Raw genomic sequence first — 57,671 nt, forward strand, 5'->3', positions numbered from 1 at the left:
ATTTCGGCTTTCATTCTTCTCATGATGACCTTTTCTCTAGCTCTCTAGAATGATTTCGGCTTTCATTCTTCTCATGATGACCTTTTCTCTAGCTCTCTAGAATGATTTCGGCTTTCATTCTTCTCATGATGACCTTTTCTCTAGCTCTCTAGAACGATTTCGGCTTTCATTCAACTCATGAAGACCTTTTCTCTAGCTCTCTAGAATGATTTCGGCTTTCATTCAACTCATGAAGGACATTCAGCTACCTGCATAAGAGGATTTGGCTTTCATAATGTGAAGCTTAAAATTTATATAGTTCACTTCGTCTATCTTGAAAAACTGGAATGGTCTCTCGTACTCGTTCAACCTCTGCCATATCAAGTTCAGCGTATAGAATTCCTTCTGCTGTTGATTGACTGACAAGCAGTTCTCCCCAAGGGGCAATGACCATTGAATGTCCATTGAATTCATTATTTGGGTCTGACCCTACACGATTCACACCAACTACATAGCATTGATTCTCGATGGCTCTTGCTTGCAATAATAGCTGCCAGTGATCAATCCTTGTCGCTGGCCACTGCGCAGGGACAAACATGATTTTAGCTCCTGCTAAAGTGTGAGTGCGGATCCATTCTGGGAAACGAAGATCATAACAGATGATTCCCCCGCATGTAACATCATCCAGCTCAAAGAGATTTTCCTTTTGGCCGGCGTTCATAAATAGATGCTCATCCATCAGCTTAAAGAGATGCGCTTTATCGTATTCAGAAATGATTTCTCCGGCCCGATTAACAATATACATTGTATTATAAAAATGTTCGCCTTTCTTTGTTGCAACAGATCCGCCAACGATATTCACTCTATACTTCTCAGCTAGCTCTGCCAGCACTTTTTTTGTTTTTTCCCCGTCAGTATCGGCATGGGTGCTTAACCTGTCAAGAGCATATCCTGTATTCCACATTTCAGGAAAGACAATAACGTCTGCCTTCGCTTTGGAAGCTTCTTCAACATATTCTTTAATCGCCGCAAAGTTCTTGTTAGAATCTGCAAAAGCGATATTCATTTGTACAATGGCTATTTTCATTTTTTTATCCCACCTATAGACAATTTACTATAAAGATTATAGAATTTGTAGTAAATTCGCAATCATTTTTACAACAAAGGTGGATAAAATGGAATATTCAGAACGCTTAAAAAAATTACCCGAGCAATTCTTTGCATCACTCGTTAATAAAGTTAGTAAAGCCGTGGCAGAAGGCCGCAATGTTATTAATCTAGGGCAAGGCAATCCCGACCAGCCTACACCGAAGCATATTGTGAAGGCTTTACAAGAATCGGCCGAAGATCCTGGGACACATCGCTACTCACCATTTCGTGGAATAGACGAACTGAAGGAAGCCGCTGCCACATTTTATAAAAATCAATACAATGTGGACATCGATCCGAAAACAGAAGTTGCTATAATGTTCGGAGCTAAATCCGGGCTTGTGCAGCTCCCTTTGTGTCTGCTTAATGAAGGGGATCTTATGCTTCTTCCTGACCCTGGTTATCCTGATTATATGTCAGGTGTAGTCTTGGCAAATGTTGACTACAAAACTTTCCCTCTTAAAGCGGAAAATAATTTTCTCCCAGATTTTGCTGCTATTCCAGCAGAGCAAAAGGAAGCAGCAAAATTGATGTACTTGAACTATCCGAATAACCCTACTGGAGCAACAGCAGATCGTTCCTTTTTTGAAGAAACGGTGGCCTTTGCAAAAGAGCATAATATAACAATCATGCATGATTTTGCTTACGGTGCGATTGGTTTTGATGGTAAAAGACCTGTCAGCTTCCTCGAAGTGGAGGGTGCGAAAGATATCGGTGTAGAAATGTACACATTATCTAAAACCTATAATATGGCCGGCTGGCGTGTTGGGTTTGCCGTTGGAAACCCTGCTATCATTGAAGCGATCAACTTAATTCAAGACCATTTACATTGCAGTCTCTTCCCTGCTGTCCAAAAAGCAGCTGCAGCAGCACTTACTGACGACCAGAAGTGTGTAGACGAACTTGTTGCACGTTATGAACAGCGTCGTAACACATTAATCGAAGCATGCCGTAACATCGGTTGGGATGTACAAGCTCCTACCGGTTCTTTTTTCGCATGGCTGCCAGTTCCTAAAGGCTTTACGAGTGAATCATTCGCGGATTTTCTGCTTGAAAAAGCGGATGTCGCAGTGGCTGCAGGAAAAGGATTTGGTGAGTTTGGTGAAGGTTATGTGCGTGTTGGTTTGTTAGTCGACGATGACGTATTAATAGAGGCCGTCAATCGGATCGATAAATTAAATTTATTTAAAACATCTTCAATAGAGGTTTAATTTTAAACGAAAAAACACATGGAGGAACTCCATGTGTTTTTTCGTTTACCGCTAATGCTTTAAGCTCGCATGAGATAACTGTTTGTGATAAGATTGCTTTTTCCCGTGCAGGAAATGATATAAAAAGATGCTGATAAAAACAATTACAGCTAACATCAAATACATGTTACGATAACCAAATACCGGCAGTAAAAATCCCAACAGGAACGGACCAATCCCCAATCCGCCTTCCATACAGATAAAGAAGGTCGAGGTGGCAAGACCCACCCTATGTGAAGGTGTCACTTTGACCGCAATCGCTTGTGAACATGATTGCAAATTACCATAGCCTAAACCAATGATTGCCGCAGCAACTAACAGCGTAATTCCATGATGTGCTTGACTTAGAAAAAGCAAACCAACTGCATATAATATAAAGGAAGGATAAATAATTAAATTTTCCCCCTTTACATCAAACAATTTTCCCGTCAGCGGCCTTGAGATTAGAACAACTACGGCGTACACAATAAAAAAGAAACTCGCTGCTGACATTAAATCAATTTCCATGGAATAGGAAGTCAGAAAAGCTAGAATACTGGAATAAGAAAAACTCATGATAGCCATAATCAGCGCAATAGGAAGAGCCCTTATTTCAAAGAAATCCTTGAAGTGAAAGCCTTTTAGTGAAGAAATCTGTTCCTCCGTCAAAATCACAAGAGGGACTTTTACGAAAAAGGAGAGAATGACGCATAAAGCTGTAATGACCGAACATACAAGAAAAATCTTGCTGATATCTGCATGCTGAGTAATAAAAACACCAAGGAAAGGACCAATCGCAGTAGCTAAAATCATGCTCAGTGTATAGAAACTAATACCTTCGCCTCGGCGTTCTTTTGGAATAAGATCGAGAATAGCAATCTGCATAACGGTCATTGCCATTCCCCCTACAGCTCCATGGATAAAGCGAACCAAGATGAGAAAATACAAATTGTCTGCTAAAAAATAAAGGAGAGTCGCCAGAAAGAACAAAATAATCCCGGTATAAAATAGTTTATTACGTCCGATAACTTCGATATATTTTCCTGAAAATATGCGTGAGATTAACATGCCAATAACAAAAATACTAGCGGCGAGTCCTCCCATACTCTGAGTTGCTCCCAATTCATCAACCGTATAAACAGGAATGGTGATGATGGATAAAAAATAGACTAAAGCTAGGAAAAATGTTAAAACCGAAAAAATAATAAAATCCTTTGAGAAAAGTTTCGCTTTGGAATTTTTCATAAATTTACCTCTGTACATGGTTTTTGAAAAGAGATTTAATTTTTATAATTATTAAAATCTTAACACATTTTACAGAGTTTTGGAACTATAGAGACCGCCTCGACCACTTTCCCTATGTTAATCTTCTAATTGCTTAGTTACTTCTGGCAATGAAACAGCCTCACTATTTCGAGGCACACGGAGCAGCAAAGCACCGCCAACCACAAATAAAATGACCAAACTAAAGACACCGCTGTTTGTACTTCCAGTCATTTGTGCTGTAACACCTACTAACAGCGGCCCAGCGATCGCTGCAAACTTACCAAAAATACTGTAGAATCCAAAAAATTCATTCGATGATTCTTTTGGAACAAGTTTTCCAAAATAAGATCGGCTAAGTGCTTGAATACCTCCTTGTGCTGTCCCAACAAGCATCGCTAGGATCCAAAAATCCAAAGCAGAATCTAAGAAATATGCGTAAATGCAGATAAAAACATAAATTAAGATCCCCACTAAAATCATTCTTTTTTCAGTGTACTTTTCTCCTAAAACCCCAAACAAGCTAGTAAAAGGTGCAGCAATTACTTGTGTTACAAACAAAACAATCAACAGTGTCGATGCACCAATGCCCAAATCAGAACCGTAGGCTGTTGACATCTTAATGATTGTGTTAACACCGTCAATGTAAAAGAAATAAGCAAGCAAAAAAAGAAATAACGGCCGGTACGCTTTAATATTTTTGAATGTAGCATAAAGTCTTTTAAAACTTGTTCTAACCGGATTCGGAACACGTTCAACAAAATAGACCTGCTCCACTCTTTTTAACATTGGAATCGTGAACAGTCCCCACCATAATGCTGTTATGGCAAATGCAATTTGACTGGAAACAGAGACGGATAATGGAATGATATTTTTCTGAGATAATATAATAATACCAATTGATAGAATAAAAGGAATCGTACTGCCAATATATCCAAGCGCGAAGCCATTAGCAGAGATGCGGTTCATTCTCCCTTCATTCGTGACATCAACAAGAAACGCATCATAAAATATGTTGGCACCTGTATAGCCAATAGAAGTAATAATGAAAAAGACTAATAAAATCATCCACTGATCCGATGGAACAACAGCTAACAGCATTGTAAACACAATACCCAAGGAAGCAAAAAAAACAAAAAACCTTTTCTTAAATCCTCTAAAGTCTGCAATGGTTCCTAATATCGGTGCTAAAAGTGAAACAACCAGTGTAGCAATCGAATTTGCATATCCCCAATAAGCTGTTGATGCCGCTGCACCAATTCCCGCCTCTTGTGCAGACGATTTAAAATACAAAGGAAAAATCGCAGTCACGATAATAATCGTATAAGCAGAATTGGCCCAATCATAAAGGGCCCAGCTTCTCTCTGTAGCAGACATCTTTCCCATAAGCATGCCCCTTTCCTTAAAAAAGGAGAGTGACACTTTAGCATGACACTCTCCTTTGATTATATGCTGCTGCATTTATGATTTATCCCATCTTAACAGAACAGTATGAATCCCGCTAATGGAGGTTCAATTTTATTTGCTTAACATATGAAAAACTTGTTCTACATCCTTGTCGCCTCTGCCGGAGAGGTTGACTACGATAACATCTTCAGTCGATAATTCTTTTGCAAGTTTGACAGCATGTGCAATAGCATGAGAGCTTTCCAAAGCCGGAATAATCCCCTCAACCTTGCTTAACAATTTAAATGCTTCAAGAGCTTCCTGGCCAGTAACGGTTACATACTCTGCTCTTCCGCTTGTCTTTAAAAAACTATGCTCCGGACCTACTCCAGGATAATCCAGACCAGCTGCGATGGAATAGGTTGGTTTAGGTTCTCCATTTTCATCCAGTAAAGTAATACATTTAAATCCATGAATGACGGCCGGAACCCCTTCTGATAGCGTAGGCGCTTCCGCTGGCTCAGCTCCAATTAAACGAACATCTTTTTCTTCAATATAGTGAGCAAAAGCACCGATCGCATTACTGCCGCCACCTGCACAAGCAACAACAGCTGTCGGCAGTCGTCCTTCTTTATCAAGAATTTGTCTCTTTGATTCTTCACTGATAATTGCTTGGAAATGCTTCACCATTGTTGGATATGGATGAGGCCCAACTGCCGAACCTAATAGATAAAAGGTAGTCTTATAGTTTTGGACTAAATCATTAAGCGCCTCATCAACAGCATCCTTTAATCTGCCTTGTCCTTTTTCAACTGGAACAACCTTTGCACCTAATAACTCCATCCGGAAGACATTTAGTGCCTGACGTTCAGTATCAAGCTTGCCCATGTATATGACACATTCCATTCCGAACATTGCACATGCTGTGGCTGTCGCTACACCATGCTGCCCTGCACCCGTTTCAGCAATGATACGCTTGAGACCCATCCGCTTTGCCAATAAAATTTGACCAATTGCATTGTTAATTTTATGTGAACCAGTGTGGTTGAGATCTTCCCTTTTAAGATATATTTTTGCACCGCCTAGTTCATTTGTTAGACGTCCAGCAAAAGTTAAAGGATTTTCTCTGCCGACATATTCTCTTAAATAATATTTAAATTCCTCAATAAATTCAGGATCATCCTTATATTTCAGGAAATTCCCCTCTATTTGATCCATTACTAACTGCAGTTCTTCCGGAACAAAACTCCCTCCGAATTCACCAAAATAACCTTTGTTCTCTATACTCGCACTCTGCATACTCAGCTCTACTCCTTTAAAACATATTTAATAATCTGTCTTTATTATAAAACGACAATTTGATTATTCCAATAAAATCTTGGATTTCTTTTTCCTTTCAAGCTGACAGAAAAATGGCAGCCGCTTGCAATTATTTCTATTTAGATGATCTCAAAGGAAAATACTTCTTCTTAGCGAATATACATGATTACAACCAGAATTCTCCTAATTTTATCATATAACCAAAAACGAAAGGAGTAATCAAATGTCAGCTGTAATTGTAGAAACTGCTTACGGTAAGGTTCAGGGCCAACAAATGGAGGACCTCTACGTCTGGAAAGGGATTCCTTATGCCAAAGCCCCGCTTGGTCCGCTTCGTTTTCGGCCTCCCCAAAAACCAGATGCTTGGACCGGAATACGTGATGCTGCTGAGTTCGGCCCCGTCGCTCCGCAAACATCTAGTGTAATTATGAACTATCTTGGCAACGATATCGAAAATATGAATGAAGATTGTTTGTATCTTAATATTTGGTCAAAAGGAGCAGACGATAAAAAAAGACCTGTTATGGTATGGATTCATGGAGGTGCATTCCTATCGGGTTCAGGATCAAGCTCCTGGTACGATGGCTCATCCTTTGCCTCTAGCGGGGATGTGGTTGTTGTAACCATCAATTACCGCCTCGGGATATTAGGATTTCTACACCTAGGAGAAATCGGCGGTGAAGAGTATGCTTCGTCTGGAAATTGCGGGATTCTAGATCAAGTTGCAGCACTTCAATGGATTAAGGAAAATATTGCTGCATTCGGGGGAGATCCAAATCGAATTACGGTATTTGGAGAATCTGCCGGGGCAATGAGTATCGGAGTATTACTTGGACTCCCATCTGCTAAAGGGCTGTTCCAACAAGCAATTCTTCAAAGCGGTGCCGCAAGCAATGCGCTGCCTTCATCAAAAGCAACTCATATTGCGAAACGCCTGCTAAATGAGTTAAATATAGATCATGACAATCTATCAAAACTGGAAGAACTACCGGTACAACAGTTAATAAAAGCTTCCACGATTGTTCCTTCTATGAGCCTTGGTCCGGTTATTGATGGAGTCAATTTACCACAGAGTCCTGAAGAAGCCATATCAAAAGGATCAGCGAAGGATATTTCCATTATGCTTGGAACTAATAAAGATGAGTATCGAATCTTTACCTTCTTCGACCCGTTATGGAAAAATCCAGAACCTAATAAAATCATGAATATCTTCCAGCATACTTTTAAGGACCTTTTGCCAGCTCTTCTTAAAGAATTTAATGAAACTCAATTAAATCAAGATCTCTTTGATCAACTTATGACCATCAGGATTTTTACATATCCTGCACTTCAACTGGCAGAACAGCACGTAAAACAAGGTTCTCCACTCTATATGTACCGGTTTGACTGGGAAAGCCCTGTTTTCAATGGAGGCTTAAAATCAAGCCATGCGATTGAAATACCGTTTGTCTTTAATACGATCAATACACCTAACACAGAAAATTTAATTGGTAACTCTCCTAACAGGCAGAGATTAGCTGATACTATGCATCAAGCATGGATTTCTTTTGCTAAGAATGGAAACCCTTCAAATAGCTCCCTGCCGGAGTGGCCTCGATATGAATTAGAAAAACGTTCTACCATGATTCTTGATAATGAATGTAAGCTTGAATTTGATCCTAATTATCAAGATTGTCTAGGATGGAGAGAAGCAACTAAAACGTCAGTTTAATAACCTTACGCAAAGATCCTGTGACTTAACAGCACAGGATCTTTATTTGTGAGTAAGCTAAGTAGATCACAGGAACTCTATATAGATATTAAAAAAATATTCCCCTTTTAATCTTAGTTTAATATTCCATGGCAGAACTTATCGTCAACATAGCCTTGATTTCGAATATGATAAATTGAAACTTCCTGTTTTATTTGTGGGAATGTTTACTTTCGGGCTTTTACGGACAAATGCTCTCCCGCTTATCCTATTAGATTATTAAGAATCTTCTCGTTACGGGGCATACTGTCCGTTAACCTGCGATATAGTGTATGAAACCTACGGAGGTGTAGTCATGGCAGTTGTAAAAGCTACTCAGGCTGATGTTGATTTATTGGCAAGATTATTACGTGCAGAAGCTGAGGGTGAAGGCAACCAAGGAATGCTTATGGTAGGGGTTGTTGGCATTAACAGAATCCGTGCAAATTGTTCTGATTTTGAGGGACTGCGAACGATACCACAAATGATATATCAGCCTCACGCTTTTGAAGCAACACAAAAAGGTTATTTTTACCAAGCTGCAAGGGAAGCAGAGAGGAAATTAGCACGCCGGGCAATCAAAGGAGAAAGATTATGGCCTGCGAAGTACAGTTTATGGTATTTTAGACCTGCAGGAGACTGTCCTGCACAATGGTATAACCAACCGCATGTGGGCCGTTATAAGCTGCATTGTTTTTATGAGCCTACCGGTGAAGAATGCGCAAATATTTACAGCACTTTTTAACTCTAACATAAAAATACCCCATCCCATGAATCAACCTAATAGGATAGGGTATTTTTATGTTTATAGAGTTGCAGGATTTAAAAGTACTGAGACTAGCCGGTCCATTCCGATTTTGATCTTCTCCGGAGTAGAATGGCTGAAATTTAATCGAAATGTATTTAATTGCGGTTCATTCACATAGAATGGGGCACCAGGAACATATGCGACACCGTTCGCAACGGCAGCATCTAATAGATTCGTCACGTTTAGCTCTTCTCCCCCTTGAACCCACATGAACATACCACCCTTCGGCTCTTTCCATGTGAATAATCCAGAATCAAGCTTATTTAAATAGTCTCTCATAATCGTCATTCGGTGATAATATTCACGTCTTAAAATCTCAATATGCCCATTCAAGTCAAAGTCACGCATAATATAATAAAGCGCCTGTTGATCGATTGAACTTGAGTGCAGGTCTGTCATTTGCTTACCTTGAGTCATCATAGCCATTACCTCAGCAGGCCCTGTTACCCAGCCTGTTCGCAATGCCGGTACAACTGTCTTTGAAAAAGTACTTGTATATAGCACATGTGTACGGTCATGATCCATGGAAGCGATAGGCTGAAAAACCTCTTCATTAGAGAACTTTAATTCTCCATATGGATCGTCTTCAAGAATAAGAATGTTATATTTGTATGAAAGCTCCAGCAATTTTTGTCTGCGTTCAGAACTCCAACCTTTTCCATCTGGATTCGAAAAGGTTGGTATAACATACACAAATTTAGGCTGATGCTCTTTGATTTTTTCTTCTAAATCGTCTGCATCCATTCCAAATTCATCTCCGTTTACAGCAACAACTTTCGCACCATAAGACCTGAAAACCTGCAATGCAGCAAGATAAGTTGGATCTTCTGTTAAAACAACATCTCCGGGTGACAACATAACTCTTGAGAATAAGTCGATTGCTTGCTGGGAACCGGTAGTTAACATAATATTTTCAAGAGGCGCAGCAATTCCTTTTCGTAACATAACTGCTTGAACTGCTTCTCTAAGTGGGGTAAAGCCTTCTGTTAAACCATATTGCAATGATGATTTCCCAGAGACGAACACTTTTTCATATGCATCTCGAACCGCTTCTAGCGGGAAAAAGTCATCCGACGGAAGCCCTCCTGCAAAGGAAATGACATCTCCTTGCTGTATAACACTTAAAATATCTCTTACTGCTGATGACTGATAGTTTTTCGTAAGCTCTGCGAATGAATACTTCATAAGGGTCCCTTCCTTTTTGTTTTCAAAAAAACTAATTTTTAAAATTTTTTGTAGTTTCAAGTAATATATAATATATCATAATAAATCAATCTAGCAATATTTTTTTATCAATCTATTAATAAGTTATTCCCCTGATCATCATCGCTTTCCACCCCATAAAATTAGAAAAACCAGAACCTTACGTTAGATTCTGGTTTATTGCCTTATAATTACTGCTAATCGATATCTTTTTGATTTCTGCCTTTAACAAAGCGATAGGCTAGGTATGCGATATACAAAGGAACTGCAATATAAATTAAGTAAGGGAATTGTCCATATGTACCTCTATAAATAACGATTAATAGACAGCCAAGAAAAATAGTTACAATCGTCCCATATTTAGGAAGCGGAATTTCCTTCATGCTGGGGATCCTTATTCTGCTTACCATTAGGAAACAAAGAGCAGTAAACACAACAGTTGTGATAATGTTTGGAATAAAATCTCCAAATAAGGTAAGCAACGCTAAAATTCCACCTGCCGCCGTGATCGGCACACCAATAAAGTACTTTGAAGAAGATTTGGGGGCACTTATATTGAAGCGTGCTAAACGGTAAGCCCCGAATAACGGGAACAAACCAGCCACAATGGTTCCTAACAGGCTAAATTGAAAGAAGTATGTATAATATACTAAGAACGACGGAGCAACCCCGAAGGTAACAATATCGGCCAATGAATCCAATTCTTTCCCCAACTGGCTGTCGGCATTTAACATTCTTGCTAATCTGCCATCCATGCTGTCCAACATCATCCCTATTAAAATTAAAATCGCGGCATTTTTATATTCACCCGAAGCCGCAAATCCTATGGACAAAAAACCACAATATAAATTTCCTAATGTAAACATATTCGGAATGGATTTAATTAACCTTAACCGCAAACAAACACCACACTCCTTTCCCTTACTTAGCATTTGATAATTTGCTGTTTTCAATTAGCACATCGAGGTAATTATAAAAACTGCTTTATTGCTGCATTCTGTTATGCAAAACTTCCAAAACTGAACGGAGTTCTTCGACGGGTATTTGTCCAGGAGCCGAGGCTTCCCTGCCTGATGCAAAAGTACAGGCAGAACCAAATGCTTCACCAGCTAAACGACTAACAACACCAGTGCCCCCCATTGACATAGTAATAATCGGGCGGTCAGCATATTCCTTTTTCATCGTGTAGGTAGCATCCATTAAAGTTAACACATCTCCCGCTGAAGCTGGCATGACAGCCATTTTTAGTATATGTGCACCATATTCCTGCATTTTACAGAGACGCTTAATTATTTCCTCTTTCGAAGGTGTCTTTACAAAATCATGGTTCGACATGATTGAGAATACACCATTTTCTTTGGCAGCGGAAATCAAATGCAAAATAATTTCTTCTTCCATAAACAACTCAATATCAACTAGATCAATTTCTTTTGACTCTATAGCATGTTCAATCAGCTTCTTATAGTAGGAAGAATCGATTTCTTTATTTCCACCTTCCTTAAAACTTCTAAAAGTAAATAGGATAAGAATATCATCAAAGATACTTCGCAACTTTGTGATCATGGCCGAAACACTCTCTAAGTGGTGTACTCCTTCATAAAAGTCCACTCGCCATTCCACCATATCTGGCTTTAATGATTTTACAATCTTTGCTTCTTGCGTAATTTCATCTTCCGTCTGTCCAACAAGGGGAATAATAACTTTTGGGACTCCCTCACCGATTCTTACATCTTTAATTATTAACGTACTCATGTTTACACCATCCTAACGTAACCTTTCAATGATATCAATTGCAACTTCTTCTGGTGCCTTATGATCTGTATTTATTTTTACATGACGTTGTTCATAAATTTTTTGCCTATTATAAAATAGTTCCTCGATTTCCTCCATCGTACGTCCTTGCAAGACAGGACGGCTTTCTAGCAATTCACTAATTCTTTCTTTCCAGCATTCCCAAGATATGTGTAAGAAAATAACCGTACTTTTATCTAGGCATACTTTGCGAATCTCCTCTTGTAAAAAAGCGCCTCCACCTAAGGAAAGGATATTTCCTTTGCTATTAACCAGTTTTTCAATCAGTTCCTTTTCTTTCATACGAAAAACTTTTTCCCCATAAACATTAAATATCTCTGTTATAGGCATGGCAAATTCTTTTTCAATTTCTGCGTCAATATCAATAAACTGTCGATTTAAATTATTTGCGATTATTTCTCCAACGGTGGTTTTCCCGACTCCCATAAATCCAATCAATACTAGACTTTTCTCCGTTTTTTCCATTGCATTCACTTCCCAATCTACCGTTAAGATAATATAAGAATTATATAATGAATAAATCTGACTGTAAAACAAGTATATAAATTTTCCAAAAAAACTCTCTTGCCCATAGTACATAACAAGAGAGTTTCATCATTATTAAATGAACAGAAGCAAACTCAATGCCATCACGGCCATTCCACCAATTAAACCGTAAATGGAAATATGTGCTTCATCATATTTTTTAGCTGCAGGGAGCAATTCATCCAGTGATATAAAGACCATAATACCCGCCACCGCAGCAAAGATGATACCGAACATGATCTCATTTAAAAACGGCATAAGAAATAGATACGCAACGAGAGCTCCTACCGGTTCAGACAGCCCAGATAAAAAAGATAACTTGAATGCCTTTTTCTTATCCTTTGTCGCAAAATAAACTGGAACAGATACGGCAATTCCTTCTGGAATATTATGGATCGCAATCGCCACGGCTATCGCAATTCCAAGTCCGGGGTCTTGCAATGCCGATGTAAAGGTAGCAATCCCCTCTGGAAAGTTATGAATCCCGATTGCAAGTGCCGTAAATGTACCCATTTTCAGCAATGCTGCCTCATTTACAGCTTTCTCTTTTCCGTTCATATCCTCTACTTTCTTGATTTCATGAGGATTTCCTTGCTTAGGAATGAATTTATCGATTAACGCAATGAGAAGCATCCCGCCGAAAAATCCTCCTACTGTTGCCCAATTCCCAGGGACTTCCCCTAATGAATTGACTAAAGCGTCTTTTGCCTTCACAAAAATTTCAACCATCGAGACATATATCATAACACCTGCTGAAAAACCAAGAGCCAAAGACAAAAATTTTGTGTTGGTATGGCTTGTAAAGAACGCAAGGACACTTCCAATCCCAGTTGCTAAGCCTGCCATCAGAGTCAAACCAAAAGCAAGCAGTAAATTTTCAGCCATTATCATTCCCCTTCTCCGCTGTTAACTCATATATTAAGTGCACCTATATTTTCTTTACCAATGTATGCAATAGGATAAAAAAGTTTCCTCTAGTAAACATTTTAACTTATACGAAACTTGTCTGACAACTTTTAACTATCCTTCGTAATTAAAAGATAAAACTGCATAAAAAAAAAGCTGCTTAAACACAACTCCCCATAACAACAAGCGGGTATGCCCCGACACCTAGCTTATTTATTTTCTCCGTTAAAAAAACCACTTTCCAATCTTGTTTATTAATATACCCAGCAATTGAAACTTTATGATAACAGCTGGATCAAATGTTTTACAGATATTCCCTCCCTTTACTATGGTATCCTAATATAAAATAAACTCTTATTAGGAACATTACTACTGAGCAATTTAACCACTGCTCGAATCCATGCAAGGGAGTGATGTATCATGGCTAGAAACAAACTTTTGGTTCCTGGTTCAGAAAGTGTTCTTAATCAAATGAAAGAGGAAATTGCCAATGAGTTTGGGGTCCAACTTGGTGCAGATACGACCGCGCGTGCGAACGGTTCAGTTGGGGGAGAAATGACGAAGCGCCTCGTTCAACTGGGCGAACAACAATTGAGAAATCAACAAGGACAGTAATTAATATCAAAAAGGAGACCTGTTGTATGGGTCTCCTTTTTAACTTAACGATTCTGTTGTTTTAACGCAAAATAGGCATCTAACACTCTTCTTCCTATTTCATAGTTAGCTGTGTGCCCGCTTGATCCTTGGTAAGCCCATGGGACAATCACGGACATAGCAACCTCAGGCTTGTCATATGGAGCATAGCCGACAAGACTCAGGTTCATGACAGATGGCGGCTCCTTGTATTTATGTCTTTCGGGACCATCATAAAATGCTTGCGCTGTCCCTGTTTTACCAGCCGGCTTGTATGGAGCATCCGCAAATCTTCTTTGTGCCGTTCCTGACGTCATTACTTGACGGAAGCCAGTTTGAACCGTTTCAAGCCATCCATCCTTAAGATCTAGACGATTTAATATTTTAGGCTGAATCTCTTCAAAAACGGGACCTAGTTCGTCCACATCATTTACGGAATCTCTAATTTCCTTTACTAAATGGGCTTGAACACGGTAACCTCCATTTGCAATCGTTGATACATACTGTGCCAGTTGCATCGGTGTGTAAGTATCGTACTGACCAATCGATAAATCCAATAAAAACCCTGGCAGTGTTGACTGTCCTTTAAATCCTATTTGTTCATTCGGCAGATCTATGCCTGTTCTAGTCCCAAGGCCAAATTGACTAAAGGAATCCCGCATAATATTAAACGCTGCTGGGTCTATTCTTAAAGGCTGGTTATATTGATAATGACCTCCTCCAATTCTGATTGCCGTTTCAAACATATAGACATTGGAAGAAACCCTTAATGCACCAACGGGGTTTAATGTACCTAGATTATTACTGTATGATCCTTTAACGGGGGTGCCCTTAATTTTTAATGGTCTATCATGGATATACGTATTTGTGGTAATTGCTCCGGTCTGTAATCCAGTTAGAATGGTTGCTCCTTTAACAGATGACCCAACATTGTATGAAGTCGATATAGTTCCTAGTGCAAAATCCTGCATCTCGGTTCTGCCTGTTTCTTCATTCTTGCCGATTTGTTTACCTGCCATGGTCAAAACTTCCCCGGTATTTGGGTTCATTAAAACTACAAAAGCCCGGTCAAGGAATCCAGTTCTAGCAGATCTTTTTGCTCTTAATAGCTCCTCTTCAAGGATCTGTTCAACAGCAAGCTGAAGATCCATATCAATGGTTAATACTAAATCCTTTCCTCTCTGTCCAGGTGATACCACCTTTGTTTCCAATATATTTCCAGACTTATCTGTTATATTTTTCACTTTCATTTTTTGACCGTGTAAGATATCTTCATATTGAGCCTCGAGGTAGCTTTTTCCAACTCTATCGTTTCGGTTATAATCACGGGCTAAGAAATAATCCAGCTTTTCCTTCGGAATCCCTTCCTCCGTATCTGTCACTTTACCTAATACCGTTTTCAATGTATTCCCAAAAGGATAATCTCGCTCCCAGTCTGTTGTTGTATCAACACCCGGAAGATACTGAAGGTTCTCACTAACAACCGCAAATTCTTCATCTGTGACGTTTTCATTCTTAATAATTTGCGGTGTTAAGGCATATCCACTGTTGAACTTTATATAAATGGCTAGAATTTCTAAGTCTTCATCGGTAAGCTCTTGCAGCTCATTTTCTGTAATTCTCTCAAGCTTTAACTCATATATTTTCTGATCATATTCTTTTTTCTCTAGATCATTTTTTAACGTTTTGCGTTCTTCTTCTGTTACTTTTTCATCCCCACGCTCTTGATTCAGTCTCAACCAATGATCCTTCATATCTCTTTGTGTGATTCTCTCAGGCTTTACATCAATTAATAATGCCAGCCTCTCCGCTACATCAAGCATTTCACTTTGACTAACTCCAAAATTTGTATATGTAATTGCGTTGCTGGGAGTATTATCTACGATATTTTTTCCTGTCCGGTCAAACATTCGGCCCCTCGGTACCGGATAACTGACCGTGATATCTTCTGTTCGTTCAACTTCTCTTTTATAATCATCACCGTAAACAATTTGTACTACCCCAAGCCTCATGATCAATAAAGAGAAAAGCAGAAAGACTATTAAGAATAATAAATTCACACGCAAGGGTACATGGGTTTTCTTTTTTTTATGTTCAGGCTGCATGAACCTTTCCCCCTCTTGAGATGGTAATAAAATCCATTTTATATGATTTAAAGCTTTTAATCTATAAATATTTCTACTTTTTAAAATTTTTATTATTATTTATATAAATTCAAGATAAACTCGTTATTTCCTCTTTATGGGTATGAAGAAAAAAGAACAACTGCAGAATATTTATAAATAGATAGAAAATTCGCTATAATAAATTATACAAGGGGGAGATTTTATGACTTACGTCTTGCACCCTATGGGTGATCATGCTGTTGTAATTGAAATAGGTTCTAAAATTGAAAGTAGCGCGATCCAAACAATCCAAGAAATTACGAATTACTTAGATGAAACCCCTCCAAAATGGATGATTGAATACATTCCCGCCTTTACAACTGTTACAATCGTTTATGATCCAATAATAGCTTATAAACAAAGTCATCAACATTCGCTGCCGATTGATTTTATTAAGCTGCAATTGCATGAAATTCTTTCTAATCTAACAAGAAATAAGTCCATGACAGAAAGGATTATAGAGATTCCGGTCTGCTACGGAGAGGAGTACGGTCCAGACATAGAAACAGTTGCTGAAGTGAATGGACTAAGCGTTGATGAGGTGATTGAACTACACTCCTCAGCAAACTATCTTGTGTACATGATAGGATTTTCTCCCGGATTTCCTTATCTTGGAGGAATGTCTGAGAGAATTGCTACTCCTAGACGAAAAACACCCCGTTTAACAATACCTGCTCGCAGCGTTGGAATTGCCGGCATGCAAACTGGCATCTATCCGATTGATACACCTGGTGGATGGCAATTAATCGGCCGAACTCCGATCAAGTTATTTCAGCCTGAAAAAGAACAGCCCAGCCTTTTAAGAGCTGGGGATACCGTAATATTTAAACCTATCAGCAAGAAACAATTCGAAAATTGGGAGATATAAAGGTATGATTACGATACTAAAACCTGGTCTATTAACAACGGTTCAAGATTCTGGACGGTACGGCTATCAAAAATACGGGGTCGTTGCCGGCGGAGTCATGGATCAATTCGCACATGTAATCGCAAATATATTGGTCGGAAACGAAAAAAATTCTCCTGTGCTTGAGATAACAATGGTCGGTCCTGTTATTAAGTTTGACCAGGATACGGTAATTGCGATTTGCGGAGCCGATCTTTCCCCTGCAGTAAATGGAAAAAAGATCGGTAATTGGCGGCCGGTCCTTATAAAAAAAGGAAGCGAATTAATATTCGGAAACTGTCAGACTGGTTGCCGTGCCTATTTAGCTGCAGCGGGCGGTTTCAAAATTCCAGAAGTAATGGATAGTAAATCTACTTATTTAAGAGCAGGCATTGGGGGTTTTCAAGGACGAGCTTTAAAAAAAGGTGATAAATTGTTTCTCGAAGCTTCAAGTGAACTCTCTAATCATCTTATGCAATCATTTCTTAAAAAAGGAAGCTCAGACGGTTTTGTAATGACACATTGGCGAATATATTGGGAGACTTTTTACCAAAAGAGTTCCTGTATTAGAGTGATGAAAGGCAGACAATATCATTTATTCAAAAGAAGAAGCCAGGAATATTTTTTCCGTGATCTCTTTACAGTGACAACTGCCTCAGATCGCATGGGGTATAGATTACAGGGGCCAATACTCGAATTGAATGGTCAGAAAGAAATGATATCCGAAGCAGTGAGCTTTGGAACCATTCAAGTTCCTGCAGATGGAAATCCAATACTGTTACTAGCGGATCGGCAAACCACTGGAGGCTATCCGAAGATTGGTGAAGTAGCTTCAGTTGATTTGCCTACGCTAGCACAGGTAAGGCCTGGTGATTCTCTGAGTTTCAAGGAAATTACCTGTGAAGACGCACAGCTTCTATTAATAGAAAGAGAGAAAAGAATCGAACTGCTAAGAAAAGAAATATTGTTAAAATTTAGTTAGGAGACTATTTCATGAATATGATTGATTTGAATTGTGATATGGGAGAGAGTTTCGGAGCCTATACCATTGGTAATGATGCTGAAATCCTCCCATATATTACAAGCGTGAATATTGCCTGTGGATTCCATGCTGGTGACCCTGGCACAATGAAAAGAACAGTCAAACTTGCACTTGAGAACCATGTGGGTGTTGGCGCCCATCCTGGTTTGCCAGATCTGGCTGGTTTCGGCCGAAGGAATATCGATATTTCTCCGCAAGATGCCTATGATATGGTGGTTTATCAGATCGGGGCTCTTAATGCTTTTGTAAAGGCAGAAGGAGGAAAAATTCAGCATATTAAACCACATGGTGCCCTTTATAATATGGCCGCAAAAAACACAGCATTATCAGAAGCAATTGCGGAAGCAGTCTATAAAGTGGACCCTGAAATGGTTTTATTCGGCTTATCAGGAGGAGAGTTAGTTAAGGCAGGGAAAAAGCTAGGGCTTATGACAGCAAATGAGGTGTTTGCTGATCGAACTTATCAAGATGATGGATCATTAACACCTCGATCTCATGAACATGCGCTTATACATAATAAAGAAAGTGCAGTAAATCATGTAATCGGAATGATAAAAAATCATACAGTCCAATCACTTCAAGGCAAAGTCATCCCTATTCAAGCAGACACGATTTGCATACATGGAGATGGGAAAAATGCCCTTGAATTTGCAAAATACATCCATATTGCTTTAAAAGAAGCTGGTATAAACATCAAAAGGTTTACTGACTTCTAGAATAAAATGAGGCCGCTGCAATGAAAATTGGCAGCGCCCTCATTTTTAGGAACTCTTCGATATCTCATTCATGATAATTTCTTGTTCAAGATGACTTGCCCGAATGCCAAAACTTGGTTTTATCATCTCGATTTTTTCATTAAGTAAAAGCTTGATGGCCAAATATGGGAAATTAACACCTGATAGACAGCTAATATGTAAACCTCCACTCATTCGCGGATTTAATTCAAGCAGTTTGGGAACCCCGTCATGAAATTTAACTTGAATGTTAAAGATAAAGGGAACCGGATATTCCTTGTAGATGTCTTCAGACATTTTAATTAGATCCTGATCCTCTATAAGTTCTCGGATTCTGCCCTCCCCCTTCATTCTTGGGATGACTGCATGTAAAGAACCATTTCCAGCCAGACAATCGATACTATATTCAGGACCATCTAAATATTCCATCACAAGCATATCTGGAAAACTTCCTTGTTGACTTAGAATTTCACGGATATACTTCACTGGAACCTTATAACTGGTTCCTTGATTCATAAGCTGTTCGATATGATCAATTTCATCCTTTAAAATTCGAAACCCGCTTGCCCCTTCTCCAATAACAGGCTTAATGCATACCTGATGACCTTTCCTTTTTAACCATTGATATGCTTCGTCAAACTGAGAAAGATTATTAACAACTTTGTAATCAGGTATGGGTACCAGTGATTTTCCTGCCGATTGTTTTTCTAAGATAGACTGATACATCCACGCTTTATTATCCATTAACTCCATTAACTCCGGATCTGGACAAACCAGTACTTTTACACCTATCTTTTCAAACTCTCTCAGGTTTTTTGATATTAAAACGTTTTCTTTTCTTGGGACAAAAATATCAATACCATGCTTTTTACAAAAATCCAAACAAAACTGAATATACTCCTCCCCATCCACCTCTGGTTCAGAAAAGGCAAAATCACAGTTTTGCAGGTACAATGCATCTTTATAAGAATGTGTTCCGTATATAATAAATTTTCGATTTTCTGGGTTATTTCTAATCATGTTAATGTAATGATAGACAGTTGTAAACCATCTGTTAAACCAAATTTTCATGATACTCCTCCTTATTCCGTATACCATTATAGGCAATTACTCATATTTTAATTCAAATTTTTAACAATTTACCATTTTGTCATACTTACACGTACAAACGTCCAGCTGAATAAACTGCCATAACGTTACCTATTGGAGCTGAGGTGAAAGATGAAGTTACCAACCGTTTTAGCTGGACCCATTCTTCGAAGAATAGACTCTAAACAAGTCTTTGTTTGGATTGCACTAAGCAAACCATATAATGTTGATGCTAATATATTCATGATAGAAGAAACATCTCAGAACACCTTGCAGTATCAATGCCTGAACGTTCAATCAAAAACAACAGAGATTGTGCTTGGGAAGAAGTTATATATATATTTAATCAAAATTGTTCCTAAAAATGGCTGTTTTCCTTCTGAAACACTTTTGGGGTACAATCTCCTATTTTCCAATGGTTCAGAACAGCTAGATCTAGGGAGCTTAGGGTTATTATCGGACTCCAACCGGTCTGGGATCGTTTATCCTCCATTAAAATATCCTGCGTTTGTCCTTAAACAGAATAATGAACCTTCATTTATGTTTGGTTCCTGTCGTAAATTACATGGAGAGGACGAAGATGCGTTAGCAAGCGGAGACCTTTACTTGTCTGAATCATGCTTGAATCTTAAAAACCGTCCTTCAGCTTTGTTTTTAGCAGGAGATCAGATCTATGCAGATGATGTAGCAGATGCTATCATACCTTTTATAAAGATCATGGAAAATGAGTTAATTGGGAGTACAGAAGATTTATCAGAAGTTGATGAAAATTTAAAGAAATTTCCATTTCACCAGGCTTATAAGCAAGTTCATGGCAGACAGTTTATCATTGAACATTTTTGTAAATTTACATCCACCAACGGGCATAACCACCTGCTTACATTCGGTGAGTTTGCCATCATGTATTTACTAACATTCAGCCCCGTATTATGGGATTTTGCAAAAGAAAATAAACTGTTTCCCTCCTTTAGCAAACTATTAGATAATGATCAATATTATTTTATTTTCGACCCTGACAACAGAGATGAATATGAAAAAGAACTAAAGAAACATGAAAGTAGGTTTGCAGAGGAAAAAGCTGAATTAAATCAATTTCATGAAAGTGTTGTGAAGGTGCAGAGATTGCTGGCAAATATCCCAACCTATATGATTTTTGATGACCATGATATAACAGATGATTGGAATTTGTCGAGAAGTTGGAAGGAAAGTGTATACCGTTCGCCTTTAGGAAGACATGTTATTGCTAATGGCCTTGGTGCCTACTGGATTTTTCAAGGGTGGGGAAATGATCCAGAGCACTTTGGTCCTTCTTTTATCAAGACCATAAGTAACTATTTAGAAGACCTTAATGTACATTCTCCGTCTTATCGTAAATGGCTGGATGTATTACTGAAGTATGGAAATTGGTCTTTTGTCACCGCTACTGAACCAAAAGCATTGTTCTTGGATACCAGAACAAATCGTGAATATGAAGCAATTCCGAAGCCCGCAGTTGTAGGAAAGACAATCAAAGAAGTTACAGTTGGTCCACAGCTGGTGAACAAAGAGGGTTTAGATATCGCCTCGTTACAATTGACTAAAAGCGGCTGGAAAGAAGGTGAGCCGCTAATGATTGTCTCACCTGCACCTCTTTATGGAATTGGATTAATTGAATTCTTTTTATACCAGTATGTTCTGCCTTTAAGAGCCCTTCGAATTCCTGTTCATACAGCTTTTGACCTAGAAGCGTGGAGATATAACGGAAGAGGATATCATGATTTCCATCTGTGGATTAAGAAACTTGAGCCCAGTCCATGCATCGTCTTGTCAGGTGATGCCCATATGGCCTCATGTGTTAGTACAACGATAGAGTACGATGACGGTCAAAAAAAAGAAATTCAGCAATTTACAAGCAGTCCTATGAAAAACAGAAGCTTTCCAAACCTAGCTGGATTTTTGCTGAATTCTGTACTACGAGTCAACATGATCACAAACGAAAAAAAAGTATTCCATCGGTATTGTAATCAAACATTTGATATGATCTACCAGCAACAAGAACCTCCTTCATATTTATGGAAGGAATATATTGAATATTTAAAGCTGGAAAATGGTTCTGTTGTCCAAACAGAAAATAACTTGGGTTTAATCACACCCCTCCAAAAAACGGCGAATCATACGTTGCTACAATACAAAAACAGACAACTTTATAAAAGAAATTTTAAGAATTAAAAAAATGACGTGAACACTCACGTCATTTTTCTCTATTCTCTAATTTGACCTTCACCGTAAATATAATATTTCGTCGATGTTAGTGCTTCTAATCCCATCGGTCCTCTTGCATGAAGTTTTTGTGTGCTGATTCCGATTTCAGCGCCATAGCCAAATTCGAAGCCATCTGTAAATCTCGTTGAAGCATTATGATAAACAGCAGCAGCATCCACCTTTGTTAAGAATGCATCTGCATTTTGTTCATTCATTGTGAGGATTGCTTCTGAATGATTTGTTCCATATTGATTAATATGGTCAATTGCTTCATTTACATCTTTAACTACTTTCACACTAATTTTCAAAGCGAGGTATTCCGTATACCAATCCTCTTCGGTAGCAGCCTTGGCATCCTGCAGGGCACTTGTTACTGCTTGATCCCCATATATTTCTACTCCTTTGCTTTGAAGAGCCTGTAATAATTCAACACCGTATTGCTTGAACCAATTTTCGTGAATCAATACCGTTTCGATCGCATTACAGACAGAAGGACGCTGTGTTTTTCCATTTATAACGATTCTTTCAGCCATTTTATATTGTGCCGTTTCATCGACAAAGATATGACAATTTCCCGCACCCGTTTCAAGTACCGGTACGCTTGATTCCCTAACAACAGTATCAATTAAGTTTTTCCCGCCGCGAGGAATTAAGACATCTAAGTATTCGTTTAAAGTAAATAGTTCTTTCGCAGTCTCTCTGCTTGTATCTTCAATCAACTGTACTGCATCCAGTGGAATTTTTGTATTTGCAAGTGCGGCATGAATACATTGAACAAGTGCTTTATTTGAATAATAAGCTGACGAACTCCCCCTCAACAAAACAGCATTTCCTGTTTTAAGTGAAAGGGTAGCTGCATCAATTGTAACATTTGGTCTCGCTTCATAAATCATTCCAACTACGCCAATTGGCACGCGCTTCTTTTTAATAAGCAGACCATTTTCCTTATTAATACTTTCGACAATTTCACCAATTGGATCTTTTAATTCTATCAGAAGGCAGATCGCTGCTGACATATCCTCAATTCTTTTCTCATTCAACATGATACGATCTAGTACAGAGTCAGATAAGCCTTTATTTTTCCCTTCAGTCAAATCTTTTTCATTTTCTGCTATTAATTGTGCTTTATCCTTTAGAAGCTGGTCAGCTACTCTTGCTAACGCTTCATTTTTCTCTTCGGTAGTAACTCCGACCAATAAACGGCTTGCAACTTTTGCTTTTTGACCTTTTAAAACAACCTCACTCATGCTTTTCCTCTCCCTTGTATTATATTTTTACCCATTTATCACGATGAATGACTTCAATAGTAGAAAAGACATTCTCGTTATTCAACTGTTCACTTCTTTTGCCCATCATTATTCTGATATCATCTGACGAGTAGAGAACCTCACCTTTACCTAGTAACCCTATTGGTCCATGAACCTCGACGACATCCCCTTTATCAAATACGCCCCCAATATCAATAATTCCTGCTGGCAGCAGACTGCTTCCCTTTGTTAGAAGTGCTGTTTCCGCGCCTTTATCTACATAAATTTGTCCAGAAACTGGTGAATGAAGCGAAATCCATTGCCTTTGGCTATTTACAGAAGGGAGAACTTCCTTTTCGATATAAGTTCCATCGCCATTTCCTTCTAGAATCTTAGTAAGCTTATCCTTCCCTTCTCCCCTTCCGATAAAAATCCGAACTCCTAAAGAAAGAGCTGTTTTCGCAGCAATAAGCTTTGACTTCATGCCACCTGTTCCAACATTGGAACCAGTACCCTCTGCAAATCCCATTAATTCATCTGTGATATCTGACAATGAATCAAAGCGAACTGCTTCCGGGTTCTCTCGAGGGTTAGAATCATACAGACCGTTAATATCAGTTAAGATAATAAGCTGATCCGCATGAAGCATTCCACTCACTAATGCAGAAAGCATATCATTATCTCCAAAGGTCAACTCCTCCACGGAAACGGTATCGTTTTCATTGATGATAGGCAGCAAGCCCCGTGACAGTAATTCCTGCAACGTTGAATAGGCATTTCGATAACGATCTTTTTTAGAAAAGTCATTTCTCGTTAACAATATTTGAGCTGGAATAATTCCGTATTGGCTAAACTCCTCCATATAAGATTGAATAAGCAAACTTTGACCCACTGCTGCAGCCGCTTGTTTGCCTTTTAATGTCACAGGACGAGCTGGATATCCTAACTTAGCAAAACCAGCTGCAACCGCTCCCGATGAAACTAATATAATCTCATGACCTGCTTCTCTGACCTCAGCAATGGCATCTACATGATCCCTTAGTTTGTTTTCATCAATTTCACCTTTATTATTCGTCAAAGAACTACTGCCAATTTTGACAACAATTCGTTTTTTCTCCATTTTATTTTCCCCCAGTAGACTGATTATGCAAAAGAATGAATTGTGAGCTGCTGATTTATACAAATAGCCCTTTTCATCCTATGAAAGGACGAAAAGGGCTTTAGCTTTCCGTGGTACCACCTTGCTTGAATGCTAATTCTCAGCATTCCACTCTTTGTCTGATAACGCTAAGACTTGCGCCTATGTTTGCATAGGACTAAGAAGGTAGGTTCTGCAAGTTTCCTGTGATGGAGTCTCTCAGCTTATAAACTCCACTCTCTGCCACTTTCCACAAGCGTACTAGTCCTTCTTTCACGTTCGATGATTTTAATATATTATGCCGATGTTTATGGAAGGTTGTCAAGATGATTAAGGAATTATTATCATAAAATTCTATTCATTTATTGACGAAGCCATTGATCAAAGAATTTTTTGTATCCATCCTTCATCACAGCACTAGAAAATTTTTCAAAGGCATATTGACGATTTTCCAAGGATACTTTCGCTTTTGCACCAGCTGCCATATTGACTAGCTCAAACCAATTCATTTCATTCCCTGAAAATGAATGAGTTGAGCTTAGATGGTCATAACAGGGATGTTCTGGCTTTACAACCAACTTCCCCATCGCGAGCGCTTCTGTTAATGGCATCGCAAATGTATCAAACTTAGAACAGCTCCAATACACTTTTGCTGAGTTCATTAATGAAAACACTTCATCCTGCTTTAAGGCAAATTTCAGTTTCACATTGCTGGGAACATCGTATTTTTTCATACTCTCCTTGTAACGTTCACCACCAAATACCATGAAAACTTCTTTATCAGGATTTTGTCTTGCATATTCAAGCACAAGATCAGGACGGCGATTTTCTTCATCCCTTCCGATCCAAAGAATTCGATTTTCAACAACCTGCATCGGATCAAAATATCTCTCTGCCAAACTCTCATTAAAGCCAATTGGGATAACTGTAACATCATGGACGCCAAAGTTTCTTCCCATTTCTCTTTTTAAAAATTCTGTTTGAACAATCGCTTTATCAACAATGGAATAAAAAGGTTTCATCATTTCATATCCTGTTAGAGCCGGGTCTGGAAAACTATGAGGAAAAAGCACACAATTTTTTATAAACATCTTTAAGAAGGTAAATCCTGACACTGTATAAATAACATGATCTATCTTTTCTGAATGTATTTGATCAAGGACGATATCATAATTGACCAAATCTCCTTTTTCATGTTCATATCCTTCCAGCCAATCATAACCGCTCACATGTCGCTCAGGAGAAATATAGACTATCTCCACTCCAAGCTCTCTTCCTATTTCTTTTAGACGATCGGCAAAAATCCTTGGCCCTTGTGCCTCTGTAAATTGAATTTTTCTCATGACCAAACCAACTTTTTTCATTCAGAAAACCACCTTTTATTCATTAAAGAACATTAGCTCCCTCTTTTATAGCACCCATTTATGTATAGCATGTGCAACACCGCTGTCTTTATTTGACAATGTTATCCAGTCTGCTGATCTCTTTAACTCGTCCTGCGCATTTTCCATTGCCACTCCTAATCCTGACTCTTTCACCATCGCAAGATCGTTAAGACTATCACCGCATGCCATTACCTGTTCCATTGTAATCCCCACCAATGAACATACCTTTTTAAGGCCTTCCGCCTTATTTACCCCCAAACAGTTCGCTTCGATATTTTTTGGACTTGAATTGCTAACTTCAATGCGTCCATTGGACTTTAATTCCTGTTCAATCATCATTCGAGTACTATCATCGTCAACATGAAAGCCGAACTTGAGCCATTCATGATCCCTGATACGTTTTGGAATCTCACCATGCCAAACTCTATTACAGCTTGTTGCCCAAAAGTTCGTCTTATGCTGTTGAGATAAATCCCACATCCATTCTATTAATTCCGGTTCCAAGAGCTTTCGATCGATAAGTTCCTCCTCACAGTTCCATATTTCACTCCCATTTACTGTCACCAAATAAGAGGTAAGCTCGAGTTCCTTCGCAATATCTCGGCTGGTACGAAAAGACCGGCCTGTACTCAATACAACATGTACTCCTTTTTCTTGCGCCAGCATAATCGCTTCTTTATTTTCCGATGAGATCTCATGTTTGTTATCAAGCAGCGTCCCATCCATATCCAAAGCTATCAATTTTATAGTAAGGTTTTCTCTATTAGACACTTAAACGTTTCCCCCTTTTTGAATTTTCTGTCCATCTCCTATAGAACAAGGGATTACAAACGAAAAAAACATTATCGGTGACATAAGCCCGATAATGTTCTCTTTATCACCGCCGCAATGTAAACTTAAGAGCATGTCTTTTAATCCTTGTTCCCAAACTTATATATCTTTAAATTTAGATAAATAGTTACTAGGAGACCTATGATAAAAATAAGGAACCCTGTGAATGAGGTTGGATAAAGCAATTCCCAAATTTCCAATGCTCCCACCTTCCTTTATTACAATTATAATATTGTTTACAGTGGCAGTACAATGAAAATTCAATAAATTGTAAATAATCCTTGTTGACATTATCACTATATTTTTGATATTAAAAAAGAAGCAGGATAAACCCTGCTCCAAAAGTTTCTTAGCAATCTTCACCTTTATTTTTATGTAATGGCGGCGGTACTAGCCAGCCTTTTTCTTTATTTAGGCGAAGAATCTTTGCACCTAGTGCTGCTTTTTGTGAATGCATCTGGCTGTACATCATCGCTAAGTCCTCGCGTATACATTCACCTATCATCTTGCTGCAAGCTACTAATCCAGCAGCAATCTCTGTTGACAAAGCTGCAGCAATCTCTTGGTCCTGGTAGCGAGCGCCTACAGGAATGTCATCAAGACACGCATTTGGTCTATCAGGTGGAGCTGGCGGAAGTCCTACTCCATTTTCTTTTAACACTTCTTCAAGTTGCTTTATTTCCTGCTTTCCCTGATCAATGGTTTCCTCTATAATCTTTTTTAAATCTACATCACCAGCATGGTTAAGTATCGTTTGATGTGACGCAAGTAATCCTTTAGCACCTAACAATGCTGCCCATGTGCCATACACTTCACCGTAGTGCATTGGTTCATCTTTTGGATTTCCACTTAGTATTCCCATCGTAAACCTCCTAAAGGCATTCATTCTTTGTGCCACCTTTCTTGTTTGCACATCGTTAGAATCCCCCTAATTGCGAACATTTACTAGTGGAATAAAAATCCCTGAATATCAACTGAAAATATTTAAAGCAGGGAACTTTATGGTAAAGGTTGTCCCAAGTCCTTCCGTGCTTTGAACCGACATCGTCCCCCCAAGATCTTTCACAATTCTTAAGCAAACCATTAGACCTAAGCCGGTTCCTTTTTCTTTTGTGGAATAAAAAGGAAGACCTAAATTATCAATTTGCTTTTGCTCCATCCCAACTCCATTATCGGTAATTGATACCACAACATCGTCATCCGTCTGCTTGATCGTAATAACAATCCTTCCATTATCACTTACCGCTTCAATTCCGTTTTTAATGAGATTAACAAATAATTGCTGTAGTCTCCCTGAATTACCCAATATATATGCTGGATTAGCTTGTTCAAAGCTTACTTCTACATTCTTTAAGTTAGTATAGGATGAAAGAGTGTTAATGGCTCGTTTGATTTCAAGCGTAACATCTACCTTATCATCATCACTTGAACTAGGGTCACGTCCCAATGATAAGTAATCACCAATAATGGAATTAGCTCGATCCAGCTCCTCTAAACAAATATGTATGTATTGTTTTTCTTCATCCGACAAATTTTTTGAATTTGATAATAACTGAATAAAACCTCTCACGCTCGTCATAGGATTTCGAATTTCATGGGCAACGCTCGCTGCCAGCTGTCCCACAACATTAAGTTTTTCCGTACGTTGAATATCTTGAAACAACTGAAGCTTTTCATTATGAGATTCAATTAAAAATACTACAAGCCAGGTAACAATCGCACTTTCGAGAATAAAGAACGAATAAGTGACCAGCTTTGTTGTAGAAAGCACCTGTCCTTGGAACAAAATGAAACCAACCACTATTAGTGAAACAGATGCTAAAGAAATAAATATAACAGAAAAAGCAATCTTTTTTCTCAGAACCCAATTCATATAAGCTTTCCTAAAAATCTGGATAATACCAGTAAATGCTATTAAGACAGTGAACGCAGTAATCATTCCCAGACCGCCTATACAAAAACGGACAATGATAAAGAATATTGTGACAAAGATACCTACCACATTTCCTCCGTACATAAAAGCGATGTACCAGGGCACCATTCTTAAATCGATAAAGATTCCTTCCCTTATATAGATCGGTACAGCAAGTGACAGACTCATGGTAATCGCACAAATGATACCTAAAGTCACTTTTTTCTTCCTTGTTGTTAAGGGTGTGTTAAACATCGTTAAGAATAACACAATTGGAAATAAAACCATTAATACCTGCAATAAAATATTCTCGTACTGAATTTCCATGATGCAAAGCCTCTCTAGTTTTTGTTTGACATTTTGACATATATAGAATTAATTCGACACATACTAGATTTTTCCTTTCTAATATAAGCAAAAAACTTTACAAAAAAGAGATAGCCTGCTATACAGCATGTAGTAGGCTATCATAACGCTATACTTCTCTAATTATTCTAGATATGTTAATGACAATGACTTTTAAAACCGAATAAGCTGGAATAACAAAAATCACCCCAAGAATACCGATGAAATTTGAAGCTGCTAAAATTAACACGATGATCGTTAACGGATGCAGATTTAAGGTTTTACCCATGATATTTGGAGAGATGATATTCCCCTCGATCTGCTGTGCCACCAACATAATGATTGCCACGTAAATAACCATAAAGGGATCTTGGAACAAGGCAACAAAAATAGCTGGTATAACAGCAATATAAGGTCCTAAAAACGGTATAACATTGGTCATCATTCCAAATAGCGCTAATACTAGGGAATAATTCAAGTCAATGATCAAGTAACCTATGTAAAGCAAAATTCCTACAATTACACTTACAAGCATTTGTCCTTGTATATACGCAGCAATCGTTTTATCCATTTCTTTAAGGATTTTTAAGATATCGTCTTTTTTGGATTTCGGAAAAAAGACAGTCACACTTTCCGCGAAACGATGGCCATCTTTTAACATATAAAAAAGGATAAATGGGACAAGAACTAGGAGGAAAATCGTGTTGATAAAACCACCTATGACTCCAAAAATCCCAAGAATGCTATCAGCAATGATATTGGCAATATTTCCCACATTATTTTGGATTCTTGATTCTATTTCTTCACTAGCCGTAAGAAATGCATCTTGGATAAAATCTGGGAACATGCTCCGGTTCTCTTGAACATATTTGATCCACTCTGTTATAGTGGAAATCATTGCAGGTAAGTTATTGATGAAATTTTCTAATTGAGTATTAATAATGGGACCTACAATACGGATCAGTCCATAGACAATTAAAATCATGGCTAAGTAGGCAGCAATGATTGCAATCCATCTGGGAACCTTATTTTTTTCAAGAATGCTGACTAGCGGTCTGCATAAATAATAAAGGATACCCGCTACGACGAATGGCAGGAAGATGGTCTGAACCAACACATACAGCGGGGTTAATAAAAATTCATTTAACCTTATGAGAAACACAATTACTAAAAATAAAATGATGGCAATCATTGTTTTAAACCATCTTTTTTCAAGCAATGACATCTATTTATTCACTTCCTAAAACTGACAACTTTATCTTCTTAATGAATATACCAATACTTTCTATGCAAATGCAATTATTTGTCCCTATATAGACGCTTTAAATGGCTTTCGCACAGCAAAAACGGATGGATGAACCATCCGTTTTATTAACATACAGGAGTTGAGTAATGTTGCCTCTATTATTCATAACTGTAATAACAAAAGCGTTTTTCTAGCACCGAGTATCTTGCTGTTATTTTACTTCCTCTCGTTGAGCACTCTTTGCTTCATCTATAAAGTTATGAATCTTTAATTTATCTTTCTTTCCATCTGTTTCAACACCGCTGCTCACATCAACCATAAACGGTTGGCTCATTCTAATTGCTTCTGTCACATTAGCTTCATTTAATCCACCCGCAAGAATAACCTTTTTTCCGTTTGTATTAAATTCTGCTAATAGACTCCAATCAAATTTCACTCCATTGCCTCCACGGTATTTTCCTTTTGGACTATCCAGCAGGACATACTCACAATCATATTCATGTATTTTTTCTAAATCATCACTGCTGCCAACACTTAACGCTTTTATGACTGGAATTGAAAAAGCTTCACAAGTTTCTGGCGGTTCATCTCCATGCAATTGAACGGCTGTAAGACCTGTATATTCTACAATCCTCTTAATATTTTCAACTTCTTCATTGACAAAAACGCCGACTTTTAAAATTTTGTCTGGAAGTTTGTCAATAATCTCTTTAGCGTCCTCTGGAGTAATCCTTCGTTTGCTTTCTGCAAACAAAAATCCTAATGCATCTGCACCTTGGCTGATAGCGTACAGAGCCGTCTCAACATCTTTGATGCCACATATCTTCACCTTCATTTATAAGACACCTCTATCAATGGAAGTTTCATTTCCTTCAATGCTGCCGCAGGGTCAACATGTCTCATGAAGGTTTCACCTACGAGAATTCCATTAGCGCCTGCCTTGACAACTCTTGCTACATCCTCTGGTGTCACCATGCCGCTTTCACTAATCAAGAAATGACCTTCTTTCTTAATCATTGGTGCAAGAGATTCTGTGACGGCAAGGTCCACTTCGAATGTTTTTAAGTCCCTGTTATTTACGCCAATCAGATGGTTCCCCGTTTTTAGCACTCTTTCAGCTTCTTCTTCATTATGAACTTCCATTAAGACCTCAAGGTCCCTTTCAAGAGCATATTGATAAAAGTCATGTAACTGTACATCACTTAATGCCGCCGCAATCAATAATATGATGTCCGCCCCTGCGTTTTTTGCACAATCAATTTGAATAGGATCGATAATAAAATCCTTACATAATATTGGTGCGCCAATCGATGACCTGACTGCTTTTAAATCTTCTAAACTTCCTTTAAAGAAGGGAGTATCTGTTAAAACAGAAACTGCATCTGCACCAGATTCCACATAAGTTCTCGTTTGAATTTTCGGATCGATTCCAGGGTTAATATCGCCTTTTGAAGGGGAAGCTCGCTTAAACTCGGCTATGATGGAGACATCCTTTGCTTTCTCTAAAATCGAGATAAATGATCGCTTTTCACTCCTATTATGACCATCAACAAGTTCCATTCCTTTTAATCGTTCTACTTCCTTCACTTTCTCAGCTATTATTTTATCTAATATCGTTCCCACTCAAATCACCTCTGCCTTATAAGCGTTGCTTTTTTCAATTAAAATTTCTAGTTTCTGCAATGCAGCACCAGAATCAATACTTTCCCTCGCCACTTTTACTCCTTCTTGAATCGTTGAAACTTTACCGTTTGCAAAGATACCAATTCCTGCATTTAATAGAACTGTATCTCGGCATGCTCCTTTTTCACCCTTTAGAACACGCAGCATGATATCTGCATTTTCAGGAGAATCCCCGCCTCTTATTTGATTAAGTTCATAAACTGGGAGCCCAACATCATCAGGAGTAATTGTTAAGTTTCTAATTTCTCCATTTTCCAGTATGGATAAGTGGTTTTCACCCGCCAGTGAAGCTTCATCCGCAAACCCTGCTCCATTTAAAACAACTGCTCTTTTCCGACCCAAATTTTTCAATACTTCTGCCAATACATTTAACAAGTCCCTTCGATATATTCCCAATAACTGTGACTCTAATTCTACCGGATTTGTTAGCGGGCCTATTAGATTAAAAATAGTAGGAATTCGCAAATCTTGGCGGACTTTCACAATCCGTTTTGTTTTAGGATGAACATGCGGCGCAAAAAGAAATGAGATCCCGACTTCTTGGATGAGTTCTTCTGACACTTCAGGAGGCAGGTTTAGGTTTACCCCTAAGTATTCAAGAACATCTGCACTACCTGTTTTACTAGAAACACTTCGGCTTCCATGCTTTGCGACTGGTATTCCCGCAGCTGCTAATACAAAAGCAGAAGTTGTACTAATATTGAAGGTTTTAAGGCCGTCACCGCCTGTTCCGCAATTATCCATCACGTTTGGAATCTTTGTATTAAATCTCAAAGCCTTCTCTCTCATTGCCTTTACCAATCCAACAATCTCATCAATGGTTTCACCTTTAGTTTTTAAACCGATCAGAAATGCGGCAATTTCACTATCTGTCGTTTCTTGTGAGAATAACTGTTCCATCGCTTCTTGCATTTCTACTTCGGTAAATGATTCACGGTCAGTTAATCGTTGTAGATAAGTTTTCATCTTGATTCTCCCCCTTCAGCACTTTCAAGAAATTTTCTAGTAACTGTTTCCCTGTTGCTGTTCCCACCGATTCTGGATGAAATTGCATTCCGTATAACGGATATTCCTCATGCTTTAGAGCCATAATTTCTTGGTCATCTATGGATTGTGCAAGAACCTTAAAAGCTTCAGGCAATGTCCCTTTTTCAATGACTAATGAGTGATAACGCATGACCTCAATATTCTGTTCCAACGATTGAAACAAATGGTCTTCTGTATGTGACAATGCAGATACCTTCCCATGCATAATTTTTTCTGCTTTAACTACATTTGCCCCGAAAGCATAACCGATTGCCTGATGTCCCAAACATATTCCAAGAATTGGGACACGCTTGTATAACTTATTTATAACTTCTACACATATCCCGGCATTTTCAGGTCTTCCTGGTCCTGGTGATAAAACAATTGCTTCTGGATTCATCTCTTCAATGTCCGATATTGTCAGTTGATCGTTTCTTTTTACTATTAGGTTTGCTCCTAATTCACCTAAATACTGGTACAAGTTAAAGGTAAAAGAATCGTAATTATCAATTAGTAAGATCATTTATCTTCCTCCAAAAACGCACGTAATTTATGAATGGTTTCCTCAAACTCTGTTTCGGGAACAGAATCATACACAATTCCAGCACCTGCTTGAATAAATACTTCGTTGTCTTTTATCAATGCCGTTCGAATTGCTAAAGCAAAATCCATGTTTCCGTTTGCTGAAAGATAGCCCACCGCACCGGAATAAACCCCTCGCTTTACTTCTTCTAGTTCATTGATGATTTCCATAGCGCGGATTTTAGGTGCACCAGAAACCGTCCCAGCAGGGAGACATGCAATTAAGGCATCTATTGGTTTATAGTTATTTGTCAACTGTCCGCTTACCTCTGAAACAATATGCATGACGTGTTTGTACTTTTCAATTTTCATATATTTATCAACATTGACCGAACCATACTCACTGACTCTTCCTACATCGTTACGTCCAAGATCTACAAGCATTTTATGTTCTGCTAGTTCTTTCTCATCTGCAAGAAGCTCTTCCTCAAGCTGTTGATCCTCATCCGGTGTTTTCCCTCTAGGTCTTGTTCCTGCAATGGGGTTCGTAATGACTTTATTGTTTTCAGCCTTAATTAAACTTTCAGGTGACGCTCCAGCTACGATATAATCTTCAAAGTCAAAGTAGTACATATAGGGAGATGGGTTGTGAACACGAAGCTTTCGATAAAAGGAGAAAGGGTCACCTTCAATGCTAGCTTTCATTCTTTGCGATAATACAACTTGGAAGATGTCTCCTTCTACGATATACTCTTTTGCCTTTTTAACCATTTCTATAAATCTCTCTTTTGTTATCGAGGATTTATACTGGGAAATCTGCACGGATTGAAGTTCTCCATCATGGCCCCTTTGAATGTCTTCTCTCATTTTTAACAGGCGAGCTCTTAATTTCTTTTCATCCGTATTTTCAAGTAATGGCGTTCCCACTAAGTACACCTTCTGCTTTAAGTGGTCAAATACAACTGCCTCTTCAAACATCATGAAATGAACATCCGGTACATTGAGTTCATCCTTTGGGACTTCTCCAATGTTCTCATAGTGGCGAACCACGTCATATCCAACAAATCCTACAGCACCACCAATAAATGGAACAGGGTGGTCATCTATTTTAATCTCATTTGGCATTAAGCCTTTAATCGCTTCTAACGGTTTTTCCTGTAATACAGTTTCAACATTTTCTTGTACAAGAACAGATTTATCTTTGAATCCTTTAAGTTCAAGTGCAGGTGATGCACCAATGAAAGAGAATCTTCCTGAGTCCTCATGTTTTAGAGAACTTTCCAACAGAAATTTTTTCCTGCCTGATAACCTTTGATAAATAGATATAGGGGTTAATGTATCTCCTTGAATCTCTTCTATTACGATATCTCTTTTTTCTAAAATCTTTGTCATGAATCGTGTCTCCCTTCTTTTGACAAATAAAAAAGTCCTCTACATACACAAATTATTTTGTGCATATAGAGGACGATACGTTTGACCGCGGTGCCACCTCGGGTTGAAACAGACATGCTGCTTCCACTTATGGGTATTAACAAGAACCCAGCACAAAGACTGCTGGTCACTCTCCGCCAAATTTATGACGTATTCTTATACCCTTTCCTTTTAACGGCGGAAACCCGTGTACCCCTACTAATCGTTCAGGGTCCCTCTCGTAAGTCCATTCAATCGAATCGTTCATACCGGTTTACACCAATCCCGGCTCTCTGTAATGAACCTATCCAATTTACTATTCTTACTCATCGATTTGACTATTTAATTAAAATACAAAAAGGGCTTCCCATCCAAAAAGGACGAGAAACCCGTGGTGCCACCTTCATTAGCTAAACTTTAGCTCACTTTAAAGCATCATAGTACAATGTACTATAATACCCGTCTCTTATAACGATGAGACTGTTCGCCAAAGCCTACTTCTTCAAAAATCCGGTTCGGTTTGGAGGCTCTAAAGTCCATTCACTAAAACATCCACACTGATTTCCACCAACCATCAGCTCTCTATCGTTTCCGTTTCAGTTACTACTCTTCGTCATTGCCATGCCTTATATTGTTAATAATATTAAAATGAATTTTTAAAAAAGTCAATAACCTTTATTAAATTATTTTTCACTTTTACTTCATAACCATAATTAATATACGTTTCTTATCATTGCTTTATTCAATATCATTTTCATTGTGTTTAAATTTTATTTTTATACCGAAAAAAGGATTCCATAAAAAGTTAGCCCCTTTTTCAATTAGTTTTTCTATTTAAGACAAATATTAAAGTTATGAAACGAAAAAATTGAAAATAGAAAAGGCGGGGCAAAGATGGATTTTATTGAGAATTCTCTATTGCTTAAAGAGAAAAAGTCCTCAAAGACAAGCTCAAAGGAGAAAGAAAAACAACCTAACAGAGGGGCCATTCTAGCTATATCATCCATCCCACTCGTAATGACATTAGGTAATTCAATGCTGATTCCTGTATTGCCTGTTATGGAGGATAGAATTAATATATCCCCTTTTCAATCCAGTATGGTGATCACGGTTTATTCAATAGTTGCTATTATCCTCATCCCCCTTGCAGGCTTTTTATCTGATCATATCGGCAGAAAGAAAGTGATTATTCCAAGCTTAATTATTACAGCTGTCGGCGGGTTCCTTTCAGGGTGGGCAGCCTGGCGTATGGAAGACCCTTATACACTAATATTGATCGGGCGTGCACTCCAGGGTGTTGGAGCTGCGGGGGCTTTCCCAATCGTTATGCCCCTAGTTGGAGATCTTTTTAAGGATGAAGAAAAGGTAAGCAGCTCCTTAGGTGCGATTGAAACTGCCAACACATTTGGCAAGGTAATAAGCCCCATATTGGGCGCCTTTTTGGCTGGGATAGTCTGGTTTATACCCTTTTTCTCGATACCGATCTTCTGCGCTATTTCGATTTTACTAATGGCGTTTCTTGTTAAAAGGGGAAATACCGAGTACGAACCGATTCCATTTAGAACTTTTATTAAAAAAATCAAAGAGATCTTTAAAAATGAGGGCAGATGGTTGATTTCAGTATTTATTATTGGAATCATTCTGTTTTTTGTACTTTTTGGCGTTTTAGTTTATTTATCAGATATCCTTGAACGAACCTACCATTTTAAGGATGTTAAAAAAGGACTGGTACTCGCAATACCGTTAGTTGCTCTTTGTTTGTCCTCTTTTATTACAGGGAAAGTGATCAAGAAAAATAAAGTACTGATGAAATGGATCACTTTTGGCGGTTCCGTCCTGCTTGCTCTTTCTATTACAGCTTTAAGCTTTTTCGATGGTCTATGGATTCTCATATCGCTGTTTGTTCTAAGCGGAATTGGAATTGGGGCAAGTTTGCCTTGCTTGGATACCCTCATTACTGACGGAATTGAAAAGGAACAACGCGGGACGATCACATCGATCTACAATGCCATGAGGTTTATAGGCGTTGCAGCGGGACCTCCTGCAATAGCACTGTTATTGAAATATTATTTAGAAGGAAGTCTATTCTTCATTTTAGGAGGCATCAGTCTCTTAGCAGCTTTGTTGACCTTTATGGCAATCAAACCTGAGAAAACTGGATAACAAAAAAACGTCACATTGTCTTTCAAATGTGGCGTTTTTTATTAGGATTAAATAGTTGTTTTGATAAACCCGGTTATAAGCTGATTAAAGATCTGCCATTTCTTAGTCGGCAATTGGTGTGAAACCTTTTTAACGATAGCAGACTGAAAATTTATGTGCTTTTTATAGCATCTTAAGTGCTGGTTAACTAAATCTCTTGTACCATACATTAAATATAATGGAGCTTTTAATTGATTGAGACGATCGACACATGAATAATGCAGTGATTCTTCATAAAACCGATACCATGTATGGCGGTCAGCTTTTAACATATGACTGAAAATGTCCTTTTGTAATTGTTTGTTTTTAGTATGACTGTCAGATATGATCTTGGCCAAAAACTCTGGGAAATGTTTTACAAAATACATCCCAAGCAAATGTTCATATTGAAATGCTTTTGACTTAACTTCTGGATAACCGCCAGCAAGTATTACTGCTATAGATCTTTCAGGAAAAGATAGAGCAAATTCCTGAGCCACAAGGCCTCCTGAAGAGTAGCCGCATAAAACCGCTTTGTCTATATTTAACTGATCCATAAGTGTTACTATCTCAGCTGCATAACCAAATATCGATACCTCTTTTGGGTTACCAACAGTGTCGCCATGCCCGCTTAAATCCGGGAAAATAACTCTAAAATGATCAGCTAGGTTTGTCTGATAGAAGAAAACTTTCCTTCCCATTGCAGGTGGATGGATAAAAATAATCGGAATCCCTTTCCCAAGATCATCATAATAAATCTTAATCCCCTTCACGTTACTAACTGGCATGTTCATACCTCCTTTCCACCTAGAAGGAACCTTAACATTAATATGATGTTACCTGTTACTAATCATTAATGTTAAATTAATGAAGTTTTCGTGAACTTAAAGGAGTTAGAAGTTTTTATTTTGAATATAAAAAGAGAGGGAAAACCTCATTTTAAAAAAGGAGAGGAATACGAATGGCAAAGAACGTTTTGATCATTGCTGGTGATGCTGTAGAGGCCTTGGAAATTTACTACCCTTATTATCGATGTATTGAGGAGGGTTATGATGTAAAAATTGCTGCACCTTCAAAAAAGAAACTGCAAACGGTTGTTCATGATTTTATCGGCTGGGATACTTATACTGAAAGTAAAGGATACTTAATTGATTCACATCTTTCATTTGAAGAAGTTAATCCCGAGGATTATGACGGACTTATCATCCCTGGTGGAAGAGCCCCAGAATATATACGTTTAAATGAAAATGTACCAAAAATTGTATCTCATTTCTTTGAAGAGAATAAACCAGTTGCTGCTATTTGTCATGCTGCTCTTATTTTGACCACTGTTAAAGAATATTTGAAGGATAGAGAATTAACTGCATATATAGCTTGTAAACCTGATGTTGAGGCATGTGGTGCAACTTATATTGAAAATACATTGCATGTTGAAAGAAATCTTGTATCTGGACACGCTTGGCCTGATCTGCCAGGCTTTATGCGTGAATTTGTTCAAAAAATGAACCAATAACACTCATCGCAAAAGCATGCGGTTGCTCATTGCCGCATGCTTTTTTAGATTTTCATTATTCGAATAGAATCGCTTATTCGCTCTGTTGCGTAGTATTAAAAAAGTCCCTAACCTTCTTTTCCGGATGCTCTTCATCCTGATTGAGCTTTCCCATTTCTCCATCAGATTCATAACTAAGCTGAAATGACTTATCTTCTTTAGCTTTCTTCATGCTGATCCCCCCTTTTTTACATTAGGATACCCTATTTATGGAAAGCAATATTAATACAATTTTTTCATTTTTACTACGCATCCTCTCAAAAACAAAATTTAACAGCTTTTAAATGTATCTTCATAGCAAAAAATGAACTATATAAGGAGGATGACCATGAAGAATAAAGTTACAAAAAAAAGTGTTTTGGATTTCCGTTGTCATTGCAGGTATTTTTGTCCTATGGGGAATGATTAATCCTAAGGGACTAGGAGAGTCCATGGATGTTGCAAAGTCCTTCTTTCTAGTTAGATTTGGTTGGTTCTACCAATTATCAGCAACATTCTTTTTAATCTTTGCTTTATACCTGATATTTAGTAAATATGGAAAAATAAAACTAGGCAAAGATGAGGATAAGCCAGATTTCAGCCGCCCGACATGGTTTGCACTCCTTTTTAGTGCAGGTATGGGGATTGGTTTACTTTTCTTCGGTGTTTCAGAACCTATTTCACATTTTACAACACCGCCATTAGGTGAGGGTGGCACTAGCGCAGCAGCAAAACAAGCATTAGTATACACCTACTTGCACTGGGGTTTTCATGCTTGGGCCATTTACGCTACGATTGCATTAGGTCTTGCCTACTTTAAGTTTAGGAAGCAGCTTCCGGGTCTAATGAGTGCAACACTTTATCCAATTCTCGGCGACAAAGTAAAGGGACCGATAGGAGTATTCATTGATGTAGTTGCTGTATTTGCGACTATTTTTGGCGTTGCCGCCTCATTAGGTCTCGGTGCTCAACAAATAAATGGCGGCTTGAGCTATTTGACAAATATACCAAATACCTTTCAAACTCAGTTGATTATTATCATTATTGTAACCGTTCTATTCACCCTATCAGCAACAACAGGATTGCAAAAAGGGATCAAGTGGCTAAGCAATGCAAATCTTGGACTTGCTACCCTTCTATTTATAGCATTTCTCATCCTATGTCCAACCGTGTTTGTTCTCGATTTATTTGTCACTACCTTGGGAAGTTATATTCAAAATTTACCAAGCATAGGCTTACGATTAGCACCATTTAACAAAGAAAATGCTGCTTGGGTTCAAAACTGGACAATATTTTATTGGGCATGGTGGATAGCTTGGGCCCCGTTTGTCGGAACCTTTATAGCGCGTGTTTCAAAAGGAAGAACGGTACGCGAGTTTGTGATTGCAGTGTTAGTGATTCCAACAATCGTATGTTGTGTTTGGTTTGCTGTTTTTGGAGGAACGGCAATCTACTTTGACTATAACACCGGTACGAATATCGCTGCCCAAAGCCTTGAAACCGCCATTTTCTTTGTATTTGAGCAACTTCCTTTTTCTGGGTTTTTATCGATCATCACGCTGCTGTTAATTAGTACATTTTTTATTACATCTGCCGATTCTGCTACGTTTGTCCTAGGGATGCAAACAACTAACGGAGGTTTGAACCCTCCTAACAGAGTCAAATTTGTATGGGGAATCATTTTAACACTGTCAGCCATCGTACTAATGGCTTCCGGGGGGCTTAATGCCATGCAGACAGCCATTATTGTCAGTGCATTCCCACTAGCCATTGTTCTTATCTTAATGGCATTTTCAATGGTAAAATCATTCCAAAGTGAGGCTCCTGAAAAAGGAAGGGTTCCTGAGAAGACTAAAAAAGAGAAAGCAGTGGATCAAAGAAAAATGAGACCAACAACTTAAGATTATGTCTAAGAAAACACTAGGGCAATCAGCCCTAGTGTTTTTCGTTTTTTAGCCCTAACTTTTCAAGCGAGGCTTAGTTGGATCACAATCAGGTTGAGGTAGTTTGGTACTCTCGGAAAGTTTTGTTAAATAATAACATTCTTCTCTCATCATATGATCAGCCATGAGTGGCGCAAATGTACCTAACGCCTCCATACTCAATTCTAATTCCTCAATCTCATTAAGAAAATTTTGAAAAAGTTTCATTTCAAGAGAAACCTCCTCGTTAAACCTCTCAAGTGCAGGAAAGGAATCAAGGTTGGTCCGTAAAAAACCTGCCATCTCGACAGCCTTTAAGTAAAACCCTTCAAAATCCTTCGTAAATTCGTCACTCTTCGCTTTTATTTTCTTCTCAATTCTGTCCATATTGTCCGAGATAGCACCAGCATGCCCGGCTCCGTCTAATAACCAGAGTAAATGGTGGTGCAATTCATGAAAAATCGGCGGCTTTTCACCCTTTTTTAAGTACCCTAATAAAAGTTGGTACTCCTCAAGTTCATTAACCATGTGATTTATAAAGGTCGGACCGAGATGAATCGTAATTTTTCCTATGAGATGCCTCTCGATTATTTCGAGCTTGAATTCACGAAGTTTTTCCACTTCAACTTCAGCTTCCATGCTTAATTGAATGATATCCGAACTGTTCACCCTCGAAAGTAATTCATCAAAGATTGTGATAAAAACAGCTGCCCTCTGAATGGCTTCTTTTTCCTGTGGACCTAGTGAATCATGAATAAACCTAGCATGGTCACCTAGCACCTGCAGCCAAAAGGTATGTTCAAATATAGCTGACTCTTCAACGTTTGTCACGATCTCCTCTCCCCTTTCGAACCTCACTAAAATATATCAGAGAAAAAGTTTTTTATGACAACAGTTCACAATAGACTTTTTTCACAATATTGCTCTAGATGTACTCATGATATTTTTAAAAAAGAGCATATTAAAAAATGAAACAAATCACTGTAAATGGAGGAATTGAAATTGTCAAAACAAGGAATGCAAAATAAAGAACAGAGCTCACAACAATTAGCAAAGCAACGCGGTAAAACAGATGTAGAATTTGGCAGTGACTATCAAGTGGGAAATGATGCTTCACAGAGTCAAAAGAAGAGCGGAAAACAAATTAATAAAAAGTAGGCAGGACCAAATATAGTATAAATCTAGCTATGATAGGAGTGAAAAATGATGGATGTGAACAGAGTGAAACAAATTTTATCTTCCTCTGCTGATATTGATGTCAAATACAATGGGACGTCTGTTTGGATTGACGCGCTTAATGAAGATGGCAGGACTGCAACCGTGCACTTAAGAGGCCCATTAGAAGAAAGATCAACTGTAGAAATTTCTGAGTTAGAAGAGGTTTAATAACTATAAAAACAGGGAATAACATTTAATTTGCCATTTTTGGAAGGTTATGATAAAATCAATATATAGATTTACATATTTTGTTGAATACAATATATGGATTTAGTTTATCCTACTCGTGTATATGTCTCTTTTATTTTTCCGTTCCTTTCTAATGGGGCGGATTTTTTTCTGTTATATCGAAAACCTCCTGTGCTGGCCAGGAGGTTTTTGAAGTGGTGGTTAATAGGATTTCGGAAGTCCCAGTACTTTTTCCGCAACAAAGCTCTTGATTAATTCATTTGTAACAGGTGCTATTCTAGGCAGCCTTGCCATCCGATAGATTCGCTCAATATTATACTCCCTAGCATAACCATAGCCTCCAAACGTCTGAAAAGCTTGATCGACAGCCTGAAAACCTGCTTCTGAACCGCGTAATTTTGCCATGTTTGCCTCCGCTCCACAAGGTTGTCCATTTTCATATAACCAGCAAGCTTGAAATATTAATACTTCAGCGGCCCTTAAATGAGAGTAGGCATCTGCTAACGGAAATTGCACTCCTTGATTTTGACCAATCGGTCTTCCGAATACAATGCGTTCATTGGCGTATTGACATGCTCTTTCAATAGCCCCATACCCCATACCAACTGCTTCTGCTGCAATCAGCATTCTTTCTGGATTAAGTCCATCTAAGAGATAATAAAATCCTTTCCCTTCTTCCCCAATTAGATCAAATTCATCTACTTCTAAATTTTCGATAAAGAGCTCATTCGTATCGATTCCGTTTCTACCCATCTTCTCAATTTCATTAATAGTGATAGCTGATCTGTCCATAGGTGCGAAGAAAAGAGACATACCATCGGTTTTTTTCTTTACTCGATCATAAGGGGTTGTTCTCGTAAGGAGCAGTATTCGATCTGCCTTTTGAGCCTTTGTAATAAATACTTTATGTCCGTTAATTACATACTTATTGCCTTTCCTTTTTGCAAATGTTTCGATACGTGAAGTATCAGTTCCAGCGTTAGGTTCTGTCACTCCAAAACACACATGCAGCTTTCCGCTGGAAACATCCGGCAAATACTTTTGCAGCTGTTCTTTTTTTCCATGATAAAGTAAAGGGTTGGCACCAAACATCGATAAATGTATGGTCGAAGCACCATCCATCCCTGCGGCAGATTTGGCAATTTCCATTAATATAATTACGGCCTCCGTAATATTTAGTCCTGAACCACCATACTCTTCTGGAAACAAAACACCTATCAAGCCTGCCTTCGCACATGTATTCCAAAATTCAGTTGGAAAGATATGTTCCTTTTCAATTCTGCGCCAGTACTCATCATCAAATTGCTTACAAATTTCACGCGTAACTTTCCTCAACATTTCTTGTTCCCCAGTAAATTCAAAGTTCATGATCCGCTTCCCCACCTTTTTTCTCTATCAATACTCTCTATTAATTATTTTTATTTTAATTCTTCCAATATAGTCCAACTTATACCATTAAAAATCATCTAGAGCACAAAAAAACCTCCCGTGTTTGACCGCTAGGAGGTTACTGAAACCCGTTTAATCTTGATTAAGCACTTTCAAGGAAAAGACTTACCATTCCACCGCCGTACTGGTAAGTCGTCTTACGCCTCTAATTCCGGCTATATCTTCAACAAGTTTTTGCATCGCGAGATCCTTCTGCTTCGCCTCAATCATAATATCAAAATCCCGGTCAAGTTCCTTGGCCATTTTTAAGAAAGGCAGAATAAATTCTAACGATACGAAATCAGCATGGGACCGGAATGCTTTTTCTGATTTTGGTGAAGAGATATGAACTTTTGGCACAAGGTCTCTCCCTCTCCAACTATCGAAGATACGCGGAAGTAATTGTGAAAGTTCCTGGTTACCTGTATTTGCCATATGATGATGGTAATCAAACATCATCGGGATATTTTCCTTCTCACAGGCTGCTAGAGTTTCTGCTATATCATATGTTTTATCGTCATTTTCTAAAGTTGTTATCTTTTTTATATGTCTAGGCAGGGATTTGAAATTCTCGTGGAACCTTTTTAATGTTTTTTCTTTATCCCCATAGGCGCCCCCAATATGAATGTTTATAATCCCGCGATCTTCTACGCCCATTGCTTCTAGCATCCTATAATGAAATTCCATATCCTTAACAGCATTTACAGTGACATCTTTACGAGGACTTGTAAAAAGGGTAAACTGATTAGGATGGAAACTAGGGCGCAAATGAAAGGTTCGAACTAAATGTCCAAGTTCTTCCCATTCTTTTTTAAACGGTTTCACAAAGTCCCACATAACTTCTGGATGAGTAGCTAAAGGAACGAGTGAACTAGAAAACCGATAGAGCTTTACTTCATGAGCTATATTATAATGAAGAATCCTCTTCGTATGATCCAAATTTTGAGCAGTCACATCTTTAAGTTTATCCATTCTCTCGTCTTTCGGAAGTGAAGAATAGCGGGCAAATGTTAATGATTTCGAAGGACTTGCATCCCATAATCCCAGTGCGTTTGCTACATAGCCAAAACGAATCTTCATCTACTGTCCCCTTTTAATGGTTTTGGATACGTCCATAGAATTCATTGACAGCTGTGTAACCCTGCTGTTCAAGTCTCCAATTCTTAGCTGCCACTTCGACTAAGCTTGCAATGTCTCTCCCTGGTCGAATAGGAATTTCAAGGTTTGGAATCGAGACATCTAAATAATCAATAACTGCTTTTGGGGGTTCAATTCCATCGTAATACTTCTTCTCGTCCCAAGCAGATAATAGTATGTCTAGATTAATTAAAGTCTCATCCTGAAAAGCCCCAGATCCATAGAGTCTCGGTACATTGATCATTCCAATTCCTCTTAATGATAAAAAATCTCGGTTTGTGCTATCATGTGTTCCAATTAATGTTTCTGGATCAATTCTCTTAAGGATCACTAAATCGTCGGAAATGAGCCGGTGACCCCTCTCTATCAAAGAAAGAGCTGTTTCACTCTTACCAATCCCACTTTCTCCTCTAATTAATAAGCCCACGCCAAAGACATTAACGCACACGGCGTGTATTCCAATACTTGCAGCCAATTCTTTACCTAAATAGTTATTTAACTTACTTATCACATTCGTTGTTTTTTCTTTTGCTCGAAGCAGTGCAACCCCCTCTTCATTACAATGCTTAATCAAATAAGAAAGGCCTTCTTGATTTCTCGTTATGATGATACAGGGTGGATGTTTCTTAATTACATTCCCTATTCTTTCATCTCTTTCTTCTTTTGTTAACGAATGCAAATACGTAATCTCTTGTTTTCCTAAAAGTTGAATCCTTTCACTGGGAAAGAAGTGAAAATATCCTGTTAATTCTAGTCCTGGCCGATGAATATCGTCATTATCAATGACTCGTTCAAGTCCTTGTTCACCCGCTAAAATTTCTAATTTTAATTTTTCTGCTAAGTGTTGAATTGTTATTGTATTCATATTAACACCCAATTTTCATGTTTTATTCGCAAATGAGATTTATTTCTATCTAATCTTTAGTATTTACAAATATATTAGTGACATGCGCCACGCACCTTTTCGAGTACTTTTCAGTATTTACATACCGTTAAAAGGATGAATCTATCCACTATAAATGCTCATAGTCTATCTCCTTTTCACATAGAATGTACAAGCTATCTTTTCGCCGATTGGAGCTGATAACATTGAGCACGAGTATTTTATTTAGTTACATACTGCTGGGATTCACCTTAGCTGCGCCAATTGGTCCAGTTAATTCTGCGAGGTTAGATAAAGGGATCAAAAATGGGTTTTGGCATGCATGGGTTGTTGGTGCGGGTTCGATGATTGCTGATGGGATTTTCATGCTGATGGTTTATCTCGGAATGGTACATTTTTTGGAAATACCTATTATCCAAATATTCCTTTGGCTGTTTGGAGGATTTGTTCTTATATACACTGGCATTGAAAGTATTGTGGGTGCAAATTCAATCAACCTTGATAACCTGAGAGGAAAAGATTCCCTAGCAAAATGTTTTCTAACAGGATTTATTATGTCTATCACGAGCCCTTTATCCATATTATTCTGGCTTGGAATCTATGGATCCGTATTAGCTAAAACCGTTCAGATGAATGGTACAAGCTCTCTTTTAATTTATAGCAGTATGATATTCCTAGGATTGACTCTATGGGATATTCTCGTTGCGGCCCTTACGACGGGCTTCAGGAAATTCTTAAAAATGGGCAGCCTTAAAGCGATCTCTGTCATATCGGGCGCATCCCTTGTAGGATTTGGAGTTTATTTTGGATATCAAGGGATAGTATCTCTTTTTGGATAAACCAATGTTCGCGGGACATACACCAATTTCACCTGCTTTAATACAATACATTGAAATACCTTGAGTAAATGGCTATAGGTGGGGTGAGAGGCATTGTTTTTTCATATAAAAGAGTTACAATATCATGCAAAACCAGAAAGACCAGATCCGCTTTTTGCTAAGCAGTTACAAGAGGTTTTGGGCGGCCAGTTTGGTGAGATCTCGGTAGCATTACAATATTTATTTCAAGGCTGGAATGTTCGCGGTGATGGAAAATATAAAGATTTACTTATGGATACAGGAGCAGAAGAACTAGCTCATATCGAGATGCTTGCGACGATGATCGCTAGGTTATTGGATGGTGCGCCAGTAGGAGACTTAGAGAACGCTGCCAAAGATCCAGTAATAGGTGCTATATTGGGTGGAATGAACCCCCAGCACGCCATTGTTTCTGGTCTAGGGGCAATGCCCGCAGACAGCGTTGGGAATAAGTGGAAAGCGGATTATATTATTGCCAGTGGTAATTTACTAGCAGATTTTCGGGCAAACCTGAATGCCGAATCTCAAGGGCGTCTTCAAGTTGTCAGACTTTATGAAGCTACAAATGACCGCGGTGTTAAAGATATGCTTTCATGGCTGATTGCCCGTGATACGATGCATCAGAATCAGTGGATTGCTGCGATAAAAGAACTTGAAGCTAAGGAGAACGTTGTAGTACCAAGCACTTTCCCAAAAGAATTAGAAAAACAAGAAGTTTCTTACACTTTATTTAATTTCTCTAGAGGAAATAAAAGTGCCGCTGGAAGATGGGCTCAAGGACCAAGTATGGATGGTCTCGGAACATTTAATTATGTGGAAAATCCCGTACCATGTGCACCAAAGCCAGTATTAAAGCCGGCTCCACCATACATTCACGATACACTTCCTCAAGTGATTAAGGGTCCAAAGGGACTTGTTCCTCCAAGTTTCTAAGGACAAACCAGGTTTGAACAACATCTTGTTCTAACCTGGTTTTTTTCATGTAAAATACTCAAGTTTAGCATCAGGAAAATACTCCCTCATATAAGCATAAAGATTTTCCTTAATGTCTTCTTCTTCCTCTTTTTGATAAATGTATTTGCCAATCCCATATTTCCCCCATTTGTACCTTCTTTTCTCCTCATCTAATTCTAGTTTTGTCATCGGATAATTCTTTTCAATTACCCTCTTAGCTGGTTTCGTAAATCGATGTTGAATAAATTCAAAGGTAATATCCTTTCTAGCATCCTTAGGCAATTCTGCGTCCAGTTTTTCAAACATTTCTTTATATCCTTCCTGCCATCCCTCATGTAAATAAATTGGAGCGACGATAAAGCCTAATGGATAACCAGCGCGTGCAACTTTTCCTGCTGCTTCAATTCTTTTTTCTAGAGGGGAAGTACCCGGTTCAAAATTTTTTATGACATATCTCGCATTAACGCTAAATCTGAAACGTGTTTTCCCATTATGCTTAGCATCAAGGAGATGATCGACATGGTGAAATTTTGTAACGAACCGCAGTACTCCAAGGTCAGACTTTCCAAAATGCTCAATAGCTCGTTTTAGTGTATGAGTTAAGTGATCGATCCCAACAATGTCAGACGTACAAGCCGCCTCAAACCGAGTGATTTCAGGTGAACGTTCTTCCATGTATTTATCTGCAGCATCCAATATTTCATCAACATTCACATATGTACGAATGTATGGCTTTGTTCCCATTGTAGTTTGCAAATAACAGTAATGACAATGGCCCATACATCCTGTCGCAAATGGAATCGCGTATTCTGCTGAAGGCTTTGAGGTATCAAATTTTAATGTTTTTCGAATACCTACAACCAAGGTTGATTTTGCAATCCTGTATTTTTGAAAATCACTTTCACCTGGCAAATTTCTAACTTGGTTATGCGAGGTAGTATAGCGGATCTCGACATCCATTTTCTCAAATTTCTCTTTAAGTTCCTGCCCAAGCGGGTATTCTAGGGCTTTCGGTTCAAAATAAACAAGCTGGGGAGAAAAAGGTTTCATGATCGTTGTGTCCCCCTTTAATAGTCACCAAAGTATTGTTGATAGGCTTGCTCAGCTTCATTCTCATTAGCATATACTGCCACTTCATCTGTAAGCGGGTAATAGGTTTCATAAAGGAATAATGCCAATTCATCCGGCCTTTCAGGATTTTTTACTACCGCAGCTTCTTGTATATTTGCCACATCCTGTGTGTGGGGATTTCGATAAAATACGTAAACAACATCTCCTGCTTCATATCCTTGAGTGTAGTCCATAAAGTTCACCTCTCCTTTTTAATAAGATTTTGCCTTTAACTAACATGATTTATGTCTACTTGTTTCTGGAAAAGCGCTAAAACAGTAAAAACCCGAAAATGGATTCCATTCCATTTTCGGGTTTTTACGTTTCTTGAAAATTATTGCTTCATTTGATTGAGATCCGAAAGGCATTCCTGGATAAGCGTTACAGTCTGACTCATTGCAGCGCCACCGCCAAACGCAGCCGAAACTCCTACTGCTTCTAGGATTTCTTCCTCTGTCGCTCCTTGATCAAGACAACCTTTTGTATGATAAATCATACAATACTCATCTTGAGAAAATACACTAATACCGAGTGCAATTAATTGCTTTTGTTTTTGAGATAAAGTGCCTTCCTTGAAACAAGCTTCTGTAAATGCATTAAAATGCTGGGCGATATCTGGCATTTTTTGAGTGAAAGTACCTAACCCGCTTTTGAACTCGTACAATGCCGCTTCTGTATCATTGCGTGGTTCCATTTGTTCCATCATATCCAACTCCATATCTTCAAAATTACATCGTTAGTATGAATCAATTTTCATTAATTATACGAAGAGACCTTGTTTAGAAAAAATTAAAAACCCTCCATATTTCCCGCGGGGAAAACAGAAGGGTCAACTGGCTATTATAGATTTCATATAGGATTAGTTCGCTTTCTTTAAATATTCATTTAGCTGTTTTTCAGTCAAATAATTAATGAATTGCTGGAATTTTAATGATTCCATACCATAGTTTTCACAAGCCATTCTATAAATTTCGTATGCTTCCCAGTACTGTTTCATCTTTTTTCTCCCCTTTTTTGTTATATAACAGATAATGATAATTTATTATAATATATAACAGTAAAGAAGGTGGTGTCAATAGAAAAATTCCCGCAAATTATTAGGAATCAGAAAATGCCCAGTTAAATCTTATGAAAGAATCCATTAAAAAAGCCACCCAATAGATCATCAGGATGACCTTTTGGGTGGCTTATGCTCTAAGTATTTAATTATTGATTAGGCCATCCTTCTGGGATTGCCCCAACATTTCTGCGGTAATATAATAATGGATCATTCTCATTAGCACTTAGTCCAATCACTTCGCCAATATAAATGACATGATCCCCAGCATCAATTTGATTTACCTTTTTGCATTCTAGAACTCCCAACGAGTCTGAAATAATTGGTAATTGATGTTCTGATTGATTCCATGTTACTTTTGAAAAACGATCTGCTTCTTTACCTGCAAAAGTCCAACATGCATCAGCTTGATCTTTTGATAAAACATGTACAGCAAATTTGTCCGTGCTTTGGAAGTCATCAAACATTGAAACCTTACGATCAATACACCATAAAATTAATAAAGGAGACAATGAAACAGATGCAAAAGAGTTTACCGTCATACCCATAGGTTTTCCTTCTTTATTAAGTGCCGTTACTACAGTAACTCCTGTAGGATAGCTTCCCATAATTTGCTTAAACATTGCCACTTGATCTGGAGTATTACTCAATTGCTTAAACCACCTTTCTGAATTCTGCAAAGAAATCGTCAACATCTTAGTTATTCTATTGATGTTCCCTCACTTGCTTGTTTCTCTTCATACCATAATTGAATCTGAGTAAAAATTGAGAAGAGCAGGAAGAAATTCATCGCCCATACACTAATGAAGGGGGTTATTCCGCCAAATTCGATTGTGTAATAACCTTTAAAGAGCATGACAACATATGATTCGATAAAAACAAGTATAAATCCTCCAACACCTGCAACTGCCATTCTAATCATGTCTTTTCTCCCCTTCTTTATAAGTTTCCAAAAAATAGTCCTAACTCTTGAGGTTCTTATCTTGTATGTATGCAAGAGGATATAGGTGCAGTGGTCGATCATCTACCTTAAAATTCACATTTTATACAATTTTATTTCTTATTCTTGATTATATAATTAAACAGTGATTTGTTCAATAAAAAGACACATTTAAAAATAAAAACAAGGCACTAACGATTCATGTTAGTGCCTTGCCATTTAGTTAGGAACGTCCGTCTACGTTACCTTGTGTACCTGGGTCAACTTGACGTGTTCTTCTACCATTGTCTTTCAAAAGATCATTATCAACATCATTGTCAAACAAGTCATTATCTCTATCATTATCTATGTTAAATAAACCGCGATTATTATCATCGTTATCGAACAAGTCATTGTTGTCACGATCGTTGTTTACGTCAAACAGACCGTCGTCATTGTTTCCATTATAACGATTGTTATTCGTACCGTGGCCATCAAGTCCTCTGTTATTGTTATTAAACATGCCATTCTCGTCTGTATCATAACGAACTGGGTCGACATTGTTATTTCTTAGGTCATTATCAAAAACACCATTATTGTTCTGACGATCGTAACGGACAGGCGTTATATGTGTACCGGAGCCATCTGTCTCAACACCATTATTATCAACACCACAGGCTGATAATAGTCCAAGCGACAACATGACAGACGCACCTGAAAGAAGAATCTTTTTATTCATAAGTTGTCCTCCCATTTTTCATTTATGTGAATCACATCTGATTACTGGGTACTATTTTCTTCTCTCGCCTCGCTCGTCTTACAACCTACATGACATTAGGCAGCGATACTTTGTCAGAAGCATCACCTTTTTTTACGAGACATCTTTAATTTGCACTTATCAGACTTGATTAAAGCATGCAGTTTTTGTCTTTGCTGTAAGTTAAAAGAAAAAGTATGTCAGGCATTTCAAATGGGAAAACAACATAATACAATCCAGAATACGCCTTCTTATACAATCAATTTCTTAACCTCCTCTATAAAACGAGCCGGATCAGATAAAACCATATAAGGAAATACACCTTGGTTGGTATGTATGTAAAGCATTCCGTTCAATAATCCTTGTCGGTAGGAAATATCGTGTATTTCTCTCATGAGAAAAACATTCTTGTCTGTAGTAATTTTATCCTGATAGAGGCGGATAAAAGATTTCCTTTTTATAATATGCTGCTCGTTATCAATAATCTTTCGTTCAATAATGGAATATGGTTGTGAATAGATTTTCTCCAAAATTATACCTCCCAAAAGCGGCTGCATCCTTTTTATTTATTGGTTAACTTTTTACAAAGAATTTAATCAATAAAAAAAACACTATTTAAAAATAGTGTTCATCCTGTTTTTATGTTGGACTTTAAGAGTGTTTTCCGGGATTGTTAATAACCTCAAGAACTTTTGTGGTTTGCTCCATTTCGCTATTGCAGATTGGACATGTAGGTTCCTCACTGCTCTTAAAATTGTCACGAACCCAACAATTACATTTGTCAGACTTACAAACCCAAATTTTAGTTTCCTCTGTAACAATTTCTTCTGGATTTCTTCTTCCAAATCCCATCAATAATCACTCCCAATTTGAACTGTGAAAAGATATGCATGAGGATACCAAGAACAAAATAAAAAAATCACACATCATAAAAAGGGCAACAAACGTTTAACTTTTTATGATAAGTGAATTTCCTGTAGGATGCAATACCTTTATATTAATAATACCACTTTTTTGAAAGTTTGTATAGTGATTCATGTAAAATCAAAACAGAGAACATACTAAAAAAGTAAGTCCAACCAGAATTTTACTTTTAGATACGAAGGAGGTATGATGTTGAAAAATAAAAAAAGAACTATGCTTAAGTCCGGTGATATTACTAAAAATGCGACACATCATTTTGCTTTAGAGGATGAATTAAGTTTACAATCAATTCCCTATGCTACAACCATCAATACTTTCTTAAATGAAAAATTGCTCACGGAACAACATGAAAATGATTAAGGCATCAAGAGGACAGATTAAGTGAATATTTTTGTAGTACAAACACCCTCTCAAGAATAGAATGTGTACGAGCATTAACTTACACATATTTCTTGGGAGGGTCTTTCAATGGTCGTTTTTTTTAGTTACGTACTTCTCGGACTATCACTTGCAGCTCCGATAGGACCTGTAAACGCTGCGCAAGTGGACAGGGGCATTAAAAACGGCTTTTTAAACGCTTGGGTTTTAGGCCTTGGATCCGTAATTGCAGACATCGTTTATATGATAGCCGTTTTCTTAGGATTTTCACAGTTTATTGAGATTCCAATTATCAAAGCCTTCCTTTGGCTTTTCGGCTGCTTTGTTTTAACCTATACAGGAATAGAAAGTCTTTATAGTGCTGGAAAATTTGTCAATACCACAAGAACGAATGATGAAACATTGCAAAAATCATTTTTGACCGGTTTCCTTATGTCGATATCCAACCCATTAACGATTCTTTTTTGGTTAGGCATATATGGATCCGTTCTAGCTAAAACAGCCACTACATACAATGAGGAGCAATTACTGCTTTATAGCAGCGGGATTATCTTAGGATTAGTTATTTGGGATATTACAATGGCATGCATTGCAAGCAGCTTCCGAAAGCTATTAACGGCCAAGGTGCTGACTCTTATTACAATCCTCTCAAGTCTTTCCTTAATTGGCTTTGGGATATTCTTTGGATATGAAGCCTATAAGTTATTTTTCTAACGGCGATGCAATCGATGGACACGCAGCATATTCGAATGGCGTCCTCTGAGCTCCTTTTTCTTTTTCTTACGAAGAAAGTACAGGATGGTACTCGCAGCTAAGATCACGAATACAAATGCCAAGCTGACAAAGAGACCAGGTCTGCTTGCTTTTTCTAACAATGTTCCGCTTACTGCCAGGGCAATCAGAATCATCCCGATCACTCTCTTAAAATGGTCAAAGCGGGTGAAGTCAAGAAGTTTCGGTGCTGAAACGAGGACAACCAGCCAATTATACAGCAGCATAAGTCCCGCAGCTGTAGTAATGTACTCGTATATCCGCCCAGGCATTAATAAAGCCATGATAATCGATACAACTAATCCTGATACTGTCAGCCCCAATGCAAGTGTCGGGACTTTTAATTTTCCCTTTCTAGCAAAGACAGCTGGAGCATCATTCTCTTCTGACATTGTGACAAGCATTGATGTTACCGCAAATAAAGATGCGGCCATGGTCGAAAATCCAGCAATAATTAAAGCAGCATTAAAAACATGAGGAACGAATGCAAGGTTGTTATATTCATGTAACGCAGAAACAAATGGGCTTTTCTTATCAGTGAACTCTTTCCACGATATCATGGTCACAGCTATTCCTAAAGACACTATATAAATAGTTGTAAGAACAATCAGCATGACCTTTCCAGCTTTTGGTGCATCATCTTTACTTTTTAATCGCGTTGCCATAATCCCCATTATTTCTATGCCCCCAAAGGCATAAAAACCAAAAATAAGCGCAGCCCATAATCCCATTACTCCATTTGGCATAAATTCATTAAGTGATCCTGGAACTGCTTTAAATCCTTTATCACCATCCACAATACCAAAAATAGCCAAAAGGGCAATTATAATGAACATCAAAATAGCAGAAATTTTTATAACACCAAGGAGGTTCTCAATTTTCTCAAAACCTTTACTGCCTAACAATACAACAATAATTCCAAGCACCGCATAGATTGTAGACAAAACCCATAAAGGAATATTATCAAACCAAAATTTTGTGAAAATCGATAGGGCTGTTAGTTGGCTGCCGATAATCAACATCTCTGACACCCAATAAACCCAGCCGCTAGTGAATCCAAGTGACGGACCATATGCTTTTTTTGCGTACGACCGAAACGAACCTTTTTGCGGATCTTTGGCAGACATCCTTCCTAAGGAGTCATAAACAATATATGTTCCAATTGCAGCGAGAAGAAACACAATCACAACAGACGGTCCGGTCATCTCGATTGCAATCGCAGACCCTAGAAAGAATCCTGTTCCAATGATACAGCCTACACCGATCAGGGAAAGCTGCCACCACTGTATACTCCCGCCATTTTCTGTTTTTTCTGCACTCATATTTATTCTCTCCCTTACATTAAGGTTGTGATAAAATTACTAATACAATCATTCTTAATGTTTCCTAGTACGGAGAAAAAATGTTCTTGATCATAAAAAAGAATGGATACAATTTGCTTCTTATAAATTTCTGCTTTTATAATTAACGCAAAATGTATAAAATAGTAATGTTTCTAATTAATTGAGAGGATGAATAAAATGGAGATTACAGACCATAGCTTAGAGAGACTAGAGGATCCATTTGGTATACTAACTGGAGATCGTTATGAATATTTCTTACATATAAATGTAGACGAAGAGGATGAACTTTATACGGAGAATGGATTACAAATAAAAGTTCTCTATGTGGTTGATGAAAAAGGAAAACGCATTTCCCATTATAATATTATTGAAAATACAACTGAAAAAGTGCTTGACTTTGAGCTTGAAGAGGACGAGTTAGAGCTAATTGAAGCTTATTGCAGGGAACATCTTCAAGAAGAAGAGTAAAAGAGCCTTCGCTCTTTACTCTTCTAGATTTTTTCCTTCTTCAATAATATGGTACATAAGATGCGCTAAATGATGAATAGGGCCATATTCTTCTTCCTCTTCTTCACTTTCAGCTTGGAATTCCAAACCATTTAAATGCAGTGCTGCAAATTCATAAAAATCCCTTAGTTCAAATAAATAACAACCGGACGGTTCCTCCTGCTCCTCCTCATAGTGCAAGACTAGATAAGAGACATTCCCGTCTTTATCTTCACCATCAAAATACACAAAAAGACCTATGTTTGTATCCAATTCAAATAAATGGCGCGTACCGCCATCGGTAACCCTGTTGAAATCTTCTTCATTTAATTTTTGGACGTTCATCGCATCAACTTGATCCTCTTTGTGGAAATTCACTTTAAAACTTTTCATCTCTTTAACACGTCCTTCTTTATATAAACAAACTTTTCAATTTAAATGTTTTCGTAAAGTGAAAAGAGTCCCAAAGAGGGACTCAGGACTCAGGTAATTAAACCTTATGATTTCGTTACATTGACTGCTTGCGGCCCGCGTTGACCTTCTTCAATATCAAAGGAAACTTCTTGACCCTCTTCAAGGGTCTTAAACCCTTCAGTTTGGATTGCAGAGTAATGAACAAATACGTCTTCTCCGCCTTCCACCTCAATAAAACCGAAACCTTTTTCTGAATTAAACCATTTTACTTTACCAGTTGCCATTCATAATCCTCCTAAAATTCGAAAACGTTTGATGATCACTTATGTATCACCACATCTATATTTTGCCTAATTTTAGGTTTTTAATCCGTTATTTTTAAATAATTTTTTTGTTTATTGGTTTTTCTTGCGATTTCTGCTTCCGCCGCCCCTATCTGACCTTCTATTTCGGTCATTTGAACGTCCGCTTCTATCTCTGCTATTATTACTGCGGCCTCCAAATGACTTTGGCTTTTTATTACGGAGAGGTGCAACAGCAGTCAATGTAACTGGTGTTACATCCGGCTCTTTCGTTAATAATTTTAAAGCAGCAGAAAGTAATGATACAGAATCCATATCTTCAAGCATGCTCTCAGCAGCCCTCTTATACTCTGCATTCTCTCCATTTTCGATCACTCTCATAAGCTTTGAAATAGTCGCCTCTTGATTTCCTGCGATTACTTCTTTAAAAGTCGGCACTTTCTTTTTGGTCATCTTCTTTTTAGTCACTTGCTCAATGATTCGCAGGTGATCAATTTCCCTAGGCGTAACGAATGTATAAGCTAGCCCTTTTTTTCCAGCACGCCCTGTTCGGCCAATTCTATGCACATAGCTTTCTGGATCCTGAGGAATATCAAAATTATAAACATGAGTTACACCGCTAATATCAAGCCCTCTGGCAGCAACATCTGTTGCAACCATTATTTCAATCGTTTGATCTTTAAAACGACGGATAACTTGATCACGTTTCGCTTGAGGAATATCTCCATGAATTCCCTCAGCTGAATATCCTCTTTTAATTAATCCTTCTACGACTTCGTCTACACGCTTCTTTGTTCGCCCAAATACAATGGCCAAGTCAGGTGAATCGATATCTAACATACTCGTAAGAACATCAAACTTTTGTTTCTCATGTACTTCTAAATAATATTGTTCGATGTTCGTCACGGTCATTTCTTTTGCTTTTACTTTCACCAGCTCTGGCTCAACCATAAACCGTTCTGCAAGAGATTGAATTCTCTTCGGCATTGTAGCAGAGAACAGCAAGGTTTGACGACCTTCTGGAATATCTCCTAAGATCCTCTCAATATCTTCAATAAAGCCCATATTAAGCATTTCGTCTGCTTCATCAAGTACTACCATTTTGATTTGATTTAACCGAATCGTTCTTCTATCAATATGGTCAATCAGTCTCCCCGGGGTAGCGGCAATAATCTGCGGTTTCTTTTTTAATGATCGGATTTGTCGATTGATATCCTGCCCTCCGTAAATTGGCAATGTACGGATGCCCTTAACTTGACCAATCCGATTAAGCTCTTCTGCCACTTGGACAGCTAATTCTCTTGTTGGTGCAATAACAAGTCCTTGTATTCCGCCATCAACCGTGATTTTCTCAATCAACGGCACACCAAAAGCAGTTGTTTTCCCAGTCCCTGTTTGAGCTTGACCGATCATGTCCCTTCCATTCAATGCAATTGGAATAGATTGTGCCTGTATTGGGGTAGGCTCTTCAAACCCCATATTTAAAACTGACTTCTCTAACTCTTTACTTAAACCAAAATCAGCAAATGTTGTCAAAATAATTTGCCCTCCTTTTTGTAACTTGCAATTAAACTTTTTACAAATCTCTACTTTAATTTTCCTTAAAAATAAGGTTTTCAAACGTAGGAGATATTGTTAATATCCCCTAAAAAACCTCTCTACAAATAAAAAGGTGATGCATTACTATATTGCATCACCTAAACAATGTAATATACTTTTGTTGTTATTGCTAAAACTTTAGCGTCTTTCTGCTGCATCAACTGTATGTTTTAAAAGCATTGAAATCGTTACCGGCCCAACGCCTCCTGGCACTGGAGTTATTGCTGATGCTTTTTCATAGCAGGACGAGTAATCGGCATCCCCAATATTCCCTGGATTATATCCAGCATCAAGTACCACGACACCATCTTTTAGCCATTCACCCTTAATAAAGTTAGGCTTTCCTACAGCTGCTACAACGATATCTGCCGTTTTTAAAAATTGTGGTAAATCTGTTGTACGCGAGTGACATGTTGTTACTGTTGCATTTTCATTTAACAAAAGAGCTGATACTGGTTTACCTAGAA

General features: G+C 38.1%; 61 protein-coding genes and 2 other annotated features (1 of these 63 cut by a window edge). Of the genes, 18 read left to right on the forward strand and 43 right to left on the reverse strand.

Going from position 1 to position 57,671, the window contains the following annotated elements; translation table 11 throughout:
• Window positions 1–283: 283 nt before the first annotated feature.
• The gene (locus CZ487_RS17465) at window positions 284–1,066 is read right to left on the reverse strand and encodes a carbon-nitrogen family hydrolase (protein ID WP_077213547.1); all 783 of its coding nucleotides are present in this window, start codon (window positions 1,064–1,066) and stop codon (window positions 284–286) included.
• Between the two features lie 88 nt (window positions 1,067–1,154).
• Between CZ487_RS17465 and CZ487_RS17470 the strand changes: the two genes are divergently transcribed.
• Complete coding sequence (locus tag CZ487_RS17470; RefSeq protein WP_077213548.1) at window positions 1,155–2,339, forward strand: pyridoxal phosphate-dependent aminotransferase; 1,185 nt, start codon at window positions 1,155–1,157, stop codon at window positions 2,337–2,339.
• A 51-nt stretch (window positions 2,340–2,390) separates the two neighbouring features.
• Here the strand turns inward: CZ487_RS17470 and CZ487_RS17475 are convergent, their stop codons facing one another.
• The 3 genes from CZ487_RS17475 to trpB all read right to left on the reverse strand — a co-directional run bounded on the left by CZ487_RS17475 (window position 2,391) and on the right by trpB (window position 6,305).
• Complete coding sequence (locus CZ487_RS17475) at window positions 2,391–3,602, reverse strand: MFS transporter (protein WP_077213549.1); 1,212 nt, start codon at window positions 3,600–3,602, stop codon at window positions 2,391–2,393.
• Window positions 3,603–3,719: 117 nt separating this feature from the next.
• Window positions 3,720–5,006, reverse strand: a complete 1,287-nt coding sequence (locus tag CZ487_RS17480; protein ID WP_077213550.1) for an MFS transporter — start codon at window positions 5,004–5,006, stop codon at window positions 3,720–3,722.
• Window positions 5,007–5,138: 132 nt separating this feature from the next.
• A complete protein-coding gene (gene trpB / locus CZ487_RS17485) occupies window positions 5,139–6,305 on the reverse strand; it encodes a tryptophan synthase subunit beta (protein WP_077213551.1) in 1,167 nt (388 codons plus the stop codon).
• 244 nt (window positions 6,306–6,549) lie between these two features.
• On the opposite strand from trpB, the gene CZ487_RS17490 reads away from it, so the two are divergent.
• Together CZ487_RS17490 and CZ487_RS17495 are read left to right on the forward strand one after the other, a co-directional pair.
• Window positions 6,550–8,037: a carboxylesterase/lipase family protein gene (locus tag CZ487_RS17490; protein ID WP_077213552.1), complete on the forward strand. Its 1,488-nt coding sequence runs from the start codon at window positions 6,550–6,552 to the stop codon at window positions 8,035–8,037.
• A 334-nt stretch (window positions 8,038–8,371) separates the two neighbouring features.
• On the forward strand, window positions 8,372–8,800 hold the full coding sequence (locus CZ487_RS17495) for a cell wall hydrolase (protein WP_077213553.1): 429 nt from the start codon (window positions 8,372–8,374) through the stop codon (window positions 8,798–8,800).
• Between the two features lie 60 nt (window positions 8,801–8,860).
• Here CZ487_RS17495 and CZ487_RS17500 read toward each other — a convergent pair whose 3' ends face one another.
• The 5 genes from CZ487_RS17500 to zupT form a co-directional block, all read right to left on the reverse strand.
• Window positions 8,861–10,048 (reverse strand): aminotransferase-like domain-containing protein, encoded by a 1,188-nt coding sequence (locus CZ487_RS17500; RefSeq protein WP_077213554.1) that lies wholly within the window; start codon window positions 10,046–10,048, stop codon window positions 8,861–8,863.
• A gap of 215 nt (window positions 10,049–10,263) precedes the next feature.
• Entirely contained in the window at window positions 10,264–10,932 is a 669-nt protein-coding gene (gene pssA, locus CZ487_RS17505; RefSeq protein ID WP_419865758.1) for a CDP-diacylglycerol--serine O-phosphatidyltransferase, read from the reverse strand.
• Between the two features lie 118 nt (window positions 10,933–11,050).
• Window positions 11,051–11,818, reverse strand: a complete 768-nt coding sequence (gene aroD / locus CZ487_RS17510; protein ID WP_077213556.1) for a type I 3-dehydroquinate dehydratase — start codon at window positions 11,816–11,818, stop codon at window positions 11,051–11,053.
• 12 nt (window positions 11,819–11,830) lie between these two features.
• A complete protein-coding gene (locus CZ487_RS17515; RefSeq protein ID WP_077213557.1) occupies window positions 11,831–12,343 on the reverse strand; it encodes a shikimate kinase in 513 nt (170 codons plus the stop codon).
• A gap of 135 nt (window positions 12,344–12,478) precedes the next feature.
• Complete coding sequence (zupT, locus tag CZ487_RS17520) at window positions 12,479–13,288, reverse strand: zinc transporter ZupT (RefSeq protein WP_077213558.1); 810 nt, start codon at window positions 13,286–13,288, stop codon at window positions 12,479–12,481.
• A 441-nt stretch (window positions 13,289–13,729) separates the two neighbouring features.
• On the opposite strand from zupT, the gene CZ487_RS17525 reads away from it, so the two are divergent.
• Window positions 13,730–13,924: an alpha/beta-type small acid-soluble spore protein gene (locus tag CZ487_RS17525; RefSeq protein WP_077213559.1), complete on the forward strand. Its 195-nt coding sequence runs from the start codon at window positions 13,730–13,732 to the stop codon at window positions 13,922–13,924.
• 44 nt (window positions 13,925–13,968) lie between these two features.
• Here CZ487_RS17525 and CZ487_RS17530 read toward each other — a convergent pair whose 3' ends face one another.
• Window positions 13,969–16,047, reverse strand: coding sequence for a peptidoglycan D,D-transpeptidase FtsI family protein (locus tag CZ487_RS17530; RefSeq protein ID WP_077213560.1), 2,079 nt, complete (start codon window positions 16,045–16,047; stop codon window positions 13,969–13,971).
• A gap of 223 nt (window positions 16,048–16,270) precedes the next feature.
• Between CZ487_RS17530 and pxpB the strand changes: the two genes are divergently transcribed.
• The 3 genes from pxpB to CZ487_RS17545 are packed head-to-tail and all read left to right on the forward strand — an operon-like array spanning window position 16,271 to window position 18,751.
• On the forward strand, window positions 16,271–16,975 hold the full coding sequence (gene pxpB / locus CZ487_RS17535) for a 5-oxoprolinase subunit PxpB (protein ID WP_077213561.1): 705 nt from the start codon (window positions 16,271–16,273) through the stop codon (window positions 16,973–16,975).
• A 4-nt stretch (window positions 16,976–16,979) separates the two neighbouring features.
• Window positions 16,980–17,975 carry a 5-oxoprolinase subunit C family protein gene (locus CZ487_RS17540; RefSeq protein ID WP_077213562.1) on the forward strand — a complete coding sequence of 332 codons (996 nt, stop codon included), beginning with the start codon at window positions 16,980–16,982 and terminating at the stop codon, window positions 17,973–17,975.
• 11 nt (window positions 17,976–17,986) lie between these two features.
• Window positions 17,987–18,751 (forward strand): LamB/YcsF family protein, encoded by a 765-nt coding sequence (locus CZ487_RS17545; protein WP_077213563.1) that lies wholly within the window; start codon window positions 17,987–17,989, stop codon window positions 18,749–18,751.
• A gap of 45 nt (window positions 18,752–18,796) precedes the next feature.
• On the opposite strand, the gene CZ487_RS17550 is transcribed toward CZ487_RS17545, so the two are convergent.
• The gene (locus CZ487_RS17550) at window positions 18,797–19,840 is read right to left on the reverse strand and encodes an ATP-grasp domain-containing protein (RefSeq protein WP_077213564.1); all 1,044 of its coding nucleotides are present in this window, start codon (window positions 19,838–19,840) and stop codon (window positions 18,797–18,799) included.
• A gap of 150 nt (window positions 19,841–19,990) precedes the next feature.
• Between CZ487_RS17550 and CZ487_RS17555 the strand changes: the two genes are divergently transcribed.
• Window positions 19,991–22,066: a metallophosphoesterase family protein gene (locus CZ487_RS17555; RefSeq protein WP_077213565.1), complete on the forward strand. Its 2,076-nt coding sequence runs from the start codon at window positions 19,991–19,993 to the stop codon at window positions 22,064–22,066.
• A 32-nt stretch (window positions 22,067–22,098) separates the two neighbouring features.
• Here CZ487_RS17555 and CZ487_RS17560 read toward each other — a convergent pair whose 3' ends face one another.
• The 12 genes from CZ487_RS17560 to trpE form a co-directional block, all read right to left on the reverse strand.
• Window positions 22,099–23,346 carry a glutamate-5-semialdehyde dehydrogenase gene (locus tag CZ487_RS17560; RefSeq protein WP_077213566.1) on the reverse strand — a complete coding sequence of 416 codons (1,248 nt, stop codon included), beginning with the start codon at window positions 23,344–23,346 and terminating at the stop codon, window positions 22,099–22,101.
• 19 nt (window positions 23,347–23,365) lie between these two features.
• Window positions 23,366–24,466 carry a glutamate 5-kinase gene (gene proB, locus CZ487_RS17565; protein WP_077213567.1) on the reverse strand — a complete coding sequence of 367 codons (1,101 nt, stop codon included), beginning with the start codon at window positions 24,464–24,466 and terminating at the stop codon, window positions 23,366–23,368.
• A gap of 380 nt (window positions 24,467–24,846) precedes the next feature.
• Window positions 24,847–25,848, reverse strand: coding sequence for a glycosyltransferase (locus CZ487_RS17570; RefSeq protein ID WP_077213568.1), 1,002 nt, complete (start codon window positions 25,846–25,848; stop codon window positions 24,847–24,849).
• Between the two features lie 45 nt (window positions 25,849–25,893).
• The gene (locus CZ487_RS17575) at window positions 25,894–26,640 is read right to left on the reverse strand and encodes a Cof-type HAD-IIB family hydrolase (RefSeq protein WP_077213569.1); all 747 of its coding nucleotides are present in this window, start codon (window positions 26,638–26,640) and stop codon (window positions 25,894–25,896) included.
• Window positions 26,641–27,049: 409 nt separating this feature from the next.
• Window positions 27,050–27,562, reverse strand: coding sequence for a DUF3231 family protein (locus CZ487_RS17580; RefSeq protein WP_077213570.1), 513 nt, complete (start codon window positions 27,560–27,562; stop codon window positions 27,050–27,052).
• A gap of 108 nt (window positions 27,563–27,670) precedes the next feature.
• Window positions 27,671–28,939: an ATP-binding protein gene (locus tag CZ487_RS17585; protein WP_077213571.1), complete on the reverse strand. Its 1,269-nt coding sequence runs from the start codon at window positions 28,937–28,939 to the stop codon at window positions 27,671–27,673.
• Between the two features lie 148 nt (window positions 28,940–29,087).
• Entirely contained in the window at window positions 29,088–30,182 is a 1,095-nt protein-coding gene (locus CZ487_RS17590; protein ID WP_077213572.1) for an AI-2E family transporter, read from the reverse strand.
• 232 nt (window positions 30,183–30,414) lie between these two features.
• Window positions 30,415–31,038, reverse strand: coding sequence for a phosphoribosylanthranilate isomerase (locus tag CZ487_RS17595; protein WP_077213573.1), 624 nt, complete (start codon window positions 31,036–31,038; stop codon window positions 30,415–30,417).
• Entirely contained in the window at window positions 31,035–31,826 is a 792-nt protein-coding gene (gene trpC / locus CZ487_RS17600) for an indole-3-glycerol phosphate synthase TrpC (RefSeq protein ID WP_077213574.1), read from the reverse strand. The genes CZ487_RS17595 and trpC overlap by 4 nt, the downstream gene beginning before the upstream one ends.
• A complete protein-coding gene (gene trpD, locus CZ487_RS17605; protein ID WP_077213575.1) occupies window positions 31,827–32,852 on the reverse strand; it encodes an anthranilate phosphoribosyltransferase in 1,026 nt (341 codons plus the stop codon). It abuts the gene before it with no gap.
• On the reverse strand, window positions 32,824–33,435 hold the full coding sequence (locus CZ487_RS17610; protein ID WP_077213576.1) for an anthranilate synthase component II: 612 nt from the start codon (window positions 33,433–33,435) through the stop codon (window positions 32,824–32,826). Before CZ487_RS17610 ends, trpD begins: the two co-directional genes overlap by 29 nt.
• Window positions 33,432–34,826 carry an anthranilate synthase component I gene (trpE, locus tag CZ487_RS17615; RefSeq protein ID WP_077213577.1) on the reverse strand — a complete coding sequence of 465 codons (1,395 nt, stop codon included), beginning with the start codon at window positions 34,824–34,826 and terminating at the stop codon, window positions 33,432–33,434. Before trpE ends, CZ487_RS17610 begins: the two co-directional genes overlap by 4 nt.
• 65 nt (window positions 34,827–34,891) lie before the next feature.
• Window positions 34,892–35,183, reverse strand: a binding site (T-box leader).
• A 34-nt stretch (window positions 35,184–35,217) separates the two neighbouring features.
• Window positions 35,218–35,470, reverse strand: a binding site (T-box leader).
• Between the two features lie 268 nt (window positions 35,471–35,738).
• Here trpE and CZ487_RS17625 point away from each other — a divergent pair.
• On the forward strand, window positions 35,739–37,007 hold the full coding sequence (locus tag CZ487_RS17625; protein WP_077213579.1) for an MFS transporter: 1,269 nt from the start codon (window positions 35,739–35,741) through the stop codon (window positions 37,005–37,007).
• A gap of 47 nt (window positions 37,008–37,054) precedes the next feature.
• Here CZ487_RS17625 and CZ487_RS17630 read toward each other — a convergent pair whose 3' ends face one another.
• Window positions 37,055–37,813, reverse strand: a complete 759-nt coding sequence (locus CZ487_RS17630) for an alpha/beta fold hydrolase (RefSeq protein WP_077213580.1) — start codon at window positions 37,811–37,813, stop codon at window positions 37,055–37,057.
• 173 nt (window positions 37,814–37,986) lie between these two features.
• Between CZ487_RS17630 and CZ487_RS17635 the strand changes: the two genes are divergently transcribed.
• Complete coding sequence (locus CZ487_RS17635; RefSeq protein WP_077213581.1) at window positions 37,987–38,538, forward strand: DJ-1/PfpI family protein; 552 nt, start codon at window positions 37,987–37,989, stop codon at window positions 38,536–38,538.
• A gap of 73 nt (window positions 38,539–38,611) precedes the next feature.
• On the opposite strand, the gene CZ487_RS27260 is transcribed toward CZ487_RS17635, so the two are convergent.
• The gene (locus CZ487_RS27260) at window positions 38,612–38,749 is read right to left on the reverse strand and encodes a hypothetical protein (protein ID WP_202617851.1); all 138 of its coding nucleotides are present in this window, start codon (window positions 38,747–38,749) and stop codon (window positions 38,612–38,614) included.
• 163 nt (window positions 38,750–38,912) lie between these two features.
• Between CZ487_RS27260 and CZ487_RS17640 the strand changes: the two genes are divergently transcribed.
• Window positions 38,913–40,457: a glycine betaine uptake BCCT transporter gene (locus CZ487_RS17640; RefSeq protein WP_077213582.1), complete on the forward strand. Its 1,545-nt coding sequence runs from the start codon at window positions 38,913–38,915 to the stop codon at window positions 40,455–40,457.
• Between the two features lie 57 nt (window positions 40,458–40,514).
• Here the strand turns inward: CZ487_RS17640 and CZ487_RS17645 are convergent, their stop codons facing one another.
• Window positions 40,515–41,309: a DUF2935 domain-containing protein gene (locus CZ487_RS17645; protein WP_077213584.1), complete on the reverse strand. Its 795-nt coding sequence runs from the start codon at window positions 41,307–41,309 to the stop codon at window positions 40,515–40,517.
• Window positions 41,310–41,480: 171 nt separating this feature from the next.
• On the opposite strand from CZ487_RS17645, the gene CZ487_RS27265 reads away from it, so the two are divergent.
• Together CZ487_RS27265 and CZ487_RS17650 are read left to right on the forward strand one after the other, a co-directional pair.
• Window positions 41,481–41,636: a hypothetical protein gene (locus CZ487_RS27265; RefSeq protein WP_202617852.1), complete on the forward strand. Its 156-nt coding sequence runs from the start codon at window positions 41,481–41,483 to the stop codon at window positions 41,634–41,636.
• Window positions 41,637–41,684: 48 nt separating this feature from the next.
• On the forward strand, window positions 41,685–41,864 hold the full coding sequence (locus CZ487_RS17650; RefSeq protein WP_077213593.1) for an H-type small acid-soluble spore protein: 180 nt from the start codon (window positions 41,685–41,687) through the stop codon (window positions 41,862–41,864).
• 222 nt (window positions 41,865–42,086) lie between these two features.
• On the opposite strand, the gene CZ487_RS17655 is transcribed toward CZ487_RS17650, so the two are convergent.
• From CZ487_RS17655 to hprK, 3 genes are all read right to left on the reverse strand, one after another.
• A complete protein-coding gene (locus CZ487_RS17655; protein WP_077213596.1) occupies window positions 42,087–43,253 on the reverse strand; it encodes an acyl-CoA dehydrogenase family protein in 1,167 nt (388 codons plus the stop codon).
• A gap of 186 nt (window positions 43,254–43,439) precedes the next feature.
• Window positions 43,440–44,393, reverse strand: a complete 954-nt coding sequence (gene uvsE, locus CZ487_RS17660; RefSeq protein ID WP_077213598.1) for a UV DNA damage repair endonuclease UvsE — start codon at window positions 44,391–44,393, stop codon at window positions 43,440–43,442.
• Between the two features lie 13 nt (window positions 44,394–44,406).
• Window positions 44,407–45,315 carry an HPr(Ser) kinase/phosphatase gene (gene hprK / locus CZ487_RS17665; protein WP_077213599.1) on the reverse strand — a complete coding sequence of 303 codons (909 nt, stop codon included), beginning with the start codon at window positions 45,313–45,315 and terminating at the stop codon, window positions 44,407–44,409.
• A gap of 224 nt (window positions 45,316–45,539) precedes the next feature.
• Between hprK and CZ487_RS17670 the strand changes: the two genes are divergently transcribed.
• Window positions 45,540–46,172 carry a LysE family transporter gene (locus CZ487_RS17670; RefSeq protein WP_237562913.1) on the forward strand — a complete coding sequence of 211 codons (633 nt, stop codon included), beginning with the start codon at window positions 45,540–45,542 and terminating at the stop codon, window positions 46,170–46,172.
• Window positions 46,173–46,265: 93 nt separating this feature from the next.
• Window positions 46,266–47,123 (forward strand): manganese catalase, encoded by an 858-nt coding sequence (locus CZ487_RS17675; RefSeq protein ID WP_077213601.1) that lies wholly within the window; start codon window positions 46,266–46,268, stop codon window positions 47,121–47,123.
• A 45-nt stretch (window positions 47,124–47,168) separates the two neighbouring features.
• Here CZ487_RS17675 and splB read toward each other — a convergent pair whose 3' ends face one another.
• The 9 genes from splB to CZ487_RS17715 form a co-directional block, all read right to left on the reverse strand.
• Window positions 47,169–48,197 (reverse strand): spore photoproduct lyase, encoded by a 1,029-nt coding sequence (gene splB, locus CZ487_RS17680; RefSeq protein ID WP_077213603.1) that lies wholly within the window; start codon window positions 48,195–48,197, stop codon window positions 47,169–47,171.
• Window positions 48,198–48,211: 14 nt separating this feature from the next.
• Entirely contained in the window at window positions 48,212–48,448 is a 237-nt protein-coding gene (locus tag CZ487_RS17685; protein ID WP_077213605.1) for a transcriptional regulator SplA domain-containing protein, read from the reverse strand.
• Between the two features lie 140 nt (window positions 48,449–48,588).
• Window positions 48,589–48,957 carry a carboxymuconolactone decarboxylase family protein gene (locus tag CZ487_RS17690; RefSeq protein ID WP_139339652.1) on the reverse strand — a complete coding sequence of 123 codons (369 nt, stop codon included), beginning with the start codon at window positions 48,955–48,957 and terminating at the stop codon, window positions 48,589–48,591.
• A gap of 156 nt (window positions 48,958–49,113) precedes the next feature.
• Window positions 49,114–49,251, reverse strand: a complete 138-nt coding sequence (locus tag CZ487_RS27270; protein WP_202617853.1) for a hypothetical protein — start codon at window positions 49,249–49,251, stop codon at window positions 49,114–49,116.
• 209 nt (window positions 49,252–49,460) lie between these two features.
• Window positions 49,461–49,961 carry a flavin reductase family protein gene (locus tag CZ487_RS17695; protein WP_237562914.1) on the reverse strand — a complete coding sequence of 167 codons (501 nt, stop codon included), beginning with the start codon at window positions 49,959–49,961 and terminating at the stop codon, window positions 49,461–49,463.
• Between the two features lie 50 nt (window positions 49,962–50,011).
• On the reverse strand, window positions 50,012–50,233 hold the full coding sequence (locus tag CZ487_RS17700) for a hypothetical protein (protein ID WP_077213608.1): 222 nt from the start codon (window positions 50,231–50,233) through the stop codon (window positions 50,012–50,014).
• 241 nt (window positions 50,234–50,474) lie between these two features.
• Window positions 50,475–50,969, reverse strand: coding sequence for a hypothetical protein (locus CZ487_RS17705; protein WP_077213609.1), 495 nt, complete (start codon window positions 50,967–50,969; stop codon window positions 50,475–50,477).
• Window positions 50,970–51,238: 269 nt separating this feature from the next.
• Window positions 51,239–51,517 (reverse strand): hypothetical protein, encoded by a 279-nt coding sequence (locus CZ487_RS17710; protein ID WP_077213611.1) that lies wholly within the window; start codon window positions 51,515–51,517, stop codon window positions 51,239–51,241.
• A 121-nt stretch (window positions 51,518–51,638) separates the two neighbouring features.
• A complete protein-coding gene (locus CZ487_RS17715; protein WP_077213612.1) occupies window positions 51,639–51,839 on the reverse strand; it encodes a cold-shock protein in 201 nt (66 codons plus the stop codon).
• A gap of 264 nt (window positions 51,840–52,103) precedes the next feature.
• Between CZ487_RS17715 and CZ487_RS26765 the strand changes: the two genes are divergently transcribed.
• Both CZ487_RS26765 and CZ487_RS17720 read left to right on the forward strand, forming a co-directional pair.
• Complete coding sequence (locus tag CZ487_RS26765) at window positions 52,104–52,271, forward strand: hypothetical protein (protein ID WP_154676051.1); 168 nt, start codon at window positions 52,104–52,106, stop codon at window positions 52,269–52,271.
• A 108-nt stretch (window positions 52,272–52,379) separates the two neighbouring features.
• Complete coding sequence (locus CZ487_RS17720; protein ID WP_077213614.1) at window positions 52,380–53,003, forward strand: LysE family translocator; 624 nt, start codon at window positions 52,380–52,382, stop codon at window positions 53,001–53,003.
• Here the strand turns inward: CZ487_RS17720 and CZ487_RS17725 are convergent.
• Window positions 53,000–54,382 (reverse strand): amino acid permease, encoded by a 1,383-nt coding sequence (locus CZ487_RS17725; protein ID WP_077213615.1) that lies wholly within the window; start codon window positions 54,380–54,382, stop codon window positions 53,000–53,002. The two genes, CZ487_RS17720 and CZ487_RS17725, sit on opposite strands and share 4 nt — an antisense overlap.
• Before the next feature lie 198 nt (window positions 54,383–54,580).
• On the opposite strand from CZ487_RS17725, the gene CZ487_RS17730 reads away from it, so the two are divergent.
• Window positions 54,581–54,871 (forward strand): DUF6509 family protein, encoded by a 291-nt coding sequence (locus tag CZ487_RS17730; RefSeq protein WP_077213616.1) that lies wholly within the window; start codon window positions 54,581–54,583, stop codon window positions 54,869–54,871.
• 15 nt (window positions 54,872–54,886) lie between these two features.
• On the opposite strand, the gene CZ487_RS17735 is transcribed toward CZ487_RS17730, so the two are convergent.
• From CZ487_RS17735 to CZ487_RS17750, 4 genes are all read right to left on the reverse strand, one after another.
• Window positions 54,887–55,282: a cytosolic protein gene (locus tag CZ487_RS17735; RefSeq protein WP_077213617.1), complete on the reverse strand. Its 396-nt coding sequence runs from the start codon at window positions 55,280–55,282 to the stop codon at window positions 54,887–54,889.
• Window positions 55,283–55,386: 104 nt separating this feature from the next.
• A complete protein-coding gene (locus tag CZ487_RS17740; RefSeq protein WP_077213618.1) occupies window positions 55,387–55,587 on the reverse strand; it encodes a cold-shock protein in 201 nt (66 codons plus the stop codon).
• Window positions 55,588–55,698: 111 nt separating this feature from the next.
• Window positions 55,699–57,141: a degradosome RNA helicase CshA gene (gene cshA / locus CZ487_RS17745; RefSeq protein WP_084783329.1), complete on the reverse strand. Its 1,443-nt coding sequence runs from the start codon at window positions 57,139–57,141 to the stop codon at window positions 55,699–55,701.
• Between the two features lie 201 nt (window positions 57,142–57,342).
• Window positions 57,343–57,671 carry the 3' portion of a bifunctional 5,10-methylenetetrahydrofolate dehydrogenase/5,10-methenyltetrahydrofolate cyclohydrolase gene (locus CZ487_RS17750; protein ID WP_077213619.1) on the reverse strand. The gene runs 508 nt beyond the window's last position, so only the last 329 of its 837 coding nucleotides appear in the window; its start codon lies off the right edge, out of view; its stop codon occupies window positions 57,343–57,345.

Source organism: Robertmurraya dakarensis (assembly GCF_900156875.1).
GTDB classification, from domain to species: Bacteria; Bacillota; Bacilli; order Bacillales; family Cytobacillaceae; genus Robertmurraya; species Robertmurraya dakarensis.

Coding starts and splice junctions, on each gene's coding strand:
- CZ487_RS17560 (WP_077213566.1), bottom strand. CDS start 23,346: ATGAGTGAGGTTGTTTTAAAAGGTCAAAAAGCAAAAGTTGCAAGCCGT.
- CZ487_RS17465 (WP_077213547.1), bottom strand. CDS start 1,066: ATGAAAATAGCCATTGTACAAATGAATATCGCTTTTGCAGATTCTAAC.
- CZ487_RS17525 (WP_077213559.1), top strand. CDS start 13,730: ATGGCTAGAAACAAACTTTTGGTTCCTGGTTCAGAAAGTGTTCTTAAT.
- zupT (WP_077213558.1), bottom strand. CDS start 13,288: ATGGCTGAAAATTTACTGCTTGCTTTTGGTTTGACTCTGATGGCAGGC.
- CZ487_RS17635 (WP_077213581.1), top strand. CDS start 37,987: ATGGCAAAGAACGTTTTGATCATTGCTGGTGATGCTGTAGAGGCCTTG.
- CZ487_RS17735 (WP_077213617.1), bottom strand. CDS start 55,282: ATGAAAAGTTTTAAAGTGAATTTCCACAAAGAGGATCAAGTTGATGCG.
- trpE (WP_077213577.1), bottom strand. CDS start 34,826: ATGACAAAGATTTTAGAAAAAAGAGATATCGTAATAGAAGAGATTCAA.
- CZ487_RS17475 (WP_077213549.1), bottom strand. CDS start 3,602: ATGAAAAATTCCAAAGCGAAACTTTTCTCAAAGGATTTTATTATTTTT.
- CZ487_RS17530 (WP_077213560.1), bottom strand. CDS start 16,047: ATGCAGCCTGAACATAAAAAAAAGAAAACCCATGTACCCTTGCGTGTG.
- CZ487_RS17685 (WP_077213605.1), bottom strand. CDS start 48,448: ATGGACTACACTCAAGGATATGAAGCAGGAGATGTTGTTTACGTATTT.
- uvsE (WP_077213598.1), bottom strand. CDS start 44,393: ATGAAGATTCGTTTTGGCTATGTAGCAAACGCACTGGGATTATGGGAT.
- CZ487_RS17730 (WP_077213616.1), top strand. CDS start 54,581: ATGGAGATTACAGACCATAGCTTAGAGAGACTAGAGGATCCATTTGGT.
- CZ487_RS17470 (WP_077213548.1), top strand. CDS start 1,155: ATGGAATATTCAGAACGCTTAAAAAAATTACCCGAGCAATTCTTTGCA.
- pssA (WP_419865758.1), bottom strand. CDS start 10,932: ATGTTTACATTAGGAAATTTATATTGTGGTTTTTTGTCCATAGGATTT.
- CZ487_RS17625 (WP_077213579.1), top strand. CDS start 35,739: ATGGATTTTATTGAGAATTCTCTATTGCTTAAAGAGAAAAAGTCCTCA.
- CZ487_RS17740 (WP_077213618.1), bottom strand. CDS start 55,587: ATGGCAACTGGTAAAGTAAAATGGTTTAATTCAGAAAAAGGTTTCGGT.
- CZ487_RS17630 (WP_077213580.1), bottom strand. CDS start 37,813: ATGCCAGTTAGTAACGTGAAGGGGATTAAGATTTATTATGATGATCTT.
- CZ487_RS17550 (WP_077213564.1), bottom strand. CDS start 19,840: ATGAAAATTTGGTTTAACAGATGGTTTACAACTGTCTATCATTACATT.
- CZ487_RS17590 (WP_077213572.1), bottom strand. CDS start 30,182: ATGTCATTGCTTGAAAAAAGATGGTTTAAAACAATGATTGCCATCATT.
- trpB (WP_077213551.1), bottom strand. CDS start 6,305: ATGCAGAGTGCGAGTATAGAGAACAAAGGTTATTTTGGTGAATTCGGA.
- proB (WP_077213567.1), bottom strand. CDS start 24,466: ATGGAGAAAAAACGAATTGTTGTCAAAATTGGCAGTAGTTCTTTGACG.
- CZ487_RS17555 (WP_077213565.1), top strand. CDS start 19,991: ATGAAGTTACCAACCGTTTTAGCTGGACCCATTCTTCGAAGAATAGAC.
- CZ487_RS17585 (WP_077213571.1), bottom strand. CDS start 28,939: ATGGAAATTCAGTACGAGAATATTTTATTGCAGGTATTAATGGTTTTA.
- pxpB (WP_077213561.1), top strand. CDS start 16,271: ATGACTTACGTCTTGCACCCTATGGGTGATCATGCTGTTGTAATTGAA.
- CZ487_RS17720 (WP_077213614.1), top strand. CDS start 52,380: ATGGTCGTTTTTTTTAGTTACGTACTTCTCGGACTATCACTTGCAGCT.
- CZ487_RS17515 (WP_077213557.1), bottom strand. CDS start 12,343: ATGGAAAAAACGGAGAAAAGTCTAGTATTGATTGGATTTATGGGAGTC.
- CZ487_RS27270 (WP_202617853.1), bottom strand. CDS start 49,251: ATGAAACAGTACTGGGAAGCATACGAAATTTATAGAATGGCTTGTGAA.
- CZ487_RS17705 (WP_077213609.1), bottom strand. CDS start 50,969: ATGAATAAAAAGATTCTTCTTTCAGGTGCGTCTGTCATGTTGTCGCTT.
- aroD (WP_077213556.1), bottom strand. CDS start 11,818: ATGAGTACGTTAATAATTAAAGATGTAAGAATCGGTGAGGGAGTCCCA.
- CZ487_RS17690 (WP_139339652.1), bottom strand. CDS start 48,957: ATGGAACAAATGGAACCACGCAATGATACAGAAGCGGCATTGTACGAG.
- CZ487_RS17725 (WP_077213615.1), bottom strand. CDS start 54,382: ATGAGTGCAGAAAAAACAGAAAATGGCGGGAGTATACAGTGGTGGCAG.
- CZ487_RS17500 (WP_077213554.1), bottom strand. CDS start 10,048: ATGAAGTATTCATTCGCAGAGCTTACGAAAAACTATCAGTCATCAGCA.
- CZ487_RS17595 (WP_077213573.1), bottom strand. CDS start 31,038: ATGAAGGTGAAGATATGTGGCATCAAAGATGTTGAGACGGCTCTGTAC.
- CZ487_RS17480 (WP_077213550.1), bottom strand. CDS start 5,006: ATGGGAAAGATGTCTGCTACAGAGAGAAGCTGGGCCCTTTATGATTGG.
- CZ487_RS17715 (WP_077213612.1), bottom strand. CDS start 51,839: ATGGGATTTGGAAGAAGAAATCCAGAAGAAATTGTTACAGAGGAAACT.
- CZ487_RS17610 (WP_077213576.1), bottom strand. CDS start 33,435: ATGATCTTACTAATTGATAATTACGATTCTTTTACCTTTAACTTGTAC.
- CZ487_RS17580 (WP_077213570.1), bottom strand. CDS start 27,562: ATGGGAATACTAAGTGGAAATCCAAAAGATGAACCAATGCACTACGGT.
- CZ487_RS17650 (WP_077213593.1), top strand. CDS start 41,685: ATGGATGTGAACAGAGTGAAACAAATTTTATCTTCCTCTGCTGATATT.
- CZ487_RS17545 (WP_077213563.1), top strand. CDS start 17,987: ATGAATATGATTGATTTGAATTGTGATATGGGAGAGAGTTTCGGAGCC.
- trpD (WP_077213575.1), bottom strand. CDS start 32,852: ATGAAAACTTATCTACAACGATTAACTGACCGTGAATCATTTACCGAA.
- CZ487_RS17655 (WP_077213596.1), bottom strand. CDS start 43,253: ATGAACTTTGAATTTACTGGGGAACAAGAAATGTTGAGGAAAGTTACG.
- hprK (WP_077213599.1), bottom strand. CDS start 45,315: ATGAATACAATAACAATTCAACACTTAGCAGAAAAATTAAAATTAGAA.
- CZ487_RS17540 (WP_077213562.1), top strand. CDS start 16,980: ATGATTACGATACTAAAACCTGGTCTATTAACAACGGTTCAAGATTCT.
- CZ487_RS27260 (WP_202617851.1), bottom strand. CDS start 38,749: ATGAAGAAAGCTAAAGAAGATAAGTCATTTCAGCTTAGTTATGAATCT.
- CZ487_RS17700 (WP_077213608.1), bottom strand. CDS start 50,233: ATGATTAGAATGGCAGTTGCAGGTGTTGGAGGATTTATACTTGTTTTT.
- CZ487_RS17490 (WP_077213552.1), top strand. CDS start 6,550: ATGTCAGCTGTAATTGTAGAAACTGCTTACGGTAAGGTTCAGGGCCAA.
- CZ487_RS17495 (WP_077213553.1), top strand. CDS start 8,372: ATGGCAGTTGTAAAAGCTACTCAGGCTGATGTTGATTTATTGGCAAGA.
- CZ487_RS17570 (WP_077213568.1), bottom strand. CDS start 25,848: ATGAAAAAAGTTGGTTTGGTCATGAGAAAAATTCAATTTACAGAGGCA.